General features: G+C 49.5%; 42 protein-coding genes (1 of these 42 only partly in view). 38 read left to right on the top strand and 4 right to left on the bottom strand.

Features of this window, described 5'->3' with window-relative positions:
- Nucleotides 1–157: 157 nt before the first annotated feature.
- The 12 genes from IPG80_RS22460 to IPG80_RS22405 all read left to right on the top strand — a co-directional run bounded on the left by IPG80_RS22460 (nucleotide 158) and on the right by IPG80_RS22405 (nucleotide 10,776).
- Nucleotides 158–394, top strand: a complete 237-nt coding sequence (locus IPG80_RS22460; protein WP_345112235.1) for a hypothetical protein — start codon at nucleotides 158–160, stop codon at nucleotides 392–394.
- A gap of 406 nt (nucleotides 395–800) precedes the next feature.
- Complete coding sequence (locus IPG80_RS22455; protein ID WP_345112233.1) at nucleotides 801–971, top strand: hypothetical protein; 171 nt, start codon at nucleotides 801–803, stop codon at nucleotides 969–971.
- A 1-nt stretch (nucleotide 972) separates the two neighbouring features.
- The gene (locus tag IPG80_RS22450) at nucleotides 973–1,182 is read left to right on the top strand and encodes a hypothetical protein (protein ID WP_345112230.1); all 210 of its coding nucleotides are present in this window, start codon (nucleotides 973–975) and stop codon (nucleotides 1,180–1,182) included.
- Between the two features lie 6 nt (nucleotides 1,183–1,188).
- Nucleotides 1,189–1,515 (top strand): hypothetical protein, encoded by a 327-nt coding sequence (locus IPG80_RS22445; protein WP_345112228.1) that lies wholly within the window; start codon nucleotides 1,189–1,191, stop codon nucleotides 1,513–1,515.
- 202 nt (nucleotides 1,516–1,717) lie between these two features.
- Nucleotides 1,718–2,938, top strand: coding sequence for an asparagine synthase-related protein (locus tag IPG80_RS22440; protein ID WP_345112225.1), 1,221 nt, complete (start codon nucleotides 1,718–1,720; stop codon nucleotides 2,936–2,938).
- A gap of 114 nt (nucleotides 2,939–3,052) precedes the next feature.
- A complete protein-coding gene (hisH, locus tag IPG80_RS22435) occupies nucleotides 3,053–3,673 on the top strand; it encodes an imidazole glycerol phosphate synthase subunit HisH (RefSeq protein WP_345112222.1) in 621 nt (206 codons plus the stop codon).
- Nucleotides 3,670–4,428 carry an AglZ/HisF2 family acetamidino modification protein gene (locus tag IPG80_RS22430; RefSeq protein ID WP_345112219.1) on the top strand — a complete coding sequence of 253 codons (759 nt, stop codon included), beginning with the start codon at nucleotides 3,670–3,672 and terminating at the stop codon, nucleotides 4,426–4,428. The genes hisH and IPG80_RS22430 overlap by 4 nt, the downstream gene beginning before the upstream one ends.
- Nucleotides 4,429–5,553 (top strand): N-acetyl sugar amidotransferase, encoded by a 1,125-nt coding sequence (locus IPG80_RS22425; RefSeq protein WP_345112216.1) that lies wholly within the window; start codon nucleotides 4,429–4,431, stop codon nucleotides 5,551–5,553.
- Nucleotides 5,553–6,641 carry a glycosyltransferase gene (locus tag IPG80_RS22420; RefSeq protein ID WP_345112212.1) on the top strand — a complete coding sequence of 363 codons (1,089 nt, stop codon included), beginning with the start codon at nucleotides 5,553–5,555 and terminating at the stop codon, nucleotides 6,639–6,641. The genes IPG80_RS22425 and IPG80_RS22420 overlap by 1 nt, the downstream gene beginning before the upstream one ends.
- Nucleotides 6,638–7,792, top strand: coding sequence for a glycosyltransferase (locus IPG80_RS22415; protein WP_345112209.1), 1,155 nt, complete (start codon nucleotides 6,638–6,640; stop codon nucleotides 7,790–7,792). The genes IPG80_RS22420 and IPG80_RS22415 overlap by 4 nt, the downstream gene beginning before the upstream one ends.
- Nucleotides 7,793–7,816: 24 nt before the next feature.
- Nucleotides 7,817–9,949: a hypothetical protein gene (locus IPG80_RS22410; protein ID WP_345112207.1), complete on the top strand. Its 2,133-nt coding sequence runs from the start codon at nucleotides 7,817–7,819 to the stop codon at nucleotides 9,947–9,949.
- A 5-nt stretch (nucleotides 9,950–9,954) separates the two neighbouring features.
- Nucleotides 9,955–10,776: a class I SAM-dependent methyltransferase gene (locus tag IPG80_RS22405; protein ID WP_345112204.1), complete on the top strand. Its 822-nt coding sequence runs from the start codon at nucleotides 9,955–9,957 to the stop codon at nucleotides 10,774–10,776.
- 693 nt (nucleotides 10,777–11,469) lie between these two features.
- On the opposite strand, the gene IPG80_RS22400 is transcribed toward IPG80_RS22405, so the two are convergent.
- Nucleotides 11,470–12,330, bottom strand: coding sequence for a glycosyltransferase family 2 protein (locus IPG80_RS22400; protein WP_345112202.1), 861 nt, complete (start codon nucleotides 12,328–12,330; stop codon nucleotides 11,470–11,472).
- 23 nt (nucleotides 12,331–12,353) lie between these two features.
- Complete coding sequence (locus tag IPG80_RS22395; protein ID WP_345112199.1) at nucleotides 12,354–12,716, bottom strand: class I SAM-dependent methyltransferase; 363 nt, start codon at nucleotides 12,714–12,716, stop codon at nucleotides 12,354–12,356.
- 317 nt (nucleotides 12,717–13,033) lie between these two features.
- Here IPG80_RS22395 and IPG80_RS22390 point away from each other — a divergent pair, with 317 nt between their 5' ends.
- The 19 genes from IPG80_RS22390 (at nucleotide 13,034) to IPG80_RS22300 (ending at nucleotide 34,649) form a co-directional block, all read left to right on the top strand.
- Complete coding sequence (locus IPG80_RS22390) at nucleotides 13,034–13,510, top strand: winged helix-turn-helix domain-containing protein (protein WP_345112196.1); 477 nt, start codon at nucleotides 13,034–13,036, stop codon at nucleotides 13,508–13,510.
- Nucleotides 13,507–14,517: an NAD(P)-dependent oxidoreductase gene (locus IPG80_RS22385; RefSeq protein ID WP_345112193.1), complete on the top strand. Its 1,011-nt coding sequence runs from the start codon at nucleotides 13,507–13,509 to the stop codon at nucleotides 14,515–14,517. The genes IPG80_RS22390 and IPG80_RS22385 overlap by 4 nt, the downstream gene beginning before the upstream one ends.
- A gap of 84 nt (nucleotides 14,518–14,601) precedes the next feature.
- Entirely contained in the window at nucleotides 14,602–15,573 is a 972-nt protein-coding gene (locus IPG80_RS22380; RefSeq protein WP_345112190.1) for a GDP-L-fucose synthase, read from the top strand.
- A gap of 108 nt (nucleotides 15,574–15,681) precedes the next feature.
- Nucleotides 15,682–16,527 (top strand): ABC transporter permease, encoded by an 846-nt coding sequence (locus tag IPG80_RS22375; protein WP_345112186.1) that lies wholly within the window; start codon nucleotides 15,682–15,684, stop codon nucleotides 16,525–16,527.
- A 112-nt stretch (nucleotides 16,528–16,639) separates the two neighbouring features.
- Complete coding sequence (locus IPG80_RS22370; protein WP_345112183.1) at nucleotides 16,640–17,929, top strand: ABC transporter ATP-binding protein; 1,290 nt, start codon at nucleotides 16,640–16,642, stop codon at nucleotides 17,927–17,929.
- Nucleotides 17,930–17,985: 56 nt separating this feature from the next.
- Nucleotides 17,986–19,629: a hypothetical protein gene (locus IPG80_RS22365; RefSeq protein WP_345112180.1), complete on the top strand. Its 1,644-nt coding sequence runs from the start codon at nucleotides 17,986–17,988 to the stop codon at nucleotides 19,627–19,629.
- 70 nt (nucleotides 19,630–19,699) lie between these two features.
- Nucleotides 19,700–20,521, top strand: coding sequence for a methyltransferase domain-containing protein (locus IPG80_RS22360; protein WP_345112177.1), 822 nt, complete (start codon nucleotides 19,700–19,702; stop codon nucleotides 20,519–20,521).
- Nucleotides 20,522–20,549: 28 nt separating this feature from the next.
- Nucleotides 20,550–22,571 carry a hypothetical protein gene (locus IPG80_RS22355; protein ID WP_345112174.1) on the top strand — a complete coding sequence of 674 codons (2,022 nt, stop codon included), beginning with the start codon at nucleotides 20,550–20,552 and terminating at the stop codon, nucleotides 22,569–22,571.
- Entirely contained in the window at nucleotides 22,558–24,627 is a 2,070-nt protein-coding gene (locus tag IPG80_RS22350; RefSeq protein ID WP_345112171.1) for a hypothetical protein, read from the top strand. Before IPG80_RS22355 ends, IPG80_RS22350 begins: the two co-directional genes overlap by 14 nt.
- 56 nt (nucleotides 24,628–24,683) lie before the next feature.
- A complete protein-coding gene (gene pseB / locus IPG80_RS22345) occupies nucleotides 24,684–25,694 on the top strand; it encodes a UDP-N-acetylglucosamine 4,6-dehydratase (inverting) (RefSeq protein WP_345112168.1) in 1,011 nt (336 codons plus the stop codon).
- Between the two features lie 67 nt (nucleotides 25,695–25,761).
- Nucleotides 25,762–26,679: an SDR family oxidoreductase gene (locus IPG80_RS22340; protein WP_345112165.1), complete on the top strand. Its 918-nt coding sequence runs from the start codon at nucleotides 25,762–25,764 to the stop codon at nucleotides 26,677–26,679.
- 235 nt (nucleotides 26,680–26,914) lie between these two features.
- Complete coding sequence (locus IPG80_RS22335) at nucleotides 26,915–27,439, top strand: NUDIX hydrolase (protein ID WP_345112162.1); 525 nt, start codon at nucleotides 26,915–26,917, stop codon at nucleotides 27,437–27,439.
- A 32-nt stretch (nucleotides 27,440–27,471) separates the two neighbouring features.
- On the top strand, nucleotides 27,472–28,539 hold the full coding sequence (locus IPG80_RS22330) for an N-acetylneuraminate synthase family protein (protein ID WP_345112159.1): 1,068 nt from the start codon (nucleotides 27,472–27,474) through the stop codon (nucleotides 28,537–28,539).
- A gap of 69 nt (nucleotides 28,540–28,608) precedes the next feature.
- Nucleotides 28,609–29,706: a glycosyltransferase family 4 protein gene (locus IPG80_RS22325; RefSeq protein ID WP_345112156.1), complete on the top strand. Its 1,098-nt coding sequence runs from the start codon at nucleotides 28,609–28,611 to the stop codon at nucleotides 29,704–29,706.
- A complete protein-coding gene (locus IPG80_RS22320) occupies nucleotides 29,696–30,457 on the top strand; it encodes an AAC(3) family N-acetyltransferase (RefSeq protein ID WP_345112153.1) in 762 nt (253 codons plus the stop codon). The genes IPG80_RS22325 and IPG80_RS22320 overlap by 11 nt, the downstream gene beginning before the upstream one ends.
- Before the next feature lie 43 nt (nucleotides 30,458–30,500).
- Nucleotides 30,501–31,826, top strand: coding sequence for a DUF4910 domain-containing protein (locus tag IPG80_RS22315; RefSeq protein ID WP_345112150.1), 1,326 nt, complete (start codon nucleotides 30,501–30,503; stop codon nucleotides 31,824–31,826).
- Between the two features lie 56 nt (nucleotides 31,827–31,882).
- Nucleotides 31,883–32,701, top strand: a complete 819-nt coding sequence (locus IPG80_RS22310; RefSeq protein WP_345112147.1) for a glycosyltransferase family protein — start codon at nucleotides 31,883–31,885, stop codon at nucleotides 32,699–32,701.
- Nucleotides 32,702–32,718: 17 nt separating this feature from the next.
- Complete coding sequence (locus IPG80_RS22305) at nucleotides 32,719–33,624, top strand: hypothetical protein (protein WP_345112144.1); 906 nt, start codon at nucleotides 32,719–32,721, stop codon at nucleotides 33,622–33,624.
- Nucleotides 33,625–33,701: 77 nt separating this feature from the next.
- Entirely contained in the window at nucleotides 33,702–34,649 is a 948-nt protein-coding gene (locus IPG80_RS22300; protein ID WP_345112141.1) for a glycosyltransferase family A protein, read from the top strand.
- A 13-nt stretch (nucleotides 34,650–34,662) separates the two neighbouring features.
- On the opposite strand, the gene IPG80_RS22295 is transcribed toward IPG80_RS22300, so the two are convergent.
- The gene (locus IPG80_RS22295; RefSeq protein WP_345112139.1) at nucleotides 34,663–36,642 is read right to left on the bottom strand and encodes a diguanylate cyclase; all 1,980 of its coding nucleotides are present in this window, start codon (nucleotides 36,640–36,642) and stop codon (nucleotides 34,663–34,665) included.
- 67 nt (nucleotides 36,643–36,709) lie between these two features.
- Between IPG80_RS22295 and IPG80_RS22290 the strand changes: the two genes are divergently transcribed.
- The 4 genes from IPG80_RS22290 to IPG80_RS22275 are packed head-to-tail and all read left to right on the top strand — an operon-like array spanning nucleotide 36,710 to nucleotide 40,819.
- A complete protein-coding gene (locus IPG80_RS22290) occupies nucleotides 36,710–38,155 on the top strand; it encodes a hypothetical protein (protein ID WP_345112138.1) in 1,446 nt (481 codons plus the stop codon).
- Nucleotides 38,156–38,161: 6 nt separating this feature from the next.
- Nucleotides 38,162–39,712, top strand: coding sequence for a hypothetical protein (locus IPG80_RS22285; protein WP_345112136.1), 1,551 nt, complete (start codon nucleotides 38,162–38,164; stop codon nucleotides 39,710–39,712).
- Nucleotides 39,713–39,754: 42 nt separating this feature from the next.
- A complete protein-coding gene (locus IPG80_RS22280) occupies nucleotides 39,755–40,366 on the top strand; it encodes a hypothetical protein (RefSeq protein ID WP_345112133.1) in 612 nt (203 codons plus the stop codon).
- A gap of 6 nt (nucleotides 40,367–40,372) precedes the next feature.
- A complete protein-coding gene (locus tag IPG80_RS22275; protein WP_345112131.1) occupies nucleotides 40,373–40,819 on the top strand; it encodes a hypothetical protein in 447 nt (148 codons plus the stop codon).
- A gap of 61 nt (nucleotides 40,820–40,880) precedes the next feature.
- Here the strand turns inward: IPG80_RS22275 and IPG80_RS22270 are convergent, their stop codons facing one another.
- Complete coding sequence (locus IPG80_RS22270; RefSeq protein ID WP_345112129.1) at nucleotides 40,881–41,780, bottom strand: YihY/virulence factor BrkB family protein; 900 nt, start codon at nucleotides 41,778–41,780, stop codon at nucleotides 40,881–40,883.
- A 155-nt stretch (nucleotides 41,781–41,935) separates the two neighbouring features.
- On the opposite strand from IPG80_RS22270, the gene IPG80_RS22265 reads away from it, so the two are divergent.
- The 3 genes from IPG80_RS22265 to IPG80_RS22255 form a co-directional block, all read left to right on the top strand.
- On the top strand, nucleotides 41,936–42,964 hold the full coding sequence (locus IPG80_RS22265; RefSeq protein WP_345112127.1) for a sulfotransferase: 1,029 nt from the start codon (nucleotides 41,936–41,938) through the stop codon (nucleotides 42,962–42,964).
- A gap of 75 nt (nucleotides 42,965–43,039) precedes the next feature.
- Nucleotides 43,040–44,032 (top strand): Gfo/Idh/MocA family oxidoreductase, encoded by a 993-nt coding sequence (locus tag IPG80_RS22260; protein ID WP_345112124.1) that lies wholly within the window; start codon nucleotides 43,040–43,042, stop codon nucleotides 44,030–44,032.
- Nucleotides 44,033–44,250: 218 nt separating this feature from the next.
- Nucleotides 44,251–44,614: the 5' portion of a bifunctional sulfate adenylyltransferase/adenylylsulfate kinase gene (locus IPG80_RS22255; RefSeq protein ID WP_345112121.1), read on the top strand. 1,364 nt of this gene lie beyond the right edge of the window; 364 of the gene's 1,728 nt are visible here — the first part of the coding sequence; the start codon lies at nucleotides 44,251–44,253; its stop codon lies off the right edge, out of view.

Here is a 44,614-nt window from a genome sequence, read left to right as displayed (position 1 = left end):
GACTACGCAACCGAACAGACCTTTCTCAAAGGTGAAGTGGAGATTCTCCACAGGCGGTTCGAACGTGTCATCCTTATCCCGCGCATTGCGAAGGGGAATTTACTTCCCACCCTGAGGTGTGGGTGGACACAAGTTTTGCAGAGACTTTACACTTGGCATGCGGCTTTTGGAAAGTGCCGGCATTTTCTCGAAAGATTTTTATCTTGATATCAAGCATCGCCTGCCTTCCTCGCTTAAGCTTGCCTATCTTCGGAGAGTTTTTTCCTTTGTGGCAGGTGCCAACCTAACCCGCAAATGGATGCAAAACTGGTTAAAAACTAATCACGTGTCGGCAAGCGAAGTGATTTGCAATACTTTCTGGTTTGATGAACTCACAATGGGGTTAGTCCTTTAAAAGAAACTCAACCTCTTGAGGGTGATTCCCGTGCACATGGTTATGACCTGTATGAAGAACTCTATGGGGATTAGCCGTGCCGTCCGCGAGCCATTGAGTTAATGGATCGTTTATTCCCGTTTCTGGAAGTTGGCACAAATTATCTACGGAAAAACATCCCCAGTTCCAAGAAAAATACGAAGCAGCCTTCTGTTTGGTGCAAACCCGGGAGGCTTTCCAAACCTTCAGAAAATGGTATTACGAATGGTTTCCGCTCCAATTTTTACGTCATTAACGTATTGACTATTGTTTGATAGCGTGATTGCTGCTGCAAAACGACCTGCGCAGATGAATAATGGTCACTTTTGGCGGTGGAAAGAGATCGAAGGCAATACACTCTCGGCAGGTGTTGCAGAATTTCCTGTCAATGCCAACGGATTCCCCCGGCTATCAAAGTCAACAGGAGTTGATCCATACCTATCTCTCCAAACCTGTGGATGTTTTCCTCAATGTCAGCTACACCGAAGGGACCTCCGTTGCCATGATGGAAGCTGTCAGTTGCGGCATCTCCAGTTATTGCTACATCAGTGGGTGGTAATGTGGAAGTTGTCCGGGAGAAGAATGGATTTCTGCTCAGCGAGAACCCCACACCCGATGAAATTGCCGACGCGCTTTTGAGTGTCTGTGACCAGCGTGAAGCATGGTTGGAGAAGCGTAAAGGCAGCCGCGAGGTTTGGCAGGAACGATATAATGAAACGACCAACTTTGAGGCGTTTGCCCAAAAATTGGTAGAGATAAGGAAGCAATAGATCTTTATGTGTGGCATTACTGGATTTTGGAATCTGGACGGCAGACCAGTCAATCGTGAAGAGTTGATCCGTTTTACAAATCAACTCGCTCATCGCGGACCCGACGGCTGGGATATTCACATCGAAGAATCCGCCAACTTGGTTTGGTCACCGGCGCTTGCCACCACCGACTTGAAACACCGGCGACCAGCCCATGTCTTACTGGATGGACGTTATTGGATCGTCTTCAATGGCGAGATCTATAACTTTGGAATTAAAAAAAGAACTCGAAAGTCTAGGTTATCTTTTCAAGACCGAATCAGACACAGAAGTTGTGCTGGCTGCATACGATAAGTGGGGAAGATTTTCAGTTCAGGCTCAACGGCATGTGGGCATGTGCCATCTGGGATAGCCGCGAGCGTAAACTCTTTGTGTCGCGTGACCGTTTTGGTGTGAAGCCGATGATCTATTCCTTTGATGGCAAACGCTTCGCGTTTGCTTCGGAGATGAAAGCCTTCTCGCGCTCGAAAACTTCCGTGCTGAATACAACCCGACCGTGTTCGCCAACTCGCTTGAAGATGCAACACTTGTTGAAGGCGCAGAAGATTGTTTGTTTCAGGGTCTCAAACGTTTATTGGGTGGTCATTGCCTCACGCTTTCTGCGAATGGCGATATGAAGATCCGCCGTTGGTGGCATACCCTCGACCATCTTCCCAATGTGCCTGAAAAATACGAAGACCAGGTCGCACAGTACCGTGAGTTATTTCTCGATGCCTGCCGCATTCGCATGCGCAGCGATGTGCCCATCGGCACTGCTTTGAGCGGCGGCTTGGATTCGAGTTCAGTTCTCTCTTCAATGAGCCACATCCGCAAATCGGGCGATGCCACCATGCGCATGGCGCATGAATGGCAGAAGGCATTCATCGGCACATGGCCCGGCAAGGTCATCGATGAGCGTCATTACGCCGATGAAGTGATCAAGAAAACCGGCGTCAACCCGATCTACTGCGAAATGAACGCGGATATGTACCTCGAACATTTCAATGAGATCCTTTATCAATTCGAAGAACTCTCCGACATTCATCTCGGTCCGTGGTTCGTTCACAAGATGCAGCGTCAGAACGGCGTGGTCGTCACCATCGATGGTCACGGTGGCGATGAAGCACTTGGCGGCTACACCTGGCACGTTTTCGCTGCTATGCGCGATGCCAACCCGATGCGTTATGCCGAACTCGCTCTCATCCGCAACAGCATGAGCTTGACGCATGGACTCGATACTTACATCAACGCCATCAAAAATCGTTTGACTGGAAAAAAATCCGCCTCGAACGGGACTTCATGGCTGGTTGCTCAACCCAAGCCTTTCTCTACGCCTGCAATGGAGCAAGATGCCCCTCGCCTCGCCGGGCGGGATGAACTCTTCAAAACGCTCTATACTGATTTCCATTTCACTCACCTGCCCATGAACCTGCGCGACTTTGACCGCCTCTCCATGGCGCACGGAGTTGAAGTTCGCTCGCCGTTCATGGACTGGCGTTTGGTCACCTTTGCCTTTGCCATTCCGTCCGCGCATAAGATCGGCGGTGGATACACCAAACGCATTCTGCGTGATGCGATGAAAGGCATCCTGCCAGATCCCATCCGTATCCGTACCAAGAAAATGGGTTTCCCAAACCTCAACGAAGGCTGGGACCTCCCGCGTGGGCATCAATTTATCAAAGACGCCGTGCTTCTGCCGATTTCAGATCAGCTTCTCTTTGGGATGGCAAGCGCGTAAACACAGACTTGAAGCCGCCTTCCAAACCGATGACAAGGCTCGTATTCACAAAGCATGGCGGTTGGTGCAGGCACAATCATTGCTGAATATGTTTAATGAGAAAGTGAGTGCCGCATGATCGTCGTTGTAGATTATGGCGTTGGAAACCTTGGATCCATCGTCAACATGTTCAAGAAAGTTGGCGCAAAAGCTGTTGCTTCATCTGACCCGGCGGTGATAAAAACTGCCGAGAAGTTGATCCTGCCCGGCGTCGGCGCTTTCGATGCGGCAATGCGGAAATTTCATGAGACGGGTTTGGTTCCCGTAGTAGGTGAACTTGTTTTGGAAAAGAAAATTCCCGTGCTTGGTTTGTGCGTGGGACTCCAACTCATGACCAAGGGCAGCGAAGAAGGACGCGAAGCAGGTTTGGGCTGGTTCGATGCGGAAACGGTCCGCTTTAAGTTCGATGGTGAGAACGCTCATCTCAAAGTTCCGCACATGGGTTGGAATGAAGCGCATGTCGTGCGCGAGCATCCGCTCGTGGCAGATTGGGATCCCGAGTCGCGTTTTTATTTTGTTCATTCGTATCATGTTGTGGCGAAGGAAACCGATGCAGTCCTTGCCGAAACCGAATATGGTGTGAATATCCACTCCATTTTAGGGCGCGGCAACATCATGGGCACGCAATTTCATCCTGAGAAAAGTCATCGCTTTGGGATGCGTTTACTGAAAAATTTTGCGGAGAATATCCGATGATAAAACCAAGAGTAATTCCAGCCTTGTTGTTGAAGGGACAGGGCTTGGTCAAGACAGTCAAGTTCAAAGAGCCGAAATATCTTGGCGACCCGATCAACATCGTGCGTATTTTCAACGATAAAGAAGTGGATGAACTTGTTCTATTAGATATCACTGCCACACCTGAAAAACGCGGCCCGCAGTTTGATTTATTGAAGAATATAGCCAGTGAAGCATTCATCCCATTGGCATATGGCGGCGGGATTCGTTCAATGGATGATGTGAAAAAACTGCTCAGCATCGGTATCGAAAAGTTGATCATGAATACCTCCGCTGTGGAAACCCCATCTCTGGTGCGTGAAGTGGCGGACCATGCGGGCAGCCAGGCGGCAGTCGTTTCGATGGATGTGAAAAAGGGGCTGCTTGGTAAATATGAGGTCCTCGCGCATTGTGGGCAGAAGAAGACCGGGCTTGATCCGGTGAAACACGCTGTCGAAATGGAACGGATGGGCGTGGGTGAGATACTCATCAACTCGATCGACCGCGACGGCACAATGCAAGGTTACGACCTTGAACTCGTCCGCAAGGTGGCAGATGCAGTGAGCGTACCAGTCGTCGCCTGTGGAGGAGCCGGGAATTTAACCCATGTTTCCGAAGTCATCAAACAGGGTCACGCTTCTGCGGCAGCGGCTGGCAGCATCTTTGTCTTCCAAGGTCCGCTGCGTGGTGTGTTGATCAGTTACCCGACCCCGAAAGAATTGAAGGAATTTATCTAAATGACCGACTATCGAATGTGTACCCGTTGTGTGATGGACACCAGCGACCCTGAAATTACGTTTGACGAGAATGGTGTGTGTAATCATTGCCACACGTACGATCGTATGGTGCGCCAATACGTCGTAGATGGCGAAGAAGGTTTGCGTGAGTTCCAACGAATAGCGGAGAAGATCCGCCGCGATGGACAGGGTAAACAATACGACTGTATTATTGGCATCAGTGGAGGGGTAGATAGCACGTATGTTGCCTATCAAGTCAAAAAATATGGCTTGCGTCCGCTTGCCATCCATGTGGATAATGGTTGGGATTCTGAGCTTGCTGTCAAGAATATCGAAGAGACTCTAAAACGCCTTAATATTGACCTGTATACTGAAGTTCTCGATTGGGAAGAATTCAAAGATTTGCAGGCGGCTTTTTTAAAAGCATCCACCCCTGATTCCGAGGTTCCGAGCGATCACGCCATTAATGCGGTCTTAAGCCGTATGGCGGAAAGGATCGGAGTTAAGTACATCATTCTTGGTACGAATGTCCGTACGGAATCGCATTTGCCGCGAGCATGGTCGCAAGGACATCAGGATTGGAAGTACATTCGTGGATTGCATCGAGTGTTTGGTATACGTCCACTCAAAACATTCCCGCATTATGGCTTTTTCACTTATTACCGTCGGATGCTTACCGAGAAGCGTGTTGAGATATTAAACTACATTGGCTATAACAAAGGGAAAGCCCTGCAAATATTACAAGACGAGCTGGGCTGGCGCTATTATGGCGGTAAGCATTATGAGTCGATCTATACACGTTTTTACCAGGGTTTTATCCTCCCTGAAAAATTTGGTTTCGATAAACGCCGCAGCCATCTTTCCAGCCTGATCTGCTCCGGTGAGATTACTCGTGAGAAGGCACTTGAGGAGTTAAATATCCCGACGTACTCTCCCTCCATGCAGGAGGAGGATCGCGAGTATGTTGTCAAAAAGCTTGGGTTTACTGAAGAGGCGTTTTCCGTTCTGATGAAATCTACAGTAAAGAGCTATTGGGATTATCCCTCTTATGGACATTTTATGAATCGACCATTCGTGTTGAAATTGGTGCCTTTTGTAAAGAAGGTTGTTAGCTGGTTTAAATAATGCGCATTGCTTATATCACCATTCATATTGCCCCGGAGTTGATGCGGGGTGGTGTGGGAAAAAAAATAAAAACGCAACTTGATCTATGGCGCAAAGCGGGGCATCAAGTTGTTTTATTCAGCCTTACTCCTGATACGATTCCCTTTTCTGAAGAACGTCAATTTATCTTCGATGCAAAGACCAATCTCCTGAAACGCGAAGCAAACCGCGCCTTGGGGTTGATTCGGATGCTTGATGCGGTCCGGATTTACCAGCCGGATATAATCTATCTTCGATTTGGGCTGTACTCGTATCCCCTCCATAAACTTTTCAAAATCGCACCAACAGTGTTGGAAGTGAATTCGGATGATCGGGTGGAATATTCTACGCGTGGAAAATTCTTTTATTGGTTGAACCGCCTCACACGCGGACTTACATTTTCCCTTGCTGCCGGAGTGATCGCCCCTACCCAGGAGTTGGCACGAATTTACCCGCTAAAAAAGGATCAAGCAACTGCCATCATTTCCAATGGTGTGAATGTTGACTCTGTTGATGTTTTGCCGCCTCCTGAGAATATAAAACCTGTTCTCACATTGGTCGGTTCCCCTGGCATGAATTGGCATGGCGTGGATAAACTTATTCGCTTTGCTCAGGCGAACCCGGATGTATTCGTGAATATTGTTGGTTATTCACCCACAGATGTGGAACAGCCCATACCTGCGAACGTGATCATGCATGGCTATTTGACGTATGCTCAGATTCGAGAAGTTTTGGTGAAGACGGATGTAGCCTGCGGCACGCTGGCTTTGCATCGAAAGAACATGCAAGAAGCTTGTCCGCTCAAAGTGCGTGAAGCAGTTTTATACGGCTTGCCTTTACTGCTTGGCTATTATGATACCGACCTGAGTGACCTCAATCTGCCGACTGTCCTGCAAATTCCAAATACAGAAGATAATCTTACGACGTATGCAGAGCAAGTCCGAAATTTTGCTTTTGCAATGATGGGCAAACGCCTGGATTTTTATGCAGTAGCGCCGTATTTGGATCAGTCTAAAAAAGAAGAAGATCGGCTGGCGTTCTTTGAAAGCGTGATCGTAGGCGAACGATGAAGTCATTGTCCATTATCTTGCTTGGCACCCAAATGGCGGTTGGAGGAGCGCAGAAACTTCTGCTGGAGCAGGCACTCTGGTTTCGCTCTCAGGGGCATCGGGTTACTGTTGTGTTTTTTTATGACCGCGATAACCTTCATAAAAAATGGGCGAACACTTATCCTTTCGAGATTTATAACCTTGAAGCTTTCGATAAAAAAGCAGGTGGATTTCGCAGCCTGCCCAGGCTGCTTACTGGTTTGTTCAAATTATGGCGTATTTTCAAACACGGGAAATTCGATGCTATCATCACATTCACTCATGACAGCAATGTATTAGGCCTCCCGCTTGCCTGGCTGGTAGGAATTCGCTCCCGCGTTGGGACACATCTAGGTGAAATTCGCGGTATGTCTGCATGGCGGGAGAATTTGCATACGTTTCTTGTTAATCGTGGTGTAATCCAAACCCTGGTTGCTTCCTCAGCACGGACAAAAAATAATGCAGTTGAGGTGGGTGTGAACCCGCAAAAGATCACAACCATCTATAACGCAATCATGCCATTTGATATCCAACACATTGATCGGGCGGCTGTGCGCAAAAAACTTGGGCTGCAGATTGACGATGTTTTTTTTGTAGCAGTGGGGCGTTTGGTGTACGAAAAGGGACATGAGTTCCTGGTGGAAGCCATGTCTATTGTGGTGCGGGAAAGTGACCATGTTGTTGCAGGAATCTGCGGAGCAGGTCCGTTGCAGGGTGAATTAACGGCACAGATCGAAAAGTTGGGTTTGAACGATAAAGTCAAATTGCTGGGACAATGGGATGAGATTCCGGAACTGCTTGCTGCTTCGGATGTATTTGTTCTGCCTTCGCGATGGGAAGGTCTTCCCATGGCATTACTTGAGGGGATGATGGCGGGGCTTCCCGTCATTGCCACGCAGGTGGAAGGTGTGGATGAGGTCGTCCAACCCGGTGAACATGGGCTATTAGTGCCGCTTGAGTCTCCCTTAGAACTGGCGCAGGCTATATTACAATTGCTCCGCTCGCCTGAAGACCGTCAGCGTATGGGCAAGGCGGCGCGGGAACGGGTCTTAAGTTCCTACACAACAAACCGTATGTGCGAATCATATTTGCAAGTGATTGAACACGGCTTGAGCACAGAAAAAGCCGGGTAAGCGTGATTAAGCAGAGGCTAAAGGATGAAGCGTTCGTCTATTGATTTTGGAAAGATCATCACGATTACTGTTGCCGCTTGGATCTTTGTCGGCGCGTGCATCGAATTTTACAATGTGGCATGGGGCACGGGTAAGGCGATTGGGTTGTTTTCGCCGAAATGGTTGGCGCTCTTTGCATTTTTTGTCTTATTTTGTGCTGCTGCATATATCGGTCTTGGGGTGTTGGTTTTGGACCGAGAAAAATTTCTTACTGTATTTCAAAAAATAATTAAGCTTCGAGATCGATCTTCATTTATACGCTGGTTGTTGGTGATCTTGTTCCTTATATTTCCGGCGTGGTTCTTGCAGCGCACAATGTGGGGCATTGTATTTGATGGAATATATTTCCGCATACTGTTGTGGGCGTTGACCGTTCTGTTCATCGCCTTTTTGATGACACAAGAATATAAACTGATTGATTGGAAACCATTTCTTGCTGCACTAATACTGGCTTCGAGTATATTCACCGTCGCTGTGTCCTTGCAAGGCGTCACAGACTATCCGTTTTCGTTAGGGTGGTCTGAAGGCAATCGTATTTGGGACTACTCGATTCGTTTCGGGCGTGATCGGTACGGTATTGCTGATAATCAGGACATTTACGTTCTGCTTGATCAAGCACGCATGTTCGTGGGCGGGCTTCCGTTTCTGTTCTCGGATGTCAATATCGAAATTGTCCGCTTGTGGATTGGGCTTACGCTCATCATCCCATATTTTTTCGTGGGGCTTGCTGCTTATATCGTTGCTGAAAAGAATGCAAGGGTTTGGCTCTTGATGATGTTGTGGGTCTTTCTGTTCTTGCGGCAGGGACCCATTCATTCGCCGCTGGTTCTTGCTGCCGCTCTCACAGTTTTTCTTTGGCGCAAACCATTGTGGGTCGCTATTCCGTTGATCATCTACGCTGGATATTATGCTCAAACAAGCCGATTCACTTGGTTATTCGCTCCCGGTTTATGGATTGGGATGCTCGAATTAGCAGGTGTCTCTTTATTTAACGGGAAGTTGGATCGTGCCCATTGGGTTCGCGCCATCACTTTAGGACTGTCAGGTGCTTTTGGTGGATTTGTTCTTCCGAAACTAGTGCCATTGATTATGATCGCCTCCGTTCCCGCTGTAACACCTGTTGCTGTAGATATAACGGAGCAGATCACCAGTATAGGTGTCACTTCTGATTTTGTTGCATATGCTGTAACAGACCAACCGCTCCTATGGTATCGATTGCTGCCTAACCCAACGTATGGTACTGGCATTTTGCTTGGGTTGGTAATCGCGGTTCTGCCTGTGGCGATATTTTTAATCTGGCTTTCTGCTTCGAAGAAATGGATATTGAACCTCTGGCAAAAACTTGCCATTGCCGGACCTTTGCTTGCTTTTCTTGGAGTGGGTTTGGTTGCCAGTACCAAGATCGGCGGTGGCGGTGATTTGCATAATATGGATATGTTCCTGATCGGCATGGCATTCACCGTATTCATTGCGTGGGTCAATGGTGGCAGAGATGTTGTGATGAAGAACGAAATGCCTGTATGGGTCAGAATGACCTTGATAGCAGCAATGGTTATCCCTGCCATTACACCTGCGCGACAACTACGCTCACATGATCATGGCGATGAGATGAATACCTTGCTGGCATTAACGGATGAGAAGGACGGCAAGGCGTTTGATATGCTGCCGAATAGCGAAACGGTCAATATTGCATTGAAGGAAATCCAGGAAGTTGTGGATGAGGCGCAACCGAATGGTGATGTCCTCTTTATGGATCAGCGTCAATTACTGACATTTGGTTATATAAATGTCGACCATTTTATTCCGGAATATGAGAAAAAAGTCTTGATGAATGAGGCGTTAAGCACAAATTATGAATATTATTCCTCCTTCTATCGCGACATCACTGCTCAGCGCTTTTCCCTCATTGTCACCGAGCCATTACGGACTCCCGTCAAAGACAGCACCTTTGAGTTCGGCGAAGAGAACAATGCCTGGGTGGAATGGGTTTCCATTCCCGTGCTTTGTTATTATCAAGAAATTCAGACGTATAAAGAAGTTAATGTGATGCTGTTAGTCCCCAAACCTGTGCCGGATGATTGTTCGCAGTACATTCCACCGAGAAACCCAAATCAATAAACCCTATGAATCTTCGTTATCTTTTCCTACGACTTTTACGCCACTTCATGCCTGAGGGACTTGCCCGCTTCCTCCTCAAACGACGCTGGATCATTAAACCCGGGCTTGAATCTACAGACCCATTTTCCGCTTCTGCACGCTATGTAGACACATTGTCTGCACAGAGTGTTTCCATCGCTGGAAAGCGCGTACTAGTCTTTGGGTACGGTGGACGTTTTGCTGTCGGCGTGGACCTGCTCAAGCGAGGCGCAGCGCATGTAGTTTTGTGTGATCATTTTGTGCTGCTGGATACGGAACGTAACCGAGAATTGCTTTCGGCGTATGGACAGTACCTGAAAGTGGAGGGGGACGAGGTCCAGCCGCGCGGCGAATTTATTACGTTGCTTCACGGCGATATCCGTGAAGACGTCATCCAAAGACAGGTTTCGCAAGTGGATATTATCCTCAGTACTTCGGTCTTTGAACATTTGGATGATGTGCCGGGAATCACAAAAGCGTTGGCAAAGTTGACTGCGCCGCAAGGCATCCATCTGCATTTTGTGGATCTGCGCGATCATTTCTTTAAATACCCATTCGAGATGCTAAAATTTCCCGAGGGTGTTTGGAAGAATTTCCTCAACCCGACTAGTAATTTGAACCGTTATCGTTGGAACGATTACAAACGTGTGTTCGATGCGAATTTTTCGAAGGTTGAATTTACTGTATTGGAAAGACTCGTCGATGAATTCCGTAAAGTGCAAGGGAATATCCTTGCAGAGTTCAAGATTGGCGATGAAGCCGTGGATGCGGTGACGCTTATCTATGTCATCGCCAGCCAGCCGAAATAAGCTGACGCGGTTTTAAAATGAACTTACAAGTAACACTTGCATGTTCATTTTTTCAGGACGATCAGTAACCGGGTGGTAAATAAGATAGGGAAGGCGCGTTCAAGAGATTTTATTAACGGACCCAGCGGTAGAGTTGCTGAATAGCCGCCTGAAGCGCTCCAGCGCTATTCGTTTAGTATCGGATCTTCCATGCTCAGTTGTCCATTTTTGCACGAAAATTTGGGTGCATTGCCCTGCGCCGCATAGTAATCCATTTCGTGCCTTTGCCAACCCTCAGCGAACCATGAAATATTTTTAGCATGACCAATGGTTCGACATGCAGCAAGCCATAGATCAACATTCCAAGAGCATTAAGCCGTCAGCATGATAAACGTCCGCGGCACAAGGATCGCAAGAATTCTTCACAGTGCCGTATCGTAGTGATGAAAACATCCACCATTAACAGGTTGAGATCAAGGTCTTTGAAAGAAAGACAATACGCATTTTCAACCGCCAAAAAGGCACATCGGCATGACTTCGTGTACCCGCTCCAGTTCCACGGTTATCCGGTTGCCTGACTGCGTTTTTTTGCATCGTTCGATATAGGTCAGTATAGACTTGTTGGTTCCAGAGAGCTGTTTGTCGTAGTGTGTGTTGTCCCCATCTAATTATGTCCAGACGTGATCATGGTGAAATCCAGTGAAGATTCATGAGTTAAACGAATTTGATTCTTTGAGCGGCGAATGCAACCATGCGGAACAATAATAATCCATGCTTCCAGCGGGAGATATTCGTGGTTCCGTAGGTGCGTTCGCGATACCGGATGGGAAGGTCCACGATCTTCAGGTTGAGTTTTGTTGCGCCGAAAATGAGGTCGAAATCACCGAAGGGGTCGAAATCGCAAAAATAGGAACGGTTGGCGGCAATCTCTTCGTAGTCTTTTCGCCACATTACCTTGGTCCCGCAAAGCGTATCTTTTATAGATTGACCCAATAGCCAGGAAAAAGCCAGGCTAAAGAACTTGTTGCCAAGGAAGTTCAATGTGCGCATGGCTTCTTTTTCCATTGGGTAAACGAGGCGCACTCCATTGATGAATTCACCCTTGCCGGATGCGATGGCTTCATAAAATCGGGGCAGGTCTTCTGGCGGAACGGTCAGGTCAGCATCCAGGATCATAAGAATATCGCCAGAGGCTTTCTCAAAGCCGAGGCGGATTGCGTCTGCTTTGCCAATGCCTGGCTGACGAAAGAGCATACTGGGGGTATCAGGGTGAAGCGCCATCTCTTTTTCGATAGTTTCGTATGTTTTGTCGCGAGAATGTCCCTCTACAAAGATCAATTCTGTTTTGGATCCCATGCGCGGAACACGTTCGTAAATGTTCTTGATGTTGCCTTCTTCATTGCGTGCCGCAACAACGACGGAAACGCTTGGTCTTTCTACCGGTTGGGGTGCAGGACGCGCGACCATAAAATTAGACAGTGCTAATTCGCGGAAGGGCCAGAGCCTTACAAGGTAACGGTTGGCGAATCCACCAAGGGTTGGGCTGGATTTCTTCCAAGTAAGGAATCTTTCCATAACCGGCAAGCTTTAAGCAGTGTTTATTGGGGTACGTCTTCAATCGTAAGCCAGTTCTGGTGGAGCATAGGAACAGCCATATTAAGGCTTTGGGCTATGTTAAGTGGAAACTGCCAAAGGTGACTGTAAAAATTTAGGATCAGGCGGGTGTGTGGTTTGCAGAATTTTTTTGTCTGTTCCAATGCGCGTTGAACATCCCACAGATCATTAACCGTATCTGAAAAGATGATCACATCAAATTTTCCTTCAAGGCTGCTTAGATCATGGACATCCAGATAATGAAATTCGATCTCGGTGGCGACTTTTGGCACGATCATTTCTGATGAAAAATCCACGCCTACACCATGTAAGGGTTGCAGGCGGGCAATTAACTTCCGAGCCTGCAACCGATCTCCAAGATGCGTTGATTGGGGTTCACAAGAAATCGATAATATTCGATTAGGCGTTTGTGATACTAGCCCCCATACCTCGCCAGGTTTCACGTTTCTTTGCGATACGATCCCAATGGCTGCTGCGTTTTTTTTTGTATTCTATTTCGGCTTCATTGAGCATAGGTTTAGAATTCATATGTTTGGCTCATTTTTATATTAGTATGTTACGGTTTTGTGCTGCGTTGGAGGGCGAATTGCGGAATAAAATGCCCGGCTTGACCTTGCTTGATTCCGGGTTATAATTCAGTGACTGAATTTTGGAATTATAAAGCATGACTGTTGAATCTACAAACGAAGAAATTCGGGAACTCACCCTTCTCGAGCAGATCGAAAATGACCCCGATGTCAACCAATCCGCACTTGCCACTCAACTGGGCGTAGCGGTTGGCACGGTAAATTGGCATTTAAAGCGCCTCATTGCAAAAGGCGCGGTGAAGGTTGCTCGTGCTGAACGTAAGAAACTGCGCTATATCATCACGCCAGAAGGACTCGCCCTACGCGCCCGCCTCGCGGTAGATTATGTGGAACGTTCATTTTCCGTCTATCGCCGCACCCGCCAACGTGTAAAGGATTATCTCATCAAGGTCGAGAAAGCCGGTTTCGATCGCGTGCGCATCGTTGGTTCCGGTGATGTGGCGGATATCTGCAAACTGACCTGCATTGAACAAGGCATCACCGTCGTGAACGATAAATCTGCACCCGCTCTTGTTTTAGACGGATATAAGATCCGATTGGAAGGCTTGGAATGACGCATCGTCATATCCTTATTACAGGCGGAGCAGGCTACATCGGATCTCTCCTGACCTCGGAACTGCTTCGGCAAAATTACCGGGTCACACTCCTTGACTCATTGCTCTTTGGCGGCGAAAGTATCCTGCCCTATATGAGTCACCCCAACTTCCATTTCATCAAATCTGATGTGACCGAACCACGCGCTGTGCGAGATGCGGTTAAAAGAGACTGGCAAAAGCCGGACGCTTTGATCCATCTTGCAGGTATTGTTGGTTTTCCAGCCTGTCAGGCTGTTGGTAAACAGGTCGCTTGGAAATATAACGTCGAAGCGACGAAATTGGTTTATGCGCAGGCAGCAGACCTGGGTGTGGAACGATTCGTGTTTGCATCCACTTATAGCAATTATGGTCTGTCTGAAGATGGCAAACCCGTTACCGAAGAGACGCCCCTTAACCCTCAATCTTTGTATGCCGAGACCAAAATCGCAGCGGAGGAATATCTACTGGCACAAAAGGATACCGCCTGCACTCCGCTCCTTTTTCGCTTTGCAACTTTATATGGCGTTTCCCCCCGCACTCGTTTCGATCTCATTGTCAATCAATTCGTGCTTGAGGCTTTCACCAAACGACAGCTTATCATTTACCAGCGTGGATACTCGCGCTCATTCGTTCACATCCGCGATGTGGTGCGTGGCATTATCATGGGACTCGAAGCTGAACAGGATAAGATCCGCCGGCAGGTTTTCAACCTTGGCACCGATAACGGCAATTACTCAAAAAATGACATTGTCAACTACGTATTAAAACGCATGCCGGAAACCATCGTCGAATACAAAGATATGTCCTTCGGCGGCGATATGCGCGATATTACAGTTTCTTTTGAGAAGATCAAGCGTGTTCTCAATTTCGAAACCACCCTTACTGTGGATGACGGTGTGCGCGAAGTTCTATTTGCCTTGAAATCTGGGCTGATCCGTAACCCTACTGATGACAGGTATAGAAACGCCCAATTTATTGTTCAATAATATTTTTTCATTGCATGGGCTTATCTTGCAGAGCTTTACTGCAGGGAGCTTTGTGCTTGTAATGAAGAACAAAATGGAGACTCTATGGCAGAAAATTTTTGGAAAAATAAACGTGTGATCGTCACCGGCGGCGGCGGATTTCTGGGCTCGTTCGTGGTGGAAAAACTAAAGGAACGCGGCGCGACAGATATCTTTATCCCGCGCAAGAAAGATTACGACCTGACCCAACGTGAAGCCATCGAACGTCTGTATGTGGATGCGCTTAAAGGTGTTGACTCGAAGAATGTGGTCATTATTCATCTCGCCGCCAATGTAGGCGGAATTGGTGCGAACCGTGAACACCCTGCGGAGTTCTTTTACGACAACATGATCATGGGCGTAGAACTGATGCACCAGGCATATAAGCACGGCGTCGGTAAGTTCGTCGCTACCGGCACGGTGTGTGCCTACCCCAAATTCACACCAGTCCCATTCAAAGAAGACGCCATATGGGACGGCTACCCCGAAGAGACCAATGCTCCTTATGGGCTTGCCAAGAAAATGATGCTTGTGCAAGCACAGACCTATCGTCAACAATATGGTTTCAATGCCATTTACCTGTTGCCGGTGAATCTCTATGGTCCACGAGATAACTTTAATTTGCAAACTTCGCATGTGATCCCCGCGCTCATTCGCAAGGCAGTGGAAGCCAGTGAGCGCGGCGACAAGGAAATGCCCGCCTGGGGCGATGGTTCTCCCACCCGCGAATTCCTATACGTGGAAGATGCCGCGGATGGCATCATTACTGCTGCCGAAAATTACAACGGTGACCTGCCAGTTAACCTTGGCTCAGGCTACGAGATTTCCATCAAAGACCTCACCGAATTGGTCGTGAAAATGACGAACTTCCCCGGTAAGATCGTCTGGCAGACGGATAAGCCCAATGGTCAGCCCCGCCGCGGACTTGACGTCAGCCGTGCAAAAGAACTCTTCAACTGGAGCGCGCAAGTATCTTTCGAAGAAGGCATGAAACGTACCATTGAATGGTTTAAAGCCAATCGAGACAAGATCAAGTAACGTCATTGTGTGGGCGCTCTTGTTCGTCGCCCGAAGCAATCTCATGTGTAAATGTGAGATTGCTTCGTCGGGCAAAGAGCACCCTCCTCGCAATGACGAAGGTAGAAAATGACTGAACTCACAAAACACGAACCTCATACCGTTTACATCAAACCCTCCAAAGGTCTGGCGTCTCTTAACCTGCGTGACCTTTGGATTTACCGTGAACTGATCTTCTTCATGGTTTGGCGCGATGTAAAAGTGAAATATAAGCAGACTTTGCTGGGCATGGCATGGGCGGTTATTCAACCTGTGATGACCATGCTGGTCTTTTCCTTCCTTTTTGGCAGGGTCGCCAAACTTCCCACCGAAGGCATTCCCTACCCTGTCTTTGCTTTCGCCGCGCTGCTTCCGTGGGGGCTATTTGTCACTGCGCTTAATCAGGGCAGCCGTTCACTGGTGGCACACAACAACATGGTGACGAAGATCTACTTCCCGCGTCTGATCCTGCCGATGTCTTCTGTTTTTGCGGGCTTGGTCGATTTTGCCATCGCCTTCGTTATTCTCGTGATCTTGATGTTCTACTATCAAGTCACGCCCGCCTGGCATTTGCTCTGGACCCTTCCGCTCTTTTTGTTACTTGCCATTGTGACTGCTCTCGGTGTGGCACTTTGGCTTTCTGCGATCAACGTTCAATATCGGGATGTAAACCAAGCCCTCCCGTTTCTGACTCAGTTTTGGCTGTTTGCTACACCCGTGGCTTATTCCGCCTCTGTGATCTCGGAAAAATGGCAGGTCGTGTATTCGATGAACCCAATGGCAGGCGTAGTTAACGGATTCCGCTGGGCATTGCTCGGCACCGGCAACGGACCCGATCTCTCGCTTTGGGTCTCAGTTGCAATTTCGATTTTGATCTTTATCTCCGGGCTTTTCTATTTTAGAAGCATGGAAAAAACTTTTGCAGATACGATCTAGTTAACCGTCATTGCGAGGAGGGCGATAGCCCGACGAAGCAATCTTATGATTATTTCATGGGATTGCTTCGGGCGAAAGAGCATCGCCCTCGCAATGACGGGAATGAGAGTTTATGACAACAGCGATTTCAGTAAAAAACATTGGCAAGCAATACAAGATCGGCGCGGCGGAGACGAAATTCCGCTATAACATGCTGCGTGATGTGATCGTGGATACGGTCTCGGCGCCTATTCGTCTGGCGAAAGCGATGATCGGCAAGTCAGACCGCCGCCAGAATCAAAATTATGTTTGGGCGTTGAAGGATGTCTCCTTCGACCTCGAAGAAGGTAAAGTTCTCGGCATTGTCGGGCGGAATGGCGCGGGCAAAAGTACCTTGCTCAAGATCCTTTCCCGCGTTACCGAACCGACCACAGGCACTGTCACTGTACGTGGACGTGTTGGCTCCCTGCTCGAAGTGGGCACCGGCTTTCACCCTGAGTTGACCGGGCGCGAGAATATTTACATGAATGGCGCCATCCTTGGCATGCGCCGCTCTGAGATTGACTCCAAGTTTGATGAGATCGTGGACTTTTCTGAAGTCACACAATATATTGATACGCCTGTCAAACGTTATTCATCAGGCATGTATTTGCGCCTTGCTTTTGCAGTTGCCGCGCATCTTGAACCTGAGATCCTCGTGGTGGATGAAGTCCTCGCAGTGGGTGATGCCGAATTCCAAAAGAAATGTATCGGCAAAATGGGCGATGTGGCACAGCAGGGACGCACGGTCTTGTTCGTCAGCCATAACATGTCTGCCATTTTGCGCCTCACACAAGAAGCTGTAGTCTTGAACAAAGGTCAGCTCATTATGCGTGGACCCACCCAGGAAGCCGTCGATTACTATCTTTCCTTCGGACAGTCGCAGGCAGGCGAACGCACTTGGGAGGCAGACGAGGTTCCAGCGGCGAGTGTGCCATTTACGCCGATCAGTTTGAAGGTTAAAGAAAGAGGCGGGAAGGTTGTCGATACCGTCCGCTCGACTGAACCCGTCACACTTGAATTTGAATATAAACTCGATGCGCCCATTACCGGTTTACGGATCGGGATTTACGTCAGCACCATGCGCGGCGAATATGTTTTTGCCTCCTTCGATACAGATGACCCGGCGCTCTACGATAAATTTGATTCGCGTACTGCGGGTCATTACATCAGTCGTGCGGAAATCCCCGCCGATATTTTTAACGACAGCCGTTACACCGTGGGCGTGAATGCCAGCTCGTTTGGTGTACGCCGTTATTTCATGGATGAGAATGCTTTAGCGTTCAATGTGGATATTTCCGGCGCGCCTGGTACACAATGGGCAGAGCCGCGCGTAGGACCTGTGCGACCAAGACTTGCGTGGAAAATCGAAAAGATTGGATAACAGGTAAATGGTAATTGGTGATTCGTAATTACCATTTACCATTTACTATTTACCACATGGCGAAATCAAACCCCCTCCGAGAATTTTTGGGCGACCTGCCCCTCACAGCTGAGATCGACTGGATGCTCCGGTCGAAAAAACGTCCGCGTAAGGATCACTACAATCTGACGCGTCTGCAAACCTCATTACCTGCGGCGATGGATGCGGTTCGTCCATTCGCGCAGAGTGCGAAGCCGGGTAAGAAGGTTTTATTCTTTGCCACGCTTCATTACTGGATCGAGCAGTCCGCTTATCTTGGCTTGGCGCTTGCCGGACTAGGACATGACGTTACACTGCTGACCCTCCCTTATTCCGAGTGGCACAAAGAAAAAGATAAATTCACCCAACGCCAACGGATATTGCATACGCACGATACATTGAAGATGCTTGCACCATTGGTGAAGCATGTTTCGATGCTGGATATGCAATCGTCATCCCGTGCAGCACATGGGACTCTGCGTGCGGTTCAGCACGCTGCCCTGCCTGAGAAGATCCTGGCAGACATCAAAGAGATCTCTCTTTGGGATGTTCAGTACACGCTTATGCGCGAAGAAGTGGACATGAACGATGCGGGTGACCGTGCGTTGTATGAACTGCGTGTTGAACGTAACACCTTTGCCGCCAAGTCCGCCCTCGATTGGATGCAAACAAATAAGCCCGATGTGGTGCTGATCCCCAATGGTTTGATCCTCGAAATGGGAATTGTTTTCCGTGTGGCACGCTACCTTGGCATTGATGCCGTTACCTACGAATTTAACGACCAACGCGAACAGATCTGGCTGGCGCAAAATTCATCCATTATGCAGCAGGAGACGGATTACCTCGTCAATGCGCGCTGCGGATTGCCAGTCACCGATGCGATGTTCGAGCGCGTAGCGGACCTGGAAAATGCCCGCCGCGGCGCCCGTGTCTGGGGAAAATCGAAACGACTATGGCAATACATCTCTTCGCAAGGGGCGGCGGAGACTCGCAAGATGCTCAATCTTGATGACCGCCCCGTGGTAATGCTTGCCGCAAATGTTCTGGGTGATAGCCTCACCCTTGGGCGCGACATCTTCGCCTCTTCCATGACCGAGTGGATCACAAAGACGGTTCAATATTTTGCAAAGCGAACGGATATACAACTGGTCATCCGTGTTCACCCCGGCGAAAAATTGGTGCCGCAAGCCAAGTCCATGGGAACGGTTGTCCGTGAGGCACTGCCTGACCTGCCGAATCATATTCATGTCATCGGCGCATTGGATAAGATCAACACCTATGACCTGATTGAGATCGCAGATGTTGGTTTAGCCTATACCACCACGGTTGGGCTGGAAACGGCAATGAATGGACGGCCTGTCATCTCGTGCGGACAAACCCATTATCGCGGGCGCGGCATCACCATCGACCCGAATACGTGGGATGAATACTACGCCACCCTTGAAAAAGTCCTTGGCGATATTTCAGCTCATCAAATGAACGAAAAGCAGGTCGAATTCGCCTGGAATTATGCCTATCGTTTCTTCTTCGAATACCCGCGCCCATTTCCCTGGCGCTTGATGAACTTCTGGGATGATTTGGAAGTATGGCCGCTCGACAAAGTATTGAGTACTGAAGGCATGGCTCAATTCAAAGATACGTTTGAATTTTTGGTGGGCGAGCCGTTTCGTTGGGAAAATTAATTTCTTTCCTCTTTCTTCTTTCCTGTAAACGAAAGAGGAAAGAAGAAAGAACGGATGGTAGAGATTAACAATGACAGACACCAAACAAAAAGTCCGCGAATTTTATGATGAGATCGGTTGGATGCAGGAAAATGACGGCAATTATCAGAATGCCCGTTACGAAGACTTGCGCCCAGTCTCACGCGAATATATCCATAAGACACGCCTACGCGTGATGAATGGGCTCATCCCTACCGGGCGCTTCATTCTTGACGCCGGGTCTGGTCCCGTCCAGTATGAAGAGTACAAGACCTATTCGGCAGGTTACGAAAAACGCGTTTGTTTGGATATTTCCATCCAAGCCCTGCGCGAGGCACGTACCCGTATTGGCGACCACGGCTTATTTGTCGTCGGTGACCTGGCAAACCTGCCCTTCAAAAAGGATGCCTTCGATGGCGCGGTTTCGATGCATGCCATCCATCACCTTGCCCTGCCGGAACATCCGAAAGCCTATGCGGAAATCCACCGCGTACTTGCACCCAGCCGGACGGCTGCCATTGTCAATGGTTGGCACAACCCGTTGTTGATCCGCATGGCAGAGCCGCTTATCGGTTTGATGCGCAAACTATCGGGTCGTTCTGAAAAGAAAAAGAAGGAATGGCTTAACGAGGAAGACCCCGCCGGTACTTTCGTTCAGAAGATGACTCCCGAATGGTTCAAAAAAGAGATCGGTTCGAAGATGACCGTGGAGATCAAGCCCTGGCGCAGCATGAGCACACGCATCATGCGCTGGTTCGTACGTCCTTTTGGCGGGCGAACCTTCCTCAAATTTGTGTTCTGGCTTGAGGGCATCTTCCCCACGTTCTTTGCTGAGAACGGGCAATATCCGTTGATCGTAGTCCGTAAATCGTAATGTGTGAGACGTACATCGACAATCATACATGAAGAAAAAAACTTTTCCCGAAATCCTATTTCTCCTACTCATATCCGCCATTGTGTATTTACCGTACATTGGGCGTTTGACGTATTTTCAGGATGACTGGTATTACATTTACGATGGCATGATGGCGGGGGCGAAGGTCTTTCATGAAATGTTTCGCATTGATCGCCCTGCGCGTGGTTTTTTCTTTGATCTGTATTTCACGTGGTTCGGCGCGAATCCGTTGCCCTGGCACCTGGGCGCTTTTCTCTGGCGCGGATTAAGCGCCCTTGGCGCGTTGGGAATCTTCAATACCCTTTGGCGCGATAACCGAAGATTCAATTTTATTGCCGCGCTTTTATTCGCGATCTATCCTGGGTATTTCTGGTGGATCAGCGCCATCGAATACCAGCCAATGATCGCCAGCCTTGCTTTGCAGGTCTTATCGATTGCCTTTACTCTGAAGGCGATCGAATCTCAAAAGAATTTTGAAAAAGCCGCCTATTTTTTCGCTTCGATCTTCACCGGCTGGATTTATATCGCCCTTGTAGATTATGCAATTGGCATGGAAGCCTTCCGCTTCATTGCTGTGTATTTGCTGGTCAACCGTAATTCTCAGAACTTATTCTGGCAGCGTTTGTTTGCCTCTGCCAAAGCCTGGGCATGGACACTGCTTGTTCCCTTTGGCTTCGTTTTTTGGCGCGCCTTCTTCTTTACCAATGAACGTAAAGCAACTGATATTGGCGGGCAATTAAGCGTGTTCCTCGACAATCCGGCAGGTACAACCATCGATTGGCTCTTTCAGTCTTATAACAGTTTATTGAACCTTAGTGTACTGGCGTGGATCAATCAATTCCCGGCGTTCGTACAGGCGATGCGTCTGCGTGATACCGCCTTGGGGCTATTGCTTGCCGTCATTGCAGTTCTACTTGTCGTCTTTGTAGAGAGGCAGATAAGCCGTTCAGCGGAGTCAAAGGTTGGGGCTGGCTTGCAGGATCGGGTCATGAAAGAGGCGTTGATGTTGGGTGGGCGGGGGATGCTCCTCGGCATTCTACCGGTCATCATGGCGAATCGATATATCAATATTTCAGGTTTCTCGCATTATGGGTTGCCTGCTTCGCTGGCGGCGGCAGTTTTCATGGCAGGTGTGGTTGAGATCATTTCCCTTCCACAGGTGCGCAAGGGCGTGTTATATGCGGTCGTCGCATTTGCTGTACTTGCGCATTTTGGGATCGCGACAATGGCAGCGACAGAGGAAGCGGCGTTGCAGGAATTTTGGTGGCAGGTGAGTTGGCGCGTGCCCGCACTTCGCCCTGGTACGACATTGGTGATCCATTACCCATTGCCTGGGATCGGCAGCGGCGGGTTCGCACTCATGGAAGCCGCGAATGTGATCTATTTTCCTGAGCCGACCAGTGAAATCCCTGTGCATTATCCACTCTCAGGGTTGACCCTGAACAGCGAGAACTTGCCCGGTATTTTGGAAGGTGCCCAGGTTGTTGAGTCAGGCTATCGCAGTCATACGTATACATTGGATTACAGTAATGTGTTGGTTTTGAGCCAGCCAACCTTGAACTCGTGTGTGCATGTTATATATGGCGCTCAGCCATTGATCTCTGAATATGATCCTGTGAATCTTTCATTGGTTGCACCGCAGTCGAGGATCGAGAATGTGATCGTGGATGCAGACCATGCTGTGCCGCCGGGATATATTTATGGCAATGAGCCGGAACGCGGCTGGTGCAGTTATTTCCAGGCGGCGGATCTGGCCGCGCAAACTGGCGACTGGGAAAAGGTTGCTGTGCTGGGTGATGAAGCCATTGCACTTGAACTCAGCCCTGAAGACCGTGTGGAGTGGCTGCCCTTTCTGAAAGGTTACGCCATCACCAGTGATGCAGAAACCTTGAAACAACTTGCCAAACGTGTAGTCGGCGAAAAATCCGTCCGGCTGCAAGCATGTGAACTGTTGAGCGGGATCCAACAGCCTTTGAGCGAAGATGTACGCACGATCCTTGCCGAGGATTACTGCCGTGGTTCGAATTGAACCCGCCGCGCTTCATTTTCACAACCTGACCATGTCTTCTATTAAAAAATATTTTTCTCCCGATGTGCTTTTTATATTCCTGATATCTGCGGTTGTGTTTTTGCCGTATGCCTTCCGCCTGACCTATTATCTGGATGATTGGTATTATGTTTATGACGGGGTCGTGGCAGGACCAAAAATATTCCACTCGATGTTCAGCGTGGATCGTCCCATTCGCGGTTATTTTTTTAATGTCTTCTTTTCAGTGTTCGGTCCCCACCCGCTGCCTTATCATTTGGGCGCTTATTTGTGGCGCCTGATTGCCGGGGTTGGGGCGTATTGGCTTTTGAATGTGATCTGGTCAGGCGGTCGTCGCAATAATTTTTTGATAGCCATTCTATTCATTCTCTACCCGGGGTATTCCTGGTGGGTCAGTGCGATCGAATATCAACCCATGGCGGTCAGCCTTGCTTTACAGGTATTTTCTGTATTTTTTACCCTGCTCTCGATCCGCTCTGCCGGGCTCTTGCCAAAAGCGCTTTATCTGCTTGGCGCTACTCTGACGGGCTGGGCGTACATTGCACTCGTAGACTATGCCATCGGTGCTGAAGTCTTTCGTTTTTTGTGTATTTATTTGTTTATCTCACATGGCATGGAAGGACCATTCGTACGGCGGGTGTCTGCCGTACTCAAGGCGTGGCTGCCGTACTTGGTGGTGTCGCTGGGATTTGTGTTCTGGCGGGTGTTTCTGTTCGAGAGTGACCGCCAAGCCACTGATATCGGTTTGCATGTGGAAAAATTTAAAACCTCTCCGCTTGGCTATCTGACGGAAATGGGTGCTGATTTTTATAACAGCATTATGAATGCAGGCGTGCATGCCTGGTTCCGTCAGCCATATCTGCGTCTGATGGATTTTAGATTTGATGTTCCGTTGTTGGGTGTCATTCTGACGGGGGCAGTAGTGCTTCTTGTGACACTGGCTGGTTATCTTTGGCTGAGGCGTGGAGGCTTGGTTGCACCGGAGGCGTCACAGATGATGGCACGTGAGGCATTGTTGTTGGGCGGGCTCTCCCTTTTGTTCGGGGTCATTCCTGTGATCGCCTTTGGGCGTTTTATCAACTTGAGCATCTACTCTCATTATGGACTTCCAGTTTCTCTTGCCGCCGCCATTTTGCTGGGCGGGGTGATCTGTATCTTCCCGTCAGGACGGCTGCAATATATCTTGTTTTCGGTTTTTATCACCGCTTCTGCATTGACCCATTCGCTCATTGCCGAGCGGACGCTGGTGTTGGAGAACTCCCTCGAAACCTTCTGGTGGCAGGCATCCTGGCGCATTCCCGGGCTTCAGCCGGATGCCACCCTGGTGACCCGGTATCCATACGAGAGAGTTGTGGATAATCCCCTCGGTTTACCTGAAGCCCTGAACCTGATCTATTTCCCCGAGCCGCGGCAGGAGGACCCCATCCGTTATTTCGCCTCCACTTTGATGCCCACACAAGACAATGTTGAAGCGATCCTGGCGCAAAAGCCGAAGAAGATCGAAGGCTATCGAACGCATGAAATGGTCGTTCAATATGCCGATATCATGGTGCTGACCCAGCCCACCTCGTTCTCATGTGTGCGTGTTGTGGATGGTGAGAATTTTGTCGTTTCGGCAAATGACCCTGAAGCGCTTCGCAGCCTTTTTGAATATTCCAGGGTTGATTCCATCCGTGTTGCAGAAGAAGTTCCCATTCTGCCTGCTTATGCGTTTGGAAGGGAGCCCGAGCGTGGATGGTGTTATTATTTTGAGAAAGTCGACCTGGCTGTTCAGTCGGCGGACTGGACGAATGCTGCGCGTTTAGGCGATGAGGCTTTTGCCCTTGGGCTGGCGCCTCAAGATCAGGTGGAGTGGTTTCCGTTTGTGCAGGCATATGCCATGACAGGCAATGCCGACAGGTTGGAAAACATCCTGCAACAGACGGCAGCAAATACGTTTTTCAATGAGCAGGTCTGTACGGCGCTGCATCGGTCTGATTCGAAGTTCGCTCCTGCTGCAGAAATTGGAGCGTTGTTGGAAGAGTATGTTTGTAAGTAGGTTTGTTAAAAAATTAAACTAAAGCAGGCTTTTAAAAGCCCTGAACAGGAGAATTCATGGACTGGAAAAATCAAGTAGTGCTTATTACCGGCGGAACCGGCTCGTTTGGCAAGAAATTCACCAGGATCTTGCTCGAAGAAAAACAACCCAAGAAGATCATCATCTTCAGCCGCGATGAGTTGAAACAGCACGAAATGCAGGTGGGCGGATTCAATGATGAACGCCTGCGCTATTTCATCGGTGATGTGCGTGACCGCGAACGTCTGCTCCGTGCCATGTTGGGCGTGGATATTGTTGTGCATGCGGCGGCGCTCAAGCAGGTGCCCGCCTGCGAATACAATCCCATGGAAGCCATCAAGACCAATATCATGGGCACGGCAAATGTGGTGGAAGCGGCATTGGATGCGGGCGTGAAGAAGGTACTCACTGTCAGCACCGATAAAGCTGTCAGCCCGGCGAATCTTTATGGAGCGACTAAACTCGCAGCCGAGAAGTTAACCATCCAGAGTAATGCCTATGCCGGGGGCTCAGCAACCCGCTTCTCCTGCGTCCGATACGGGAATGTCGTTGGCAGCCGCGGGTCCGTTGTGCCGCTTTTCCTTAAACAGCGTTCCACTGGCAAAGTCACCATCACTGATGATCGCATGACCCGTTTCTGGCTTTCGCTCGAACAGGGTGTACGTTTCGTCATTGACAGCATCGAACAGATGGAAGGCGGCGAGGTTTTTGTGCCGAAGATCCCCAGCACCAAAGTGACCGATCTTGCGCATGCCATTGCTCCGGATGCCGAGATCAAGGTCATTGGCATTCGCCCTGGCGAGAAATTGCACGAGATGCTCATCTCGGAAGATGAAGCGCGCCACACAGTTGAGTTGGATAAGATGTTCGTGGTACAGCCTGCCGAAGCGACCTGGTTCGGCTACTCCTGGAAGGATAAGGGCAGGGAACTCAAGGAAGGGTTTTCGTATTCGAGTGATAACAATACCGAATGGCTTGATGTGGAAGGCATTAAGAAATACATTGCCCCGTTCGAAGATCTGTTCGCTCAAGGCAAGTTGGAAGGATAGTCCCACGTATCAGGTCCCAATGCCATAAGTTTGGGAACCTGAGAACATGGAGCTGGGAACTTGGAATATGAAAATCTTACTCACTGGCGTTAGCGGGCTGCTCGGCATTAACTTTGCTCAGGAAATGATGGAGGAGCATGAAGTTGTTGGTGTGGATCGCGGCAAGTTGACCAATGCCCCCTTCAAAATTTTTAAGCACGACCTTCTTGAGACTGGCGTGGTGGATACGATTCTTGACGACGCCCGTCCAGATTGGGTCGTCAACTGCGCGGCTCTTGCCGACCTCGATATTTGTGAAGACGATCCTGAGCTTTCCAAGCTCTTGAACACTGACCTGCCCCGCCGCCTTGCCCGTGCCAGCAAGATGCGCGGCGTTCCTTTTGCCCATATCTCCACCGATGCCGTCTTTGATGGGCAGAAGGATGGTTTTTACAGTGAGGAAGATTCACCCAGCCCCATGAGTGTGTACGCCAAAACAAAGCTGGATGGCGAGTGGGCGGTATTGACCGAAAATCCCAAAGCCATTGTGGCACGCGTCAACTTTTATGGTTGGAGCTTGAACGGAAGACGCAGCCTTGCTGAATTCTTCTACAATAACCTGACCCATAACAAAAGCATGAGCGGCTTTACTGATGTGCTCTTCTGCCCGATGCTGGTGAATGACACTGCGCGTACACTGACGAAAATGCAAAAGCGAGGTTTGAAGGGACTGTATCACCTGGTGGGTCCGCAGGCGATGAGCAAGTATCAATTCGGTGTGGAGATCGCACGCCGCTTCAATATGCGCGAAAGCGACATTACGCCTAAATCGGTCAACTTCTCGGGGCTGATCGCGAAGCGTTCCAACAACCTTTGGCTTTCTACCCGCAAGCTATCCACAGACTTGGGCGAGGATCTCCCCAGCTTCTCCACAGGATTGGAGGAGTTTTATAAACAGCATACCGAGGGTTATCCACAGAAAATCCGCAGTTATCAACATTCATAGCTTGAAACTGCAAAATTGTCCGGAAGTTATCCACAGGTTTCCCCAATTCTTGTGTAAGTTTTCCACAAGAATTGGGGAAAATCAGTCAAAAACCCGCTTTTTTACCCCCAGTTATCCACAGATTCCTCCCTCTTATCCACAGCTTTTTTAGCAGTTATTCACAGAGAACCCACATAAAAACACCTTACACTCAGAGTATTTGGGAAATATCGGAGCATATACGTTGGAAACGCCTATGAAACCTGAACGGCTCGCAAGAGAAGTTGTTTATCAAAGCAGGTGGGTAAATCTGTACAAAGACACGGTGAAATTCCCCAATGGTTTTGTGATCGATAAATACCATTTGTTAGATTTCGAACGTGAAGCGGTTGTTGCCCTTATGGAGAATGCGGCTGGAGAGGTGATCTTTGCCCTGATCCCGCGCTACCCTAGTAACACGATTGAATGGGAATTGCCTGCAGGTGGTATGGAAATTGGCGAAGAGATTCTTGAAGCTGCCCGGCGTGAACTCTTGGAAGAAACTGGTTATAGCTCTACCGATCACAAATTGATCTATACCTATTACCCGATGAACGGGAATGCCAATCAGGTATTTCATATTGTGTTTTGCAAGGCAGGCGAACAGGTTCAGGGTTTTGATACCAACGAGGTCAGCGAGATCCGCTGGTTTAAGCGGGATGAGATCAAGGAATTGCTAAAGGACCAGAAGGTCAAAGATGGATTTTCGTTAACTGCATTGCTTTTATGGCTGCAAAACTGAACACTTTGTAATCTACATAAAGGAGAGATCGAATGGATTTCAAAATTAACAATCATATGGTCGGACTGGATCACCCCACCTACTTCATCGCTGACATCGCCGCGAATCATGACGGTGATCTGGAACGCGCCAAGCTACTGATCCGCCTCGCCAAAGAAGCCGGAGCCGATGCTGCCAAGTTCCAGCATTTTCAAGCGCCGAAGATCGTTTCTGAATACGGCTTCACCCACATGAATTCCAAGGTCAGTCACCAGGCAAATTGGAAGCGCTCCGTCACCGAAGTCTATGCGGCTGCCTCCGTCTCGCAGAGCTGGACACCCATCCTCAAAGAGGAGTGTGACAAGGTCGGCATCGACTTCTTCACATCCCCTTACGATTATGACTCCATCGAACACGTTGCCCCGTACATTCCCGCCTTCAAAGCAGGATCCGGCGAAATTGATTGGATCGAAGCGCTCGTCCATATGGCATCCAAGGGCAAACCAATGATCATTGCCTGCGGCGCCGCGGATATTGCCGATGTACAGCGTGCTGTGCAGGCGATTCTCAAGGTCAACAAGCAGTTGTGTTTGATGCAATGTAACACGAACTACACAGCCAGCCCTGATAATTACGATCATTTGCATTTGAACACGCTCAAAACATTTGCCGCCATGTACCCTGATGTGATCCTTGGTTTGTCTGATCATACGCATTCCGTTGCGCCTGTTCTGGGGGCTGTTACTCTCGGCGCACGCATGATCGAACGGCACTTCACTGATAGTAATGACCGCGAAGGACCTGACCACAAATTTGCGATGAACCCTGCCAATTGGGCAAAGATGGTCGAAGAGACACGTCTGCTGGAACGTTCGTTTGGTAGCTCCGACAAATTCATTGCTGCCAATGAGCAGGAGACCAAAGTCGTTCAACGCCGCTGCCTGCGAGCTGCGCGCGATATCAAAGCCGGTGAGACTTTTACTCGCGATATGATCGATGTCCTGCGTCCCGCCACCATTGGTGCGGTCAAACCGCATGAGATCGAGAATGTTATCGGCACCAAAGCATTGGCAGATATGCCCAAAGGCAAAGAATTGCGCTGGACAGATTTAGGCGCGTAAGACGATATTCGGGAATCGATATTCGATATTCGAACATGTTTTTCCGAATATCGAATATCGAATATCAACATGCGAATTCTATATTTTTCCCTCGGCTACTCCACCCACGATTATCGTTTTCTCAAAGCCATCTCTGATGGCGGGCATGATGTTCACTTTGTTCAACTCGAAGGCAATCGCAGACAGGTAGAAAGCCGTTCGGTGCCTGAAAATGTACATCAAGTCATTTGGAAGGGCGGACGCGAAGCATTTACATGGAGCAAACTCCCGGCTTTGGTGTTGGATTTCAAGCGCCTCTTAAGGGACCTCAAGCCGGACCTCATCCATGCGGGTCCGATCCAGACCTGTGCTTTTATCGCCGTTCTCGCTGGCGCGAGTCCACTCCTTACCATGTCTTGGGGATTCGACTTGATGGACGACGTCCACAAAGGGTGGATGTGGGAATTCGCCACGAAGTACACACTCAAACGTTCCACATTCTTCACCAGTGATGCCAATGTGACCAAAGACAAAGCCTTTGTCTATGGCATGAACCCTGATAAGACCATCGTCTTCCCCTGGGGTGTGAACTTGGAACACTTTTCGAAGAAAGAAGAAAGAAAAGAGAGTGAAGGGTTTGTTTTGTTCTGCAACCGCTCTTGGGAGACTCGTTATGGTGTGGATGTACTGGCGCGTGCATTTGTAAAAGTGGCGCGTCAGCGTGAAGATGTTCGACTTATCCTTTTAGGCGGTGGGTCGCAGGGAGCGAATATCCGCAAGATTTTTCAAAGTGGCGGTGTGGATGAATACGTCACCTATGGCGGGCAGATCTCGCAGACCGAACTTCCGCGCTGGTATCATATGGCAGACTTGTACATTTCGCCTTCGCATGTGGACGGTTCATCTGTGTCGTTGATGGAAGCCTTGGCGTGCGGGCTGCCATGTCTGGTTTCGGATATCCCTGCGAATAAAGAATGGGTATTCGAGAATCAGAATGGATGGCTATTTCGTGATGGGGATGTAGACCACCTTGCAGAGAAGATTCTGGCGGCGATGAATCAGCGTGAGAAACTGCCCGAGATCGGCAGGGCAAGCCGCAGCGAAGCAGAGAAGCGCGCGGATTGGAAAAAGAATGCCGCGGCGTTGATGGAAGTCTATCGAAGTCTTGGAGAAAAGAATGCTCACTAAAAAACAACTTATTGATGGGTTTCGTCAAATTGGGATCAAGAATGGCGATACGGTCATCGTGCATACGTCGTACAAGTCATTGGGCGGCGTGGAAGGCGGCGCAGATGCGGTCATCGACGCATTCATTGAGCTGGCGGGCAAGGACGGCACGGTGATGTTCCCAGCGTTCAATTTTCAGTCGTGGACGGAGACTCATTATTTTGACGTGAAGGAAACTCCGTCGAAGATGGGTGCCATCACGGAGATCGCGCGTTTGCGACCGAATGCCTTACGCACACCGCATCCCATTTATAGTTTTTCTGTCATCGGCGCGCGGGCAGAGGAATTTTCGAAAGCAGACGATGTGGAAGCCTATGGACCGAACTCGGCGTTTGCGTTGTTTCATAAAATTAACGGAACCATTGTGAGCATCGGCTTGGATTTCAACAGCACCTTCTCGATGCATCATTATATTGAATACAATGTCGGTTGCAATTATCGGCGTGTGAAAGAGTTTGCTGGAATTTATCTTGGTTATGACCGTGTGCCGAAGATCAAGATGCACTCGATGTTCGTGCGCAATAATGAGCGGGTAAAGACCTATATTGTGCCAGGGATGAATGAATTGCTGGAAGCCGGTGTGATCCGTGAAGTGCAGGTTGGCGCGGCGAAGGTGCATCACTCCACGGCGAACGAGTTTTATGACAATATGTCGGTGATCGTGCGTGAGCACCCTGAGAAGTTGCATTATATTGAAGAGCCGAAGTATTAATTTCTAGTAGGGGCGACTCGCGAGTCGCCCCTATCCTAATCTTATGAAACCCTACACCTCCCTCAAATCCATCCTCGCAGAATTCTTTCCTCTGCACCGTACCCTCGTCTCCGATGACCATGACAAGACCCTGGAGATCGTCGGCTCGTACATGCCCGAGTCTTCGAGTTACACTATCGAGACCTATGCCCCGCTCAAGCAGGTCTGGACGTGGAAAGTGCCGGAACGCTATGTTGTCCATGAAGCGTATCTGGAGATCGAAGGCGGCGAGCGGATCGTGGACTTCAAAGATAATCCGCTGCACATCGTTTCGTATTCACTGCCTGTCGATACAGTTTTGAGTTTTGAAGAACTCCAACCGCATTTGTATTTCAACGAGAAGCTTCCGCACACCGTGCCTTGGGTCTTCAAATATTACGAACGCAGTTGGGGGTTTTGTTTACCGAAGAATACTTTTGATAAACTCCCACGTGACAAAAAATATCGCGCAGTTATCAACTGCGAATTCATCACCGACCCGGCGCAGGGATTCAAAGTCGCCACGGCGGTCGTCCACCCTGAAGGCGGACCGAACCCCGAAGCTGGCGAGTTCCTTGTGCAGGCACATACTTGTCACCCCATGCAGGCAAACGATGACGGTGCGGGCGTGGTCAGCACGATTGAACTGGCGCGCCGCCTTGCTGAAAAGCCGTTGCCGCGCGGCTCGATGAGCGTCCGCTTCTGGTTCGGACCGGAGACCATCGGCACCATCGCCTGGCTGGCTCACAACGAGAGTCTGATTCCCAACCTGCGCGGTGGAATTTTTATGGAGATGACGGGCAATCAAAACAAGATCGCCTGGCATCACACCCGCCAACACGATCACCTGCTTGACCGCATTACAAAATTTGTCTTGCGCGAGACCGTTCATGACGAACGTGATTTCGCCGCCGCACCTGCCAACGACGAACGCGTCATCAATGGACCGGGCGTGAACGTGCCGTGTATTTCCATTAACCGCTTCCCTTATGACGAGTATCACACCACCGACGATAATCTCGACATTATGCACGACGACATGCTCGTCGGCGCGGCGCAGACTGCCGAAGATATCATCCGCATCTATGCCAGCAATTACACGCCTAAGCGCACCTTCCGTGGACCGGTCTTTCTCAGCGGCTACGGTCTGTGGGTGGATTGGCGTGAGAACTGGGCGCTCAACCGCGCCATCGAAAAGATCATGATGCGTTTCGAAGGTCAGCATACGGTCTTTGAGATCGCCGAACAGGTTGGCTTGGATTATTGGACCGTGCGTGATTATGTGGAGAAATTCCGCGCGAAGGGATTCGTGAATCCGTTGCCGATTCCGTTTGAAGGGGATGTTGAGTAAGGTACAGTAAATTTTCTCTGTGCCCTCCGTGTTCTCTGTGGTAAATTCTGTACCCTATGCCAAATAAAGTAGTTGCCATCATTCAAGGACGCATGTCCTCCTCCCGCCTGCCGGGGAAAATCCTCGCCGATATTGGCGGACAGCCGATGTTGAGCCGGGTTTACGTCCGCACGGCGCGGGCGAAGACGCTTGACGAAGTTATCTTTGCCACGACGACAGACGCCTCGGACGACCCTGTGGCGGAATACTGTGATTTCTCTGGCATTCCCTTCACCCGCGGCAGTCTGTTCGATGTGCTCGACCGATACTATCAAGCCGCCAAGGAAGCCAAAGCGGACGTGGTTGTTCGCATCACGGCGGACTGCCCAGTGATTGACCCAGAGTTGATCGATAACGTGGTCAACACCCTACTCGAAGATGAATATGATTTTGTCTGCAATCGCCTCCCGCCGCCATGGACGAGAACCTATCCCATCGGATTGGATGTGGAAGCCTGCACCTTCAAGGTCTTGAAGAAAGCATGGAAAGAGGCGAAAGAACCACAGCACCGCGAACACGCCATGCCATACTTCTACGAAGGCGTTCAACTATCAACCGTTAACCGTCAACTACAAACTGGTACTTCCCCGCGCGGATATAATATCGCCCTGCTCCATCACACCACCGACTTCGGTGATTACCGCTGGACGGTGGACACGCCCGAAGACCTTGAGTTCATGCAAGAAATTTATTCTCGTTTCGATGGACGTGATGACTTTACATGGAAAGAAGTCCTGGATTTGGTACACGATAATCCTGAGTTGGCAAAGATCAATGCGGGTGTGCAGCATAAAACCCTCAAAGATATCGATACTCGTGCAACGAAAAAGAAATAACCAATTACGATTCCCCCATGCCATTAATTACTTTATTCTCTGCCCCCAAACCTTTCACCGATCCGCATATTGCGATGATCCAACGCAACGCCATCAAATCGTGGACGTTGCTGCCGGATGTTGAAGTCGTTTTGCTTGGCGATGAAGAAGGTCTCACCGAGGCGGCGCGTGATTTGGGTGTGAAGCATGTTGCTCATGTCGAATGCAATGCCAACGGCACGCCGTTGATCTCGTCCATGTTCACGCTGGCGCGCGAGAACTCGAACAGCGATCTACTTTGCATCATCAACACAGACATGGTCCTTATGCCCGATTTTGTCGAAGCGGCGAAAAAAGTCAAAGGTCTAAGGTCAGAGTTCGTCCTCCTCAGTCAGCGTTGGGATTTGGACGTGACCACACCGCTTGATTTTTCAGGAGACTGGAGCCGCGGTCTACGGTCCATGGTCCATGGTCAGGGTCAGCTTCATCGTCCCGCCGGAAGCGATTTTTTCCTTTTCCCAAAATCCTGCTATGCTGACATCCCAGCCTTCACCATTGGGCGTGCGGGCTGGGATAATTGGATGATCTACAAAGCGCGCAAAGAAAATTGGGCGGTCATCGATTGCACGCCGTCCGTGATGATCGTGCATCAGAACCACGATTACAGCCACCTGCCTGGCGCGAAGCCGCACTATGACCACCCCGAGACGAATGAGAACATCCGTCTTGCAGGCGGACAAGCGAATGTGCGTTACACCATTTTGGATTCAACTCATCAATTAGTTGGTGACACACTTGCCCGCCCAAAGCTGACGTCGCTGCGCTTCACACGTAAGTTTGAGCTGTTCCTGCGTGCCCTGTTCTTTTTTCTCCCCGAGACCATGCTTGAAAACATTGCCCGCCCCAAGCGATGGCAAAAGCGAATCAAGAAGATATTCCGATAATTCGATATTCGAGAATCGACCAATCGATTCCGAATGACGAGTTGCGAATATCGAATCCCGAATAACGAGTATCGAAAATGCGAAAAGGTCAAAACCCTGCCAAGTTCGTCAAAGACGTTGCCCGCCCCGAGCGGATCACGGTTGCGTTGTTGAATTACATCCCCTTCCTGAGCGGATTCTATGCCGAGACTCTCGATGTATTGAAAGTCTCACTTGAATCCATGCGCAAGGATGCAGGTTTGCCATTTGATCTGATGATCTTTGATAATGGTTCCTGCGAAGAAGTGCGCGAATATCTTGTGAGTGAAAAAGAAGAGGGGCGCATTCAATATTTGATCCTCTCTGAAAAAAATATGGGCAAGGGCGGCGCGTGGAATGTGATGCTGGCAGGCGCGCCGGGCGAGATCATCGCCTATACCGATGCGGACGTTTTATTTTCCCCGAATTGGCTTTCACGCTCGGTGGAGTTGCTCGAAACCTTCCCAAATGTTGGCATGGTGACGGCGCGACCGTATCGCACCTCGCCGGAGTTGTACTCGTCTACATTGGAGTGGGCGAAGCAGAACGCGACTCTCGATGAAGGTCAGTTCATTCCGTGGAAAACCTTTTTGGAATTCAACCTCTCGCTCGGGCAGACCGAAGAAGAGAATGTAAAAGTCTATGCCGAGACAAGCGACTGGCGTATTCAATACAAAGGTGTGACCGCGCTTGCGGGGGCAAGTCACTGGCAGTTCACGGCGTATAAAACCACCTTGCAGCAGTTCCTGCCCTTCGACATGGACAAGCCCATGGGGCAAGTCCGCCAGTTGGATAAGCGCATGAACGATGCCGGTTACCTGCGCCTGATGGTCAGCGATCCGCTGGCGATGAACATGTCCAATACGCTGGGGTATTTGCGTGACGAGTTAAAAGATGCAGGCAAAAAGAAACCCATCTCACTTGGGAAGCGAATCCTGGAGATTGGAATTATCAAGAAAATGTTGCTGGCGGTGTATAACAAGATTTTCAGTTGGTATTACTCGTAATTGCTCAAATCGTTTAAAAAGGCGGCTTTATCTTCGACCACAATATCACTTGATTACGCCCAGTATGCTTCGCATGATACAGGGCTTTATCTGCGGTTTCGAATATTAATGCTTCGTATTGACCATGAGTGGGAAACTCCGAAATGCCTGCCGAAATTGTGATCGAGATCGCGTGGTGATCTACATAGATGGGTGATTCTTGAATGGAAGCGCGCAAGCGATCTGCGATGAGGAAAGCATCCCCTTCTTTTGTGTTTGGAAAAGCCACAAGGAATTCTTCACCCCCATACCGGCATACAATATCGCCTGTGCGGGTGAATTCCGCCAGATGATCGGCAAGGTCTCTTAATACAAAATCACCGGCGGCATGCCCATAGGTATCATTGACGCGTTTGAAGTGGTCGATGTCCAACATTAGAAATGAGATCGGGTATCGTTCACGCATGGCGCGCGATAATTCGCGGCTCAACGTTTCATTCAGATAATGCCGGTTGTGGAGCTTTGTAAGCGGGTCACGAACGGCTTGCTCACGCAATTCATCCTGGAGTCCCTGGATCTCCTGCATTTGCGTTTCCAGTTTTGTGTACGCTTTGCGCAGTTCCGCTTCTGATGTTCTCTCTGCTGTCACATCTTCTTTGATGGCAATGTAATTGACAATGGCGCCGTCACTGTTGATGACGGGGGCGATGATCTCCACTTCGCAATAGGGATCGCCGTTCTTCTTTTTATTCCAGACCTCACCACGCCAGACCTTGCCAGATTGAATAGTTTTCCACATTTCATCATAAATCTCTGGCGTTGTATTTCCCGACTGAATGATGCGCGGATTCTTTCCGATGACTTCATTGAACCCATACCCGGTCAACTTTGTAAAATGCGGGTTGATGTACTCGATGTTGCCCTGAACATTGGTGATGACCACTGAAACGGGACTCTGTTCCACAGCCTTATGAAGTTGCAAAAGCCGCAGTTCCTTCTGCTTGAGCTCGGTAATATCGCGCAGTATGATCAACCTGCCGATCTGCCCTTTGGGCCATTCATCACGCAGTGGAGAAAGCAGCGCATCATAATAGCGTTGGTCGTCAATATTGATCTCGAATTTGATCTCTTTCTCTGGCGATTCTTTTAATTCTGAACTGAAGCGTGGGAAAACATCTTCCAAATTCCTTCCCAGCAAAGCATCCTCCGCGGCGCCAAGGACGCCCGCTGCCGAGCGGTTGATGTCAATAATACGGTTTTTCAAATCAAGCGCGATCATGCCATCGCTCAAATTGTTGATCAGTTTATTACGTGCAACGGGTGAGATATCCAGTAATTTATCCCCGTATAACGCCCATAAAAGAATGAGACCAAAGAGTGATGAGGTGGCAGCTGACCAATCCACCCCAGGCATCCTGGCTGCATTGGTGTGATACGCAACATTCAGAAAAATGAGTGTAAGAAGCGCAGCCACCACCCAGCGCGCCTGACGTTTCATAATATTCGATCCACGAAATGCGCCAACGGAAGAGATGACGAGGACAGACAAAGTGAATGCGTAACCTGTGATTACGGTGTATGCAAACGCGGGTCCGTGTTCGAACAGAATGACATTATCTGCCTGAGGAATGAAATTCTTCCAATATAACCCATGCCATGAGTTGGTAGTGACCAACAATATATTGGAAATGGCAGAAAATGCCGCAACCGCTTTCACCCATTTTTTCTGCGCAATGTGTTCATACCCTGTAAACGATAAGGCGAAAAAGAGCATAAAAGGATTTGCTGACATATACCCCCATGCATCTAAAGTAGCAAAGAAAACCTTCAACGAGATCGGTATTGCCGCATATCCAAGGGTTACCATCGCCGTCCAGAACGTTTGACACGCAGCCATTATGGCAAAGTAATAGCCAGATGCTCCGTTTCTGCGACGCCAGGCAATCACGGTAACAATCAAGAACAGCATCATCGAGATAAAGGACGAGACGACTATGGGGGTAATCGTGAACACAGAGGGATTGTAAATGGGTCAACATAATAAATCAATGTTCGCATCTGCGTGTTAAAATATAAGCCCTATGACCAAACGCATCTTCATCTCCGCCGATCACGGCATGGCAATCATCTATTTCTTGCAAAGTGACGTCGTTTCGACGCTGCTGGATGCGGGTGTTGAAGTCATCGTTCTCACCGATGACGATACCAAAGACAAGATCGCCCAACGCTTTGCGCGCCCGGGTCTCAGCTTCGAAGGCTTACGCTTAAAACAAGCCAACGACTACGCTAAAAAGGTCAGCCCGCGCCTGCAATCTTTGCTGATCTACTTGCGTCGTGTGGGCGGTTCACGCCGCATCAACACCGAAGCGATGGATAGCCACGTCTGGGAAGTGTGGGGCGAGAACGGCTGGAAGTTCCGCCTTGGGGTGTGGATGCCCGCCGCTGTGATGCTTTTCTTCCTGCGGAATTTTTCCTGGGCGCGCAAACTGCTTGTGCGGATGCAAAACCGCTTCACGCCTACCCCGGGGCTGTACACTGACCTCTTTGACAAGTATCAACCCGACATGGTCATCGCCTCTACCCCCGGCTGGCGCATGGACCGTTATCTCCTGCGTGAGTCTGCCCGCCGTGGCATCCCGAATATGACCGTCATCGTTGGCTGGGACAATTCGTCCTCGTACAACGTCAGCGGCGCAGATGTGCAATGGGCGACCTGCTGGTCACAATTGCAAAAGGACGAACTGGTCTACGGCTCAGATTGGGACCCGGAACATGTCAACATCGGCGGCATCCCTTCGTATGACGGCTACTTCCGTAAGCAATGGCTCATGCCGCGTGATGAGTACTTCAAACTGCACAACCTCGACCCGAAACGCAAGTTGATCTCCTATGCCAGCAGCTTTGTCCATTTCGCGCCGAACTTCCCGAATATTGAAGCCCTGGCAAAATTAGTTTCATCAGATGCGCTGGCAGAACCTTCGCAACTATTGATCCGCTTGCACCCGAGTCACTTTCAAGACAAGCCAAAGATCTTTGCAGATGAACGTGTGCAAGTCTTTGAGTTGGAAAAGAAATATCCCCATGTGCATGTCGTCCAGCCTGTGGCTTTAGGCGGCTCACTTGGCTATTACGGCGGCGAAGACATGGACGAGAAATCGTCCATGATGGCGTATTCGGATGTGCTGGTGACGGTCTACTCGACCATGCTGGTTGAGACTGCCGTCCACGATACTCCGATGATCGCCGCGACGATCGATGTCCCTGGCGGCTGGAACAAGCCGAACAAGTTCTCGCTCTCGCTCAAAGAGATCGGCGATTGGCCCACGCATAAGCGCTTCCGTGAAGCCAATGCGGGCAGAGTCGCTTCGGATGAAAAGCAGCTGCTCGAAGCGCTGAACATGTACCTGCAAGACCGAAGTGTGGATTCCGTCGAGCGCAGAAAATTCGTTGAGGACGAGATCACGTTTACAGATGCGTTATCTGGCAGGCGTACAGCAGAATTTATTTTAAACGTACTAAATTCATAGGGCAGGATGAAGCCAGGTTTATTTATATCCAGTTCTATTTTGTTGCTGATCGTTTTTGCGGTTTTGGCTCCAGTTGCACCGCTGTATCAGCCTGTTCCTGACCGGGATCAGGGAGTGTATTTATATGCCGGGCAGCAAGTTTTGGATGGGAAGATCCCATATCGAGATGTTTGGGATCACAAAGGTCCGCTCATTTATTACATCAATGCCTTGGGCTTGTGGATGTTTGGGTCTACTTGGGGAGTATGGGTGGTCGAGGTTATTTTTCTATTTCTGACAGCGTTGGCATGTCTGCTGGCATTGCAGATGGTGTTCGACCCATTCACAGCACTTGTGAGTACGGCGTTATGGTTGTCCGCTTTTTCGAAGATCATCGATCATGGGAATTCAGTTGAGGAATATTCCCTGCTCTTTCAATTCTCGGCGATCTATTTTTACCTGCGAGGGTTGCAAACGGAGAAGCATTCCTGGAACGAATTTATGATCGGGGTAACGGCTGCCCTGGCTTTTTCCCTGCGCCCCAATAACATCGGAGTGCATCTTGCTATTGGGTTGGTCCTTTTAATTCCGCTGTTTTTTGCAAAGGAACGAAAGCCAGCCCTGGTTAAGCTCGTTGCCATGGCAGCGGGAGGCGCGTGTGTGCTGATTGCGATCGCTTTTTATTTCGCTGTTCATGGTTCACTTGGAGCGCTAATCGACCAGGTCTTTATTTTCAATTATTATTATTCGCGGCTTGGCGAGTTTTCCTGGCTGGCGCTTGGCAAAGGGATTGAACTTTTAAAACCCCTCGTTCTTACCGCGTTGGCAGGCTTTGCTGGTGCGCTACTCTTAAGACCCTGGAAGCAAGGCAGACTGCTGAAGAGCTATTTCTTTTTTATCCTTGCAGCGCTTCCGATTCAACTTTTTTTATCCCTGCTTTCGGGTAGGAGATATATGCATTACTACATTGCTTGGCTGCCTGTACTGGCGCTTCTGGTCGGATTTTTAATCTACTTCGTTCAAAAACTGGCTGACAGATTCCTTCCAAGCTTTACGTACCTACGGACTCTGAGCTTTTTCATTATTTTGGGGTTGGTACTGGGACTTGGTCTGCAGCCTGTCATTGGCAGGTTGGCAATTTTGGGTAATCTTTCCAGGTCGATTTGGGTACAAAAATCGTTCCCACCACCGGATGTTTCCAAGGTGGATGAGGGAATATACGTTGACTATCTCCTGAAAAATACCCAACCCGGCGATTATGTGCTTATCTGGGGCAACGCCAGCGTTTATAATTTCCTGTCGGACCGAGCATCCCCTTCGCGATTTGTTTACACCTATGCCTTTGGGGTGTCTCCGTATGTCTCGCAGGAAATGGTCGATGAATTACAGCAAGATATTGCTGAAAAGCGCCCGCTTATTCTGGATGCCACTGCCGGAGATGCGACGATCAACCGCCTCAGTTCAAAGATGTGGAGTGATCTGCCCATAACTCAGGGCTTGATCCGCTTCATTGAGGAGAATTACATCCGTGTGGAAAAGGTTGGAGATTTCCAGGTCTGGATCTTCAAAGCTAATTAATAATTGATACTGCCTGGGTAGTGTCAATAAAAATGGAGAAAAATGAAAAGAATACTTATACCTGTACTGTCTGTTCTATTAATAACTGTGCTGACTGCTTGTGGAGGCGCTGAAGCAGCCACGCCTGAGATCAGCGCAGAAGACCTTGCCTCTACGGCCGTTGCCGAAGCCTGGTTGGTGCTCACCCAGACTGCCGCCGCCGTGCCTACTGTGACAGCTGTTCCGCCGACATTCACCCCTCAGCCTTCCAATACCCCTGCGCCGTTGGTGCTCCTTCCTACACTTCCTCCGGCTACGATTTCCGTTGCGGTTACGCCTACTTCCGAATGCAATCAGATACCTGGACCAGAGCCCAAGGGCGATTTGGTGAGTGTTGAGTTCCGAAATGATTCTCAAGGTAGCACCAATTTATCATTTGGTATGAGCTATCCGAACGATAAAGGCGAGTGTTATACCTATTCCTATACGATCGGAAAAGACGATGTGGTGAGTACAAAAGTTTTGGCTGGCTGCTATTGGGGATGGGCATGGATCACCGGGGCAACCAGCGCAGAGAACTCGGTGGCCAAATCTGGCGATGTTACCATTTGTATTACCGATACCTCGGTCATACATAAGATCCGGATCACACAGGAACGGGTGGATTTTCGTTAGTTGTCCATGAGCAAAGCCGGGTCCATGTTCCTCTTTTATTTTTCGATCGTTCTTGCCATCGCCTCCAGCGCGTTGTATCACTTCGTCGCCAAAAGCACACCTGCGAATGTGAATTTTACGGTGTCACTTTTGGTGACATATGGGGTCGCCTTCGTGGCGACCCTCTTTACGTTCGTTTTCTTCCCGACCCAAAATGTGATGGCAGAACTAAAGCTGCTGAATTGGGCGAGTTTTGGTCTGGCTGCGGCTGTTATGGGAATCGAATTTGGTTATTTATTGATGTACCGTGCGGGCTGGAACCTGGGCATTGCCGCTGTGCTGGTCACCGTGCTGGCGTCGCTGATCCTTGTGCCTGTGGCGATCTTTGTCTTCAAGGATAAAATCTCGTGGATCAATATTGCCGGAATACTAGTCTGCCTTTTGGGGCTCGTGATGCTTAATTGGAATAGGTAAAAGACCTGCCAGTTCAGTTCTTTGATCGTAATAGTGACGACGCAAGTCGTCACTATTTTGTTTAAGACCTTTGGCGAACATGTAAATAAGAGACGCTGAAATGTGCTCCGAAGATAAAGATCAAGCTGCCAATGTATGCCCAAAAGAGAAACGCGATAATGGCGGAGATGGTTCCGTAGACAAGGTTGTTTATGCTGAGGTATGTGGATACAAAATAGAGGAAAAGGCGCTTTGCCAGCTCCCATAGCAGACCGGCTCCAATTGCTCCTGCTAATACCTCTCGCCAGGTGGCATTGCCATGAGGTAAAACCATATACAAAACCATAAAGAGTGTTATATCCAGGATCACGGTTAATAATAAACTGAGCCCATACCCAACGGGGATCACAAGGTCCGGCGCCCAAAAGCGGATGTTGGTGATCACACTGCCTGCCAGAGAAACGAGAAAGAGCGTTGGACCTATGAGAGCCAATACAGATAAGATCGCTATCCCACGGACTTTCCATGAGGACCGGCGTTGTTTAATATGCCAGATCTCATTCAGAGTTTGGGTCATGGTGTAAAAAATGGTTGAAGCGGACCACATCAAACCAAGCAAAGCAAACCCGGTAACGGGCCCGCGAGTGCGAATGACTTCATTGATATTCCTGCCCAACAACTGCTCCAATGCAGGGGCAACGAACTCAAGGCTCTTAAACATGGTGCGCTGGTTGATGTAGGCATCGAAACCAAAGCTGGCAATGGAAATGCTAAGAATTACAAGTGGGAAAAGGGAAAACAACGAAATATAAGCGATCGCAGATGCACGGATCGATGTTTCGGGTTGTAGTGTTTTTAATGTGGAGTTCGCCAGTATCCAGAGCCAATTATTGCTGCGTTCGTTGAGACGCTCTGCAAGTTGAAAGATTTTCTTTTGATATGAGACCCAGAATCTTTCCGCTTTTTTATGCTTGGTGACCATGGTGTGATTATAAGCGCGTCGCTTCTGTTTTACCTTGCAATGCCCCATGCTATAATTTCACTATCTCAGAAGATCAACTCATATACTGGTTGAATAGATTGCTTTTGAAAACCTGTATTTTGTTTTGAACCTCAATTATTGGACTTGTACACCCTATGCTATCACGCTTAAAAGCCGCTGCCCGTATTCTGATCAAAGGCGAACCCAAAAAGAAAACCCGCAACCCCATCCCTGCCATTACTGCTGAAGAACTGGTAGAGATCAAACAATTCTTTCCACGCGAAAAATTCTTCATCCTGGGTCACGCCCGCTCAGGCACAACCCTGCTTATGCGTCTCCTGCGTCTGCATGGAGAAGTCCACGCGAATTATCAGGCACATTTTTTCACGCGCAAACCCATGCTCAAATCGCTGGTCGATACGCCCGAGGCGGAGGAATGGCTCTCGCGAAAATCCAACCGCTGGAACCAGGGACGCGACCTTTCGCCTCTTGTCTTGCGTGCCGCCGCCGACTTCATCATGGAGCGGGATGCCGCCCGCGAAGGCAAGCATATCGTCGGAGATAAAAGCCCTTCATCCACGATCCACGGGCAGCTCGTGCGCGATACACATCTTTTATATCCCGATGCCAAACTCATTTACATCGTCCGCGATGGACGCGACGTATTGATCTCGGAACGCTTCCGTAACTTTGTAGAGGAGTCTAAATTCCTCACCGCCGAAGACAAGCGCATCATCGCGGACCTGAAAACTGACTCGGCTCCATTTAGCGATGGGCGCCGCTCGATCTTTACCGAGGCGTCCATTCGCAACATTGCCAGGCGCTGGGTGGATGACCTTAACGAGATCGATACCGAAAGCAAACGCTTATATGGTGAGAACTACATCTCGCTGCGTTATGAAGACATGCTTTCCAAGCCCTTTGAGGAACTCTCCCGCTTGTGGAAATTCCTGGGCGTGCAGCGTGTGGACCCTGCTCTTGAGCAAAAATTGACCGACGAAATGTCCTCCAACCCGGATGAAGCATGGCAGGCGCAACGCAATGAAAGTATTGCCTCCTTCCTCCCGAAGGGGCAGGCAGGGAATTGGCAGCGTTTGTTCACAGCGCGCGATAAAGCTTTGTTCAAAGAAATTGCCGGGGATGTGTTGACGAAGTGGGGGTATGAGAAAGATTTGAATTGGTAACTATTTTGCAGGGGCGGGGCTTGTGCCACAACGTGGTATACCCCGCCCCTGCATTTCATATATAAGGACGGAAACATGAAATATCTAATAGCTGGTCTTGGATCTGTAGGAAGACGCCATATGCGTAATCTGGTCGCATTGGGCGAAACGGATATTGTCCTTTACCGCACTCACAAAGCGACCCTGCCTGATGATGAATTGGCGGGCTACCCTGTTGAAACGGATTTCGCCGAAGCGCTGAAGAAACACAAGCCGGATGCAGTCATTGTTTCAAACCCCACGTCACTGCATTTGGATGTTGCCATTCCTGCCGCAGAAGCGGGCTGCGCCATTTTGTTGGAAAAGCCCATTGCCGCTTCCATGGAACGGGTGGATGTTCTTCAAACCGCTGTGCAGAAAAGCGGCTCGAAAGTCCTGGTTGCATTCCAGTTCCGCTTTCATCCGGGCATGGTCAAGGTGCGGCAGTTGATCGAGAATGGTGAAGTTGGACGCGTGGTTTCGGCGCATGTTCATTTTGGCGAGTATTTACCGGCATGGCACCCGTGGGAGGATTATCGCCAGGGCTATGCAGCCCGCGCAGACATGGGCGGTGGTGTGGTGGCGACCCAATGTCATTCACTGGATTATTTGCCGTGGCTGGTTGGCAGGAAAGTTGAATCCGTTTGGGGCTTTGCCGCAAAACTGAGCGACCTTGAAGTCACTGCAGATGATACAGCCAAGATCGGTTTGCGTTTTGAAGGCGGCGCGCTGGGAAGTTTACATCTCGACTATAACCAACAACCGCCGGAGCATGAGTTCCGCATTATTGGCACGAACGGCACCATCAAGTGGAATCTGGTCGATGGCGCGGCGCACGTTTATCGAACGGAGAAAAAAGAATGGGATGTGTATCCCTTGCCGGAGGGTTGGGAGCGGAACGTTATGTTCCAACAACAGACCCGGCATTTTGTGGATGTGGTTTCAGGCAAGGCGGAGCCATCCTGTACTTTAGAAGACGGTGTTCAAGTGCAGAAGGTCATTTCATCGGTGCATGAGTCTCAAACGACTGGAAAGTTGATAAAGCTATAGGCAAAAGCGGCAGAGAACCTGCCGCTTTTTTGTTGGGTCTGCTTATGGATTGGTGGAGGCTTGTGGGCTATGACAAGCCGGAGATTTAGAAAGAGGCAGGAGAATTCCAAAATTCACCCACTGAATTTTGGAGTATAATGGGCGCTTGTGCAAACTGGTACGGGTGTAATTTAACCTCTTTATACCTGTGCTTTACAATAAACAATGGAGTGACAATCATGGCAAAAGCTAATCTTATCCCCCCCTACGGTGGAAAACTTGTTGACTTGGTCGTGAAGGGAGCCGAGCGCGACGAATTGATCGCCCGCGCAGGTCATCTGCCTTCGATCAAGATCACCATGCGCAACCTGTGCGACCTCGAATTGATCGCCACCGGCGGCTTTTCACCCCTCACCACGTTCATGGGCAAAGCTGATTACGAGCGTGTCCTTAAGGAAATGCGCCTTGCAGACGGCACGCTCTTCCCACTGCCGATCACGTTGACCGCTGACCCGAAGGAATTGCCGACCGTGGGTGAAGAACTCGCGCTGCGTTCCGCGAATTTTGATTTGATCGCAGTGATGACTCTTGATGAGGTCTATC

The sequence above is a fragment of the Candidatus Villigracilis vicinus genome (genome assembly GCF_016702885.1).
GTDB classification, from domain to species: Bacteria; Chloroflexota; Anaerolineae; order Anaerolineales; family Villigracilaceae; genus Villigracilis; species Villigracilis vicinus.
This window is presented reverse-complemented; position numbering and strand designations above follow the sequence as displayed.

What these genes read in the sequence shown, in the direction of transcription:
- IPG80_RS22460 (WP_345112235.1), top strand. Translation starts at nt 158, where the DNA reads ATGCGGCTTTTGGAAAGTGCCGGCATTTTCTCGAAAGATTTTTATCTT.
- IPG80_RS22455 (WP_345112233.1), top strand. Translation starts at nt 801, where the DNA reads ATGCCAACGGATTCCCCCGGCTATCAAAGTCAACAGGAGTTGATCCAT.
- IPG80_RS22445 (WP_345112228.1), top strand. Translation starts at nt 1,189, where the DNA reads ATGTGTGGCATTACTGGATTTTGGAATCTGGACGGCAGACCAGTCAAT.
- hisH (WP_345112222.1), top strand. Translation starts at nt 3,053, where the DNA reads ATGATCGTCGTTGTAGATTATGGCGTTGGAAACCTTGGATCCATCGTC.
- IPG80_RS22430 (WP_345112219.1), top strand. Translation starts at nt 3,670, where the DNA reads ATGATAAAACCAAGAGTAATTCCAGCCTTGTTGTTGAAGGGACAGGGC.
- IPG80_RS22425 (WP_345112216.1), top strand. Translation starts at nt 4,429, where the DNA reads ATGACCGACTATCGAATGTGTACCCGTTGTGTGATGGACACCAGCGAC.
- IPG80_RS22420 (WP_345112212.1), top strand. Translation starts at nt 5,553, where the DNA reads ATGCGCATTGCTTATATCACCATTCATATTGCCCCGGAGTTGATGCGG.
- IPG80_RS22415 (WP_345112209.1), top strand. Translation starts at nt 6,638, where the DNA reads ATGAAGTCATTGTCCATTATCTTGCTTGGCACCCAAATGGCGGTTGGA.
- IPG80_RS22410 (WP_345112207.1), top strand. Translation starts at nt 7,817, where the DNA reads ATGAAGCGTTCGTCTATTGATTTTGGAAAGATCATCACGATTACTGTT.
- IPG80_RS22405 (WP_345112204.1), top strand. Translation starts at nt 9,955, where the DNA reads ATGAATCTTCGTTATCTTTTCCTACGACTTTTACGCCACTTCATGCCT.
- IPG80_RS22400 (WP_345112202.1), bottom strand. Translation starts at nt 12,330, where the DNA reads ATGGAAAGATTCCTTACTTGGAAGAAATCCAGCCCAACCCTTGGTGGA.
- IPG80_RS22390 (WP_345112196.1), top strand. Translation starts at nt 13,034, where the DNA reads ATGACTGTTGAATCTACAAACGAAGAAATTCGGGAACTCACCCTTCTC.
- IPG80_RS22385 (WP_345112193.1), top strand. Translation starts at nt 13,507, where the DNA reads ATGACGCATCGTCATATCCTTATTACAGGCGGAGCAGGCTACATCGGA.
- IPG80_RS22380 (WP_345112190.1), top strand. Translation starts at nt 14,602, where the DNA reads ATGGCAGAAAATTTTTGGAAAAATAAACGTGTGATCGTCACCGGCGGC.
- IPG80_RS22375 (WP_345112186.1), top strand. Translation starts at nt 15,682, where the DNA reads ATGACTGAACTCACAAAACACGAACCTCATACCGTTTACATCAAACCC.
- IPG80_RS22370 (WP_345112183.1), top strand. Translation starts at nt 16,640, where the DNA reads ATGACAACAGCGATTTCAGTAAAAAACATTGGCAAGCAATACAAGATC.
- IPG80_RS22365 (WP_345112180.1), top strand. Translation starts at nt 17,986, where the DNA reads ATGGCGAAATCAAACCCCCTCCGAGAATTTTTGGGCGACCTGCCCCTC.
- IPG80_RS22360 (WP_345112177.1), top strand. Translation starts at nt 19,700, where the DNA reads ATGACAGACACCAAACAAAAAGTCCGCGAATTTTATGATGAGATCGGT.
- IPG80_RS22355 (WP_345112174.1), top strand. Translation starts at nt 20,550, where the DNA reads ATGAAGAAAAAAACTTTTCCCGAAATCCTATTTCTCCTACTCATATCC.
- pseB (WP_345112168.1), top strand. Translation starts at nt 24,684, where the DNA reads ATGGACTGGAAAAATCAAGTAGTGCTTATTACCGGCGGAACCGGCTCG.
- IPG80_RS22340 (WP_345112165.1), top strand. Translation starts at nt 25,762, where the DNA reads ATGAAAATCTTACTCACTGGCGTTAGCGGGCTGCTCGGCATTAACTTT.
- IPG80_RS22335 (WP_345112162.1), top strand. Translation starts at nt 26,915, where the DNA reads ATGAAACCTGAACGGCTCGCAAGAGAAGTTGTTTATCAAAGCAGGTGG.
- IPG80_RS22330 (WP_345112159.1), top strand. Translation starts at nt 27,472, where the DNA reads ATGGATTTCAAAATTAACAATCATATGGTCGGACTGGATCACCCCACC.
- IPG80_RS22325 (WP_345112156.1), top strand. Translation starts at nt 28,609, where the DNA reads ATGCGAATTCTATATTTTTCCCTCGGCTACTCCACCCACGATTATCGT.
- IPG80_RS22320 (WP_345112153.1), top strand. Translation starts at nt 29,696, where the DNA reads ATGCTCACTAAAAAACAACTTATTGATGGGTTTCGTCAAATTGGGATC.
- IPG80_RS22315 (WP_345112150.1), top strand. Translation starts at nt 30,501, where the DNA reads ATGAAACCCTACACCTCCCTCAAATCCATCCTCGCAGAATTCTTTCCT.
- IPG80_RS22310 (WP_345112147.1), top strand. Translation starts at nt 31,883, where the DNA reads ATGCCAAATAAAGTAGTTGCCATCATTCAAGGACGCATGTCCTCCTCC.
- IPG80_RS22305 (WP_345112144.1), top strand. Translation starts at nt 32,719, where the DNA reads ATGCCATTAATTACTTTATTCTCTGCCCCCAAACCTTTCACCGATCCG.
- IPG80_RS22300 (WP_345112141.1), top strand. Translation starts at nt 33,702, where the DNA reads ATGCGAAAAGGTCAAAACCCTGCCAAGTTCGTCAAAGACGTTGCCCGC.
- IPG80_RS22290 (WP_345112138.1), top strand. Translation starts at nt 36,710, where the DNA reads ATGACCAAACGCATCTTCATCTCCGCCGATCACGGCATGGCAATCATC.
- IPG80_RS22285 (WP_345112136.1), top strand. Translation starts at nt 38,162, where the DNA reads ATGAAGCCAGGTTTATTTATATCCAGTTCTATTTTGTTGCTGATCGTT.
- IPG80_RS22280 (WP_345112133.1), top strand. Translation starts at nt 39,755, where the DNA reads ATGAAAAGAATACTTATACCTGTACTGTCTGTTCTATTAATAACTGTG.
- IPG80_RS22275 (WP_345112131.1), top strand. Translation starts at nt 40,373, where the DNA reads ATGAGCAAAGCCGGGTCCATGTTCCTCTTTTATTTTTCGATCGTTCTT.
- IPG80_RS22270 (WP_345112129.1), bottom strand. Translation starts at nt 41,780, where the DNA reads ATGGTCACCAAGCATAAAAAAGCGGAAAGATTCTGGGTCTCATATCAA.
- IPG80_RS22265 (WP_345112127.1), top strand. Translation starts at nt 41,936, where the DNA reads ATGCTATCACGCTTAAAAGCCGCTGCCCGTATTCTGATCAAAGGCGAA.
- IPG80_RS22260 (WP_345112124.1), top strand. Translation starts at nt 43,040, where the DNA reads ATGAAATATCTAATAGCTGGTCTTGGATCTGTAGGAAGACGCCATATG.